General features: G+C 43.8%; 49 protein-coding genes (2 of these 49 cut by a window edge). 27 read left to right on the top strand and 22 right to left on the bottom strand.

Annotated features, from left to right (window positions below; all coding sequences use genetic code 11):
• Positions 1–921, bottom strand: the 5' portion of a protein-coding gene (locus MD535_RS10550) for an MATE family efflux transporter (RefSeq protein WP_265674993.1). 444 nt of this gene lie to the left of the window's left edge; the window shows 921 of its 1,365 coding nt (coding positions 1–921); its start codon is at positions 919–921; its stop codon lies off the left edge, out of view.
• 336 nt (positions 922–1,257) lie between these two features.
• Here MD535_RS10550 and MD535_RS10545 point away from each other — a divergent pair, with 336 nt between their 5' ends.
• Positions 1,258–1,659 (top strand): DUF4345 family protein, encoded by a 402-nt coding sequence (locus tag MD535_RS10545; protein WP_265674992.1) that lies wholly within the window; start codon positions 1,258–1,260, stop codon positions 1,657–1,659.
• A 130-nt stretch (positions 1,660–1,789) separates the two neighbouring features.
• Here the strand turns inward: MD535_RS10545 and MD535_RS10540 are convergent, their stop codons facing one another.
• Entirely contained in the window at positions 1,790–1,948 is a 159-nt protein-coding gene (locus tag MD535_RS10540) for a DUF3012 domain-containing protein (protein ID WP_265674991.1), read from the bottom strand.
• 382 nt (positions 1,949–2,330) lie between these two features.
• On the opposite strand from MD535_RS10540, the gene MD535_RS10535 reads away from it, so the two are divergent.
• Complete coding sequence (locus MD535_RS10535) at positions 2,331–2,852, top strand: hypothetical protein (RefSeq protein WP_265674990.1); 522 nt, start codon at positions 2,331–2,333, stop codon at positions 2,850–2,852.
• A 210-nt stretch (positions 2,853–3,062) separates the two neighbouring features.
• On the opposite strand, the gene artM is transcribed toward MD535_RS10535, so the two are convergent.
• The 4 genes from artM to artP all read right to left on the bottom strand — a co-directional run bounded on the left by artM (position 3,063) and on the right by artP (position 6,022).
• Positions 3,063–3,734: an arginine ABC transporter permease ArtM gene (gene artM, locus MD535_RS10530; RefSeq protein WP_265674989.1), complete on the bottom strand. Its 672-nt coding sequence runs from the start codon at positions 3,732–3,734 to the stop codon at positions 3,063–3,065.
• Positions 3,731–4,423 carry an arginine ABC transporter permease ArtQ gene (gene artQ / locus MD535_RS10525; protein ID WP_265674988.1) on the bottom strand — a complete coding sequence of 231 codons (693 nt, stop codon included), beginning with the start codon at positions 4,421–4,423 and terminating at the stop codon, positions 3,731–3,733. The genes artM and artQ overlap by 4 nt, the downstream gene beginning before the upstream one ends.
• Position 4,424: 1 nt before the next feature.
• Positions 4,425–5,156: an arginine ABC transporter substrate-binding protein gene (locus MD535_RS10520; RefSeq protein ID WP_265674987.1), complete on the bottom strand. Its 732-nt coding sequence runs from the start codon at positions 5,154–5,156 to the stop codon at positions 4,425–4,427.
• Positions 5,157–5,293: 137 nt separating this feature from the next.
• Positions 5,294–6,022: an arginine ABC transporter ATP-binding protein ArtP gene (gene artP / locus MD535_RS10515; protein WP_265674986.1), complete on the bottom strand. Its 729-nt coding sequence runs from the start codon at positions 6,020–6,022 to the stop codon at positions 5,294–5,296.
• Between the two features lie 313 nt (positions 6,023–6,335).
• On the opposite strand from artP, the gene MD535_RS10510 reads away from it, so the two are divergent.
• The gene (locus MD535_RS10510; protein WP_265674985.1) at positions 6,336–6,761 is read left to right on the top strand and encodes a septal ring lytic transglycosylase RlpA family protein; all 426 of its coding nucleotides are present in this window, start codon (positions 6,336–6,338) and stop codon (positions 6,759–6,761) included.
• A gap of 179 nt (positions 6,762–6,940) precedes the next feature.
• Here the strand turns inward: MD535_RS10510 and MD535_RS10505 are convergent, their stop codons facing one another.
• Both MD535_RS10505 and MD535_RS10500 read right to left on the bottom strand, forming a co-directional pair.
• The gene (locus MD535_RS10505; RefSeq protein ID WP_265674984.1) at positions 6,941–7,804 is read right to left on the bottom strand and encodes an arginase family protein; all 864 of its coding nucleotides are present in this window, start codon (positions 7,802–7,804) and stop codon (positions 6,941–6,943) included.
• A gap of 63 nt (positions 7,805–7,867) precedes the next feature.
• Positions 7,868–8,602: an IclR family transcriptional regulator gene (locus MD535_RS10500; protein ID WP_265674983.1), complete on the bottom strand. Its 735-nt coding sequence runs from the start codon at positions 8,600–8,602 to the stop codon at positions 7,868–7,870.
• A 223-nt stretch (positions 8,603–8,825) separates the two neighbouring features.
• On the opposite strand from MD535_RS10500, the gene MD535_RS10495 reads away from it, so the two are divergent.
• Positions 8,826–9,344 (top strand): hypothetical protein, encoded by a 519-nt coding sequence (locus MD535_RS10495; protein WP_265674982.1) that lies wholly within the window; start codon positions 8,826–8,828, stop codon positions 9,342–9,344.
• 104 nt (positions 9,345–9,448) lie between these two features.
• On the opposite strand, the gene nfsA is transcribed toward MD535_RS10495, so the two are convergent.
• The 3 genes from nfsA to MD535_RS10480 form a co-directional block, all read right to left on the bottom strand.
• Positions 9,449–10,171: an oxygen-insensitive NADPH nitroreductase gene (nfsA, locus tag MD535_RS10490; RefSeq protein WP_265674981.1), complete on the bottom strand. Its 723-nt coding sequence runs from the start codon at positions 10,169–10,171 to the stop codon at positions 9,449–9,451.
• A 257-nt stretch (positions 10,172–10,428) separates the two neighbouring features.
• Positions 10,429–10,800, bottom strand: coding sequence for a thiamine-phosphate diphosphorylase (locus MD535_RS10485; protein WP_390902920.1), 372 nt, complete (start codon positions 10,798–10,800; stop codon positions 10,429–10,431).
• 252 nt (positions 10,801–11,052) lie between these two features.
• Positions 11,053–11,442: a hypothetical protein gene (locus MD535_RS10480; protein WP_250616466.1), complete on the bottom strand. Its 390-nt coding sequence runs from the start codon at positions 11,440–11,442 to the stop codon at positions 11,053–11,055.
• A gap of 176 nt (positions 11,443–11,618) precedes the next feature.
• Here MD535_RS10480 and MD535_RS10475 point away from each other — a divergent pair, with 176 nt between their 5' ends.
• The 3 genes from MD535_RS10475 (at position 11,619) to secF (ending at position 15,024) form a co-directional block, all read left to right on the top strand.
• Positions 11,619–12,161 carry a hypothetical protein gene (locus MD535_RS10475; RefSeq protein ID WP_265674980.1) on the top strand — a complete coding sequence of 181 codons (543 nt, stop codon included), beginning with the start codon at positions 11,619–11,621 and terminating at the stop codon, positions 12,159–12,161.
• A 131-nt stretch (positions 12,162–12,292) separates the two neighbouring features.
• Positions 12,293–14,119, top strand: a complete 1,827-nt coding sequence (gene secD, locus MD535_RS10470) for a protein translocase subunit SecD (RefSeq protein ID WP_265674979.1) — start codon at positions 12,293–12,295, stop codon at positions 14,117–14,119.
• 2 nt (positions 14,120–14,121) lie between these two features.
• Positions 14,122–15,024, top strand: a complete 903-nt coding sequence (gene secF, locus MD535_RS10465) for a protein translocase subunit SecF (protein ID WP_265675014.1) — start codon at positions 14,122–14,124, stop codon at positions 15,022–15,024.
• Between the two features lie 103 nt (positions 15,025–15,127).
• Here secF and MD535_RS10460 read toward each other — a convergent pair whose 3' ends face one another.
• Positions 15,128–15,871 carry a type 2 periplasmic-binding domain-containing protein gene (locus MD535_RS10460; RefSeq protein WP_265674978.1) on the bottom strand — a complete coding sequence of 248 codons (744 nt, stop codon included), beginning with the start codon at positions 15,869–15,871 and terminating at the stop codon, positions 15,128–15,130.
• A 499-nt stretch (positions 15,872–16,370) separates the two neighbouring features.
• Between MD535_RS10460 and MD535_RS10455 the strand changes: the two genes are divergently transcribed.
• Genes MD535_RS10455 through MD535_RS10430 form a run of 6 tightly spaced genes read left to right on the top strand, consistent with a single transcriptional unit; the run spans position 16,371 to position 25,461 of the window.
• Positions 16,371–18,005 carry an ABC transporter substrate-binding protein gene (locus tag MD535_RS10455; RefSeq protein WP_265674977.1) on the top strand — a complete coding sequence of 545 codons (1,635 nt, stop codon included), beginning with the start codon at positions 16,371–16,373 and terminating at the stop codon, positions 18,003–18,005.
• Between the two features lie 52 nt (positions 18,006–18,057).
• A complete protein-coding gene (locus MD535_RS10450) occupies positions 18,058–19,032 on the top strand; it encodes an ABC transporter permease (protein ID WP_250616460.1) in 975 nt (324 codons plus the stop codon).
• Positions 19,033–19,040: 8 nt separating this feature from the next.
• Positions 19,041–20,030: an ABC transporter permease gene (locus MD535_RS10445; RefSeq protein ID WP_265674976.1), complete on the top strand. Its 990-nt coding sequence runs from the start codon at positions 19,041–19,043 to the stop codon at positions 20,028–20,030.
• Positions 20,030–20,983: an ABC transporter ATP-binding protein gene (locus tag MD535_RS10440; RefSeq protein ID WP_265674975.1), complete on the top strand. Its 954-nt coding sequence runs from the start codon at positions 20,030–20,032 to the stop codon at positions 20,981–20,983. The genes MD535_RS10445 and MD535_RS10440 overlap by 1 nt, the downstream gene beginning before the upstream one ends.
• A 10-nt stretch (positions 20,984–20,993) precedes the next feature.
• Complete coding sequence (locus tag MD535_RS10435; RefSeq protein WP_265674974.1) at positions 20,994–21,965, top strand: ABC transporter ATP-binding protein; 972 nt, start codon at positions 20,994–20,996, stop codon at positions 21,963–21,965.
• A gap of 49 nt (positions 21,966–22,014) precedes the next feature.
• The gene (locus tag MD535_RS10430) at positions 22,015–25,461 is read left to right on the top strand and encodes a hypothetical protein (RefSeq protein ID WP_265674973.1); all 3,447 of its coding nucleotides are present in this window, start codon (positions 22,015–22,017) and stop codon (positions 25,459–25,461) included.
• Between the two features lie 248 nt (positions 25,462–25,709).
• Here the strand turns inward: MD535_RS10430 and MD535_RS10425 are convergent, their stop codons facing one another.
• Positions 25,710–26,717, bottom strand: coding sequence for a LacI family DNA-binding transcriptional regulator (locus MD535_RS10425; protein ID WP_265674972.1), 1,008 nt, complete (start codon positions 26,715–26,717; stop codon positions 25,710–25,712).
• Between the two features lie 583 nt (positions 26,718–27,300).
• Between MD535_RS10425 and MD535_RS10420 the strand changes: the two genes are divergently transcribed.
• From MD535_RS10420 to MD535_RS10380, 8 genes are all read left to right on the top strand, one after another.
• A complete protein-coding gene (locus tag MD535_RS10420) occupies positions 27,301–28,179 on the top strand; it encodes a MalM family protein (protein ID WP_265674971.1) in 879 nt (292 codons plus the stop codon).
• A 90-nt stretch (positions 28,180–28,269) separates the two neighbouring features.
• Positions 28,270–29,835, top strand: coding sequence for a glycoside hydrolase family 16 protein (locus MD535_RS10415; RefSeq protein WP_265674970.1), 1,566 nt, complete (start codon positions 28,270–28,272; stop codon positions 29,833–29,835).
• Between the two features lie 147 nt (positions 29,836–29,982).
• Positions 29,983–31,335, top strand: coding sequence for a carbohydrate porin (locus tag MD535_RS10410; RefSeq protein WP_265674969.1), 1,353 nt, complete (start codon positions 29,983–29,985; stop codon positions 31,333–31,335).
• A 235-nt stretch (positions 31,336–31,570) separates the two neighbouring features.
• On the top strand, positions 31,571–32,512 hold the full coding sequence (locus tag MD535_RS26125; RefSeq protein ID WP_279348255.1) for a sensor domain-containing diguanylate cyclase: 942 nt from the start codon (positions 31,571–31,573) through the stop codon (positions 32,510–32,512).
• A 183-nt stretch (positions 32,513–32,695) separates the two neighbouring features.
• A complete protein-coding gene (locus tag MD535_RS10395; RefSeq protein WP_265674968.1) occupies positions 32,696–34,513 on the top strand; it encodes an extracellular solute-binding protein in 1,818 nt (605 codons plus the stop codon).
• 9 nt (positions 34,514–34,522) lie between these two features.
• Complete coding sequence (locus MD535_RS10390; RefSeq protein ID WP_265674967.1) at positions 34,523–35,611, top strand: microcin C ABC transporter permease YejB; 1,089 nt, start codon at positions 34,523–34,525, stop codon at positions 35,609–35,611.
• Positions 35,612–36,634 (top strand): ABC transporter permease, encoded by a 1,023-nt coding sequence (locus MD535_RS10385; RefSeq protein WP_265674966.1) that lies wholly within the window; start codon positions 35,612–35,614, stop codon positions 36,632–36,634. It abuts the gene before it with no gap.
• 15 nt (positions 36,635–36,649) lie between these two features.
• Positions 36,650–38,284: an ABC transporter ATP-binding protein gene (locus MD535_RS10380; RefSeq protein ID WP_265674965.1), complete on the top strand. Its 1,635-nt coding sequence runs from the start codon at positions 36,650–36,652 to the stop codon at positions 38,282–38,284.
• 202 nt (positions 38,285–38,486) lie between these two features.
• On the opposite strand, the gene MD535_RS10375 is transcribed toward MD535_RS10380, so the two are convergent.
• The 6 genes from MD535_RS10375 to MD535_RS10350 all read right to left on the bottom strand — a co-directional run bounded on the left by MD535_RS10375 (position 38,487) and on the right by MD535_RS10350 (position 46,464).
• Positions 38,487–39,155, bottom strand: coding sequence for a hypothetical protein (locus MD535_RS10375; RefSeq protein WP_265674964.1), 669 nt, complete (start codon positions 39,153–39,155; stop codon positions 38,487–38,489).
• Between the two features lie 70 nt (positions 39,156–39,225).
• Complete coding sequence (locus MD535_RS10370; RefSeq protein WP_265674963.1) at positions 39,226–40,458, bottom strand: hypothetical protein; 1,233 nt, start codon at positions 40,456–40,458, stop codon at positions 39,226–39,228.
• Positions 40,459–40,655: 197 nt separating this feature from the next.
• Positions 40,656–41,573, bottom strand: a complete 918-nt coding sequence (locus MD535_RS10365) for a LysR family transcriptional regulator (RefSeq protein ID WP_265674962.1) — start codon at positions 41,571–41,573, stop codon at positions 40,656–40,658.
• Positions 41,574–41,749: 176 nt separating this feature from the next.
• The gene (pdxR, locus tag MD535_RS10360; protein ID WP_265674961.1) at positions 41,750–43,531 is read right to left on the bottom strand and encodes a MocR-like pyridoxine biosynthesis transcription factor PdxR; all 1,782 of its coding nucleotides are present in this window, start codon (positions 43,529–43,531) and stop codon (positions 41,750–41,752) included.
• A gap of 173 nt (positions 43,532–43,704) precedes the next feature.
• Positions 43,705–45,033, bottom strand: a complete 1,329-nt coding sequence (gabT, locus tag MD535_RS10355) for a 4-aminobutyrate--2-oxoglutarate transaminase (protein WP_265674960.1) — start codon at positions 45,031–45,033, stop codon at positions 43,705–43,707.
• A gap of 3 nt (positions 45,034–45,036) precedes the next feature.
• Positions 45,037–46,464 carry an NAD-dependent succinate-semialdehyde dehydrogenase gene (locus MD535_RS10350; protein WP_265674959.1) on the bottom strand — a complete coding sequence of 476 codons (1,428 nt, stop codon included), beginning with the start codon at positions 46,462–46,464 and terminating at the stop codon, positions 45,037–45,039.
• 233 nt (positions 46,465–46,697) lie between these two features.
• On the opposite strand from MD535_RS10350, the gene MD535_RS10345 reads away from it, so the two are divergent.
• The 5 genes from MD535_RS10345 to MD535_RS10325 all read left to right on the top strand — a co-directional run bounded on the left by MD535_RS10345 (position 46,698) and on the right by MD535_RS10325 (position 54,763).
• A complete protein-coding gene (locus MD535_RS10345) occupies positions 46,698–47,714 on the top strand; it encodes a TRAP transporter substrate-binding protein (RefSeq protein WP_265674958.1) in 1,017 nt (338 codons plus the stop codon).
• A 61-nt stretch (positions 47,715–47,775) separates the two neighbouring features.
• A complete protein-coding gene (locus MD535_RS10340; protein ID WP_265674957.1) occupies positions 47,776–48,468 on the top strand; it encodes a TRAP transporter small permease subunit in 693 nt (230 codons plus the stop codon).
• Entirely contained in the window at positions 48,458–49,777 is a 1,320-nt protein-coding gene (locus MD535_RS10335; protein ID WP_265674956.1) for a TRAP transporter large permease, read from the top strand. The genes MD535_RS10340 and MD535_RS10335 overlap by 11 nt, the downstream gene beginning before the upstream one ends.
• A gap of 276 nt (positions 49,778–50,053) precedes the next feature.
• Positions 50,054–52,591 (top strand): choice-of-anchor D domain-containing protein, encoded by a 2,538-nt coding sequence (locus MD535_RS10330; protein WP_265674955.1) that lies wholly within the window; start codon positions 50,054–50,056, stop codon positions 52,589–52,591.
• A 171-nt stretch (positions 52,592–52,762) separates the two neighbouring features.
• A complete protein-coding gene (locus MD535_RS10325) occupies positions 52,763–54,763 on the top strand; it encodes a methyl-accepting chemotaxis protein (protein ID WP_265674954.1) in 2,001 nt (666 codons plus the stop codon).
• A 104-nt stretch (positions 54,764–54,867) separates the two neighbouring features.
• Here MD535_RS10325 and MD535_RS10320 read toward each other — a convergent pair whose 3' ends face one another.
• The 3 genes from MD535_RS10320 to MD535_RS10310 all read right to left on the bottom strand — a co-directional run bounded on the left by MD535_RS10320 (position 54,868) and on the right by MD535_RS10310 (position 56,703).
• Positions 54,868–55,362 carry an RNA methyltransferase gene (locus MD535_RS10320; protein ID WP_265675012.1) on the bottom strand — a complete coding sequence of 165 codons (495 nt, stop codon included), beginning with the start codon at positions 55,360–55,362 and terminating at the stop codon, positions 54,868–54,870.
• 133 nt (positions 55,363–55,495) lie between these two features.
• Positions 55,496–55,963, bottom strand: a complete 468-nt coding sequence (locus tag MD535_RS10315; protein ID WP_265674953.1) for a YjiG family protein — start codon at positions 55,961–55,963, stop codon at positions 55,496–55,498.
• Positions 55,963–56,703, bottom strand: a complete 741-nt coding sequence (locus MD535_RS10310) for a nucleoside recognition domain-containing protein (protein WP_265674952.1) — start codon at positions 56,701–56,703, stop codon at positions 55,963–55,965. Before MD535_RS10310 ends, MD535_RS10315 begins: the two co-directional genes overlap by 1 nt.
• Positions 56,704–57,027: 324 nt before the next feature.
• On the opposite strand from MD535_RS10310, the gene MD535_RS10305 reads away from it, so the two are divergent.
• On the top strand, positions 57,028–57,671 hold the 5' portion of the coding sequence (locus MD535_RS10305) for an MFS transporter (RefSeq protein ID WP_265674951.1). Its footprint extends 535 nt past the window's final position; only the first 644 of its 1,179 coding nucleotides appear in the window; its start codon is at positions 57,028–57,030; its stop codon lies beyond the right edge, outside the window.

The following is a 57,671-nucleotide window of genomic DNA, read 5'->3' as shown; positions in this document are numbered from 1 at the left end:
TGCACCCAAAGCGTTACCGATCATGATCGCGACTGCGCTAGCGAGACCATGAGCAGCCGATAATCCAAGAGATTCTAGTGGGGTGATGACCGCCATCGTCGCGAGCTCGGTTTCTCCCATCCGTCCCAAGATCAGGTGGAAAGTAAAGATACCTGCACACCAGATGAAGGTCCCGATGACGATGGGGTAGGTGATACGCGTAAAAGCAGCAACAAGTTCACGCTTTAGTGCCAATGTGAAATGGAGACGGTTCAAAATTAGTATTGGGTAGCGAACATAGATAGTGATCAATGCAATGGTCAAACGAATTCCTCTCGCCATCACAGTACCAATGCCTGCCCCTAGTAGTCCGAGCTGAGGAGCACCAAAGTGACCAAATATCAGCACATAGTTGAAAATGATATTTAGCCCAATCTCGACGATGGAAAAATACAGGTTAATTTTAGTCTGCCCGATGGAACGCAACGCGGTGTCAACCGATAGGGCGATACCGGAAAATAGCAATGTAATTCCAAGCAGTTGTACGTACTGTTGGGATAGTAATAGCGTCGCTTCAGAGGGATTAAAGAGGCTCGGCAACAAACTGGGAAAAAAGAAACAAACGACGAAGCAGCTAAAGGCGAAGAATTGCGCCACAATCGTACCGAGTGCAAAGTTGGTTTTAAATCCGTCGTTGTCTTCAGCGCCCCAATACTGCGCCAGTAAAATCCCCATCCCAGAGCTGAGCCCCCAGAGAAAAACAATAGAAACCCAAAATATTCGAGCACCGATCCCTGCAGCGGCCACTTCTTCTGTGCCAAGTTGGCTAATCATAAGGGTGTCAATGAACCCCAAACTACTAAAGAGTAAGCTTTGCAGCGCAATAGGAAGCCCAAGCACCGCTACTCTTTTGATAAAGGTCTGAAATGTAGGTGGTTTCATTGACTGTCCTTACCTGATAGCTGACTGTCCGTAAATAATACTAAGTGACTACGGTAACGGGTTTATCTAGTGAGCTCAATTTATTGCTGAGATAAGGTTTTGAACTGAATCGCATTTTATTATGTACTGATGACACCGAAATGATTTTGGCTACGTCTTAACATGACCGTGGGTAATGCACTGATCTTAGTCTGTGCAGGCGTAATGACTCTTTGATCCATCAATGAGTGTAGTGTGTTTTTGTTGGGAAAAGACAGCAGTCTCGCTATTTCGAGCTATCGGATTATAGGATCTGCATTACGCTTAGTGATGAGCATGTAACTAATGGGCGATGTTATGTTTCAAGCAAAACTAATGGTTTGGTTTACTATCATTGTATTTGTCATTTTTGGCGGACTATTTGTTGCTTCACCGAGCGTGATGTTTGAAAGGGTGACGGATGCAGAGATTACGTCGGCTTCCGGCAGGATTGACATCAGTGCAATGTATGGGGGCTTGTCGATTGCGATTGGGGTGATATTGGCAAAGCTGGTATTAAAGCATGATACGTTAAGAATGGCAGTGCTTGCTGCAACGTGGGTAGCTGGACTCATGGCGATCACACGAGGGCTGGCTATCGTAGTGGTGCAAAATCCTAATGAGACGATGTGGCTGTATTTTTCTACAGAGGTCGTTTTTACGATTTGGGGCATATTGATTTTGCGGAAGCTGCGCTCACGACGATTCTATTTTAAGTAATGTGTCTCTCGCAACAGAAAACAGTGATGAATACCGTATATGGCCTATGCGTGTGCTTTATATTCTTTAACAGAACTCAGACGATGTAGACTTTACGGAATGCCGCCTGAATTCTATGAGAGGGGAGGGATTATTTGAAAATGCAGTGCTTTGCGTAATCACTTGCTTCATTTGCAGTCCAGTCACCTTTTGGTTTTTCTTTCATGTCCTGACACCAAGCTTCACTTCCAACTTCCGTACAAGCCATCAGAGAGGAGGCAATGAATAATATAAGTGCGATTTTTTTCATGGTTACTTTCCTTGTGCGTAATCTAATGGCGCCATTTTATCGAAATAATCGCAATATTGTCACAGAAATTTGCGATTATCATTTACCCACAATACAGAATTAATGCTTATTTTTTACGTGGGATTGAGTCAACAATCACACGGCTCGCGTCACATTCTGCATGTCATCAGTCGTCTGGACACGAATGATTGATAGTATTTATGGAGTCTGGATTGTAATGAAGTATTTGAATTAATTGGTTTGGGGCATACAATATAGCGTGTTACAAATGGTAACGTCTTGTTTCGGCAGATAAAGACAATTGTCTACAAATTGAGACGAACTTAATGGCGCGTGTTCTATTAAAATAGCAGCTGAAACTAATTGAGATATGACGAAAACGATGAGTCAAACAATAAATAACATAATCAGTAAAATCACGAGGTGGGTCTTTGCCGCTGTGATGTGCGTGAGTACTGGCGCGTTCGCGGATGAGCTAACATCTGAAGCAGTACCGACAAAAACCGTTTCTTCAGAAAATGCTCAAGATAGTGACCCACTTAAAGGGAACTTTGATCTCACCTATGCTGGGTGGACAGAGCACCTGACATCGACAGGACGAAATCAAGACAACTATATTGTGGGTTTTAGATACAAACAATTTGAGGCGTTTACGCTGATTAATAGTTTTGATAATCGCTCATACATTGTTTCTTATCATCCTCAATATGATTGGAAATCTTGGGCTCGAGTTGGTTTGAGGCTTGGTGGGATTAGCGGCTATTCTAAAGAGGATAACAGCGTTCAGATTGGCGGAATAACACCCGTATTCGCCCCAACGATTACCCTTCACTATAGCCATTTTGGCTTTGAAACGGCGCTGTATACCGACGTATTGGTGTTTTCCCTTAAAGTAATGATTTAATGATTTTAGCGAATAAATAAACAAGCCGCCCCTTTGAGCAAATCAAATGGGGCGGCTTGTTTACATTATCGTTTGTTTATAATTACATTGTTGCTTGTTTATATTTAGATAGTAGCTTGTTTATATTTAGAGAGTAGCTTCTTTCATTTTTCACTGCGCTCCATTTCCCAACAGGGAAAGCTAGGCGACTTTTCGTTGATTCGATTACTGCTAACGACTGGATTCGAACGCCAGAGCTTGCCTTTCTACCTTTCTAAATAGCAGTGTGAGTAAGCCGTTGACGGCAAGATAGAATAATCCCGCGATACCAAATACCGTTAATGTGTCATAGGTTTGCGCATTAATACGCTGAGCGTAACCCATGATGTCCATAATGGTGATAGTGCTGGCAAGAGATGTGCCTTTAAAGACTAAGATTACTTCATTCGAATATGCAGGAACTGCACGACGAATAGCAAACGGCAGTAATACACCAAGCGTGGCCTTCATATCCATGCCTAATGCACGGCAAGCTTGCCATTGGCCATCAGGGATCGCACGAAAAGCGCCTTTGAACAACTGAGTGCTGTAAGCGGCAGTATTGAGCGCCAGTGCTAACATCGCACAGAACCATGGTTGGCTTAACCAGTGCCATGCCACGCTTTCTCTAATGACGTCAAACTGTCCAGGCCCGTAATAGACTAAGAAAATTTGAATAAGTAGCGGCGTGCCAGTGAAAACCGTAATGAGGCCTCGGCTCAACCAGTGTACTAATGGGGTACGTAAAATGAGGCTTAATGTCATCAGCAAGGCTAAAATGCAGCCAACCAATAATGAGGCAACGGTCAACTGTAAGCTGGTCACCAATCCTTCCAGCATTTGCCAAACGTGTTGTTGATTCATGCGGTGACTCCTTTCTTCGGTGCCGACATTTGTTGTACCGAAAACTTGCTGTCGATGCGTTTAACGGCTTGCTGAGTAAGCAGTGTAATTGCCAAGTATATTACAGCGGCAGTGGCGTACCAGGTAAAGGCTTCGTGCGTTGCAGCTGACGTCAGTTGCGCTTGTTTCATCAAATCAGTCACCCCAATTAATGACACCAGCGCCGTATCTTTTAATAACACCAGCCATTGGTTCGTAAGGCCGGGAAGCGCGTGTTTCACTGCTTGAGGTAAAACAATTTTGATAAATGTGCGCGAGCGACTCATACCGAGTGCTCGTGCTGCCTCGCGTTGTCCGCTAGGAACCGCTTTCAATGCGCCACGAATGGTTTGCGCTGCATAGGAGGCAAAGATCAACGACAGCGCAATCACACCAGAAAGAAACGGACTCACTTCAATAAAGTCGCCAGTAATAAGAAACAGGACTTGCGTCGAACCAAAGAAAATGAATAGCACCACCAATAACTCTGGCAGCCCACGAATGACCGTGACAATGGCGGTCGTAGGCCAAGATACTAGCTTCTTGCGTGACATCTCACCACCGGCGAAAACGATAGCAAGAACCAACCCAACCAACAGACTGACCAAGGCAAGTTGGATCGTAACCCAACTTGCTTGAAGGAGTGAAGAGGAGTAGCCCGTCAGTCCCATATTACTTACCAAAGTACTTGTCGAAGATAACTTGATATTCACCATTTTGTTTTACAGCGCTGAGCGCGGTATTCAATTGGTCAAGCAGCGCTTGGTTACCTTTGTTTACCGCAATACCAAAGCCATTACCAAAGTATTGTTGGTTAGTGATCTGTTCACCGACGTAAGTGAGCTTGTCGTTTTTATCGAACCATTCAGCAACCACGGCGGTATCGCCAAATACAGAATCGATACGACCGTTCTGCATATCGATAAAGGCATCTTGGTAACTCGCATAAGGTACGGCAGTCACACCGGTCATTTGTTCAAGTAGGTAGCTTTGATGCGTAGAGCCGTTTTGTACGCCGACACGTTTGCCTTCTAGTACCGCTTGGTTGGCGACTTTACCTTGTAGGGCTACAAATGCCGCTGAGTTATCGTAATAAGGCGTTGTGAAGCTAACTTGCTGTTGACGAGCTTCTGTAATATCGATACCAGAGATGGCGGCGTCGTAACGCTTAAATTTTAGAGCTGGAATTAGGCTATCAAAGGCTTGGTTGTGAAAACTGCATTTTGCGTCAATTTGCTTACAAAGCGCATTGGCTAAATCGACATCAAAGCCCTGAATTTGGTTGTTTTCATCGACGTACTCAAATGGTGCGTAAGTGGCTTCCATCGCGAATTTAATTTCTTGTTGAGCAACCGCGTTAGCAGATACAAGGCCGATGATTGATGCGAGTAGAATTTTCTTCATAATATTTCTCCAAGTGAGGTAAACCATGGTGGCATCCTCGTTGATATTTTTTCGCCATCCTAAGGACTACGCCGATCTCATCTCAATAGCGGTGGCGCTAATGAGTGGAGTGGTTACGTGATAGGTTGGCGAGTGAATTAGTGTGTTAAATACTCGGCAAAAGCTTGAGTTTTAGGCTGAGTGAAGGAAGCGTTAGTCCCGTGTTCAACAATTCTACCTTGCTCTAAATAAAGGACATGGCTGGCAATTTTTTTAGCAAAATCCACTTCATGAGTTACCACAACTTGGGTGATGCCAGTGCTGCTTAACTCTTTGATGATATTTACTATTTGCGTTGTGATTTCTGGGTCTAGTGCCGCAGTCGGTTCATCAAATAAAAGGACGTCAGGTTTCATCATTAGCGCTCTGGCAATCGCGACCCGTTGCTGTTGACCTCCAGAAAGTTGCAATGGCCAAGCATCGGCCTTATCTGCCAATTGCAATGTTGCTAATATTTTTAAAGCTTCACTCTTCGCTTCTTCTTTATTCATACCTGCGACTTTGACCGGCGCTTCAATCAAATTGTCTATGACTGACATGTGTGGCCACAAATTGTATTGCTGAAAGACCATGCCCACTTTTTTGCGCAGTGCTAAGCCCTGCTTTTCGGTAATGGTTGCAGCAAAGTCAAAGGTTTGCTCCGCGATGTCGAGGGTGCCGTTATTCGCGGTTTCCAACAAATTTAACACTCGGAGTAAAGAGCTTTTACCCGCACCGCTAGGGCCAAGCAATACCAGAGTTTCACCTTGTTCACAGGTAAAGCTGACATCATGGAGAACTTGTGTTTCACCATAGGATTTATTTACTTGCTTAACTTGAATTCTCATGCTGATTTACTGCATTAATAGTCACTAGGTATGTATACTACTCAAAATGATGTTTTATGCAATAAAAATGTATAAAAATTTCATTTGTTACTATTATGTTTCGATTTGTGATGATTTATTAGGCATGTCAACTGTGTTGTTGCGTATTATTTGAGCGCCTACGATAGGAGGTTGAAGGGGGCGCGTAGAAACGAGTCGAGTATCCAAATGGACAGAAGCAAAATCACGGACTACTGACACAGTATTGATGAACGTTGCAATATAACCATGAATACTTAAAGGACACATTTAAGGAAAGTGACATTGTAGGCACATGAAATCAATATCCCTGATATACACTCTATTAGCATTCACCGTACTCGCGGGCTGTTCATCCATTTCGACTAATGCGTCACCTAAAACACAAGAGTATGCACGGAAACATCAACTTACCGGGCTTGCCTCATGGTATGGCAGTCAGTTTCATGGCCGACTCACTGCCAGTGGAGAAAAGTACAATATGAGGGCACTGACTGCGGCTCATAAAACGCTCCCGTTTGGTACGGTTGTTAGAGTCATTAACACCAACAACAATAAGAGCGTTGATGTAAAAATCAACGACCGAGGACCGTATGTAAAAGGAAGAACTATCGATCTTTCTCAAAAAGCATTTGAGAAAGTAGGCAGTACAAAGCAAGGAGTGGTGCCCATCAGAATTGAGATTTTGGATGACAGTCGAACATTTAGATATAAGCACTAATAACTAATAACTAATAACTAATAACTAATAACTAATAATAATTAATGAGGCGTCGACAAAAAGTGGATGACGCTTAGCCATTAACGTCGCACGGCACAATATTTTTCCGTGTGGATCTTTTACTTTGCTAAAGGGGATAGAGCGCAAAGCTACTCCCCTTAAAGCAAGGCAGTAAATGGTTAGCGAGAAAAATAATAAAAGTGGCTCGCTTGCTCAACAATTAGCTGTGTTGACGCGGAGTATATGTGTTCTTCTTTGTTGCCAACGAGTTGGATCAAGGTGGTTTTGTTAGCGCTCATACATTGACGTAGGATTCTAAGAACCATAGATAGTTCGAGTTTTTGATTTTCTAACTTAGACATAGTCTTTGAGATAGAAGCTAGGTCGATGGTGATGACAACTTTATCGCAGTGGTGCAGAAAACGAGCGACTTGAGATTTAACCATGCCTTTATTTCGATAGTTGACTTCATTCAAGAGTGCCCAATCACACCCCATATCTTCGGCGTAATCCAACTGACTTTTGCTCGCAGAATTTGGATCAATCCCAATGTGGAACGCGCGGCATTCGTTGTGTCGATTTAGGGCAAAGTGGAGCATTGAGCCAGTTTTTACTTCTAATGTTTGATCCATTAAAAAATCAGCATTGATGTTGATGATGCCAAGTTGTTCCGAGTCAATAATTAGACTCGGTAGAAGGTTGAGAAGTGTTTCATGGCAGTTGGTAATCACCATCGGCGTAGCACCGTGTGAAAGGTGCTCAACGAGTTGAGAATTTAGTGCACAATTCGCATATGGACTTTCGAAGTAAGGTCGTTCAGCAGAGTAAACAGAAAGTAGCGGGAAGTGACCTACATTTCTCATAGAGTGAGAATGACTTTGATCGCTTAGCCAGTCATAGGCCGTTTCTAACAGCGATTCAGCGTCTTCAAATTCTACGTTACTTATCGGTTTGATTGATTCACAAACGGTAAAAATAGGCAGTTTGTGTTCAATGGTTGGATGATAACGGTTTTTCCATAATTGCTTGAAGACGCTTAACATAGTCAATACCTGCGAGAGAGTAAATAACCTTACGAGAGATTAAATCACCCAAAATGTAGTGGTTTACCTTTCTGGTGGTAGTGCTCGGGCCGCTTGTAATACGTGTAATATGAATCGATCCTTATTGGCCTCGACTCGATACGCAGGAGCCATGATAGAGACTGCTCCTAGTAACTTGCTTCCTTTCATAACAGGGGCACTAATACCAGTTACGCCAGGGTCAAACTCTGATGTGCTGACAGCAAACCCTTGATGTCGAATAAGTGTTAATTCCGCCATCCATCGGTCGATATTGTCTTCTTCACCGAAATAACGAAGAATCTTTTCACAACGCATTTCTGGTAAAAATGCGAGCATAACCTTAGATGAAGCACCACGTAACAAAGGTTGACTTTGGCCACGAACATAACTGCAGCGAATGGCCTGTGCACTTTCTTGTAGGCTAACGCACAATGCACGATAGCCGACGGGCACCATGTATGCTGCCATTTCTCCGGTCTGTTTTTGCAAGCGACTCAGAATGCTCTCAATCGCCTCAGAATTATGAGGGTTGGATTGATAGCTGTGCATGAGCATCAATGCCGCAGGGCCAACAATCAGGGTTTTGTCTTGTGTGCTTTCTTCTATTAAATTCCACTCCTTTAGCAATTTAATGTGGCGATACAAACTGCTTAGCGGCACACCCATTTGCATACTGAGTGTCTTAGCTGACACAGGTATTTCTGAAAGCGCAACTTGCATCAGAAGCTGAAGAGGCTTCTCATTAACTTGATTGGTGGATCGCTGCGTGTTGTCCATATTGGTTATCTACTTTTCAGGTCGTATGCGCAATTTATATTCCTATACAGTAAGAAAGGGAATATAAATTCGCGGGTAGTTTCTTATTGAGTGAAAAAAATGACCAAATCCTTTGAAACTTTGTGGTTTCGTCAGGCTTTTGTTAAAGGTGGTCGATTACTTTGACCCCGAGGCATGGGTTGCCTACAGTGCGGTCCACTTTCCGATAAACGTAATAAAATGAATGAACAGAGCACGTAGTAATATGATTTTCGGTGTTGCACTTATTGCAGCCGTGACCTTTTCTGCCTTTGCAAAAGACACGGAAGGGAAGCTTTCAGTGTTAGGGGGCGTGTCTTTTCTCAATTCAACAAAGGCTTACTCTTTGGGTGTATATCAACTAAATGGACAAGGGAAATGGGGTCTTGGTGGCGGCATTGAAGCGGGTCGAATCGAGGAAAATCCGGATGGTGGGTACTATACGCAATCTGATTTTTATGCGGCTAGGGTTGTGCTCACTTACGGTGTGACCGATCAGATATATATTGCGCCGAATTTGGGTGTGATTCATTCAACATTAGACAGAAGTTACTTTTATGCCGGACGTGACCATGTTGATCACCATACTTACACAGGTGTCACGCCAGGGGTTGATTTCATCGTTGAAAATGAAGGGTGGACAGGCAGTGTCGGCGTCAGCCAATTGCCACTTGTTGATCGTTCTGAAACGGCGTTTAATTTTAAAGTGGGTTGGTCGTTTTAACGGTATTGTGTGATTCAAGCTCGAACGTAAAGTAGACACTATAACGAAACGCGGCGTGGTTCGTTATAGGTGAATACTTTACGTGCTTTGAACAAGCGGTGTGATTACCGTTTAGTCAGTCCTTTGCTGTTTAAGTAAGGGAGCATATGTGGTCGAGATTCTCCAGAGAGTTTGCTGGTTGTCTGTTGGGACCACGTTGCTTGTTTTTGATTACTGGAGCGATGAGCGTAGTAATGCTGCATCGATTCATCGTAGACGTCGATGTCGGCCATGTTTAAAGCTTGGTATTGGTTTTCATGCACAATGACATGAGGTGGTAAACGTGGCTTTACGTCTGGATCTTGATCTGGATATCCTAGACACATACCAAATAATACCGCAGTTCCTTGAGGGAGATTGAGTAGCTCGTCTACCTGTTGTGCGTTATTGCGTAGACCACCGATATATACGCCGCCTAATCCTAGAGACTCAGCGGCCAGTAAACAGTTTTGTGCCATAATTCCCGCATCTACCGCACCGATTAATGTTAATTCAGTGAAATCAGCCTGTACGTTGGAGTTGATAGCCATATGGCGTTGGTAATCAACACAGAACACTAAAAACTCAGCAGCAGAGGCTACGTAAGCTTGCCCTCCGGCGTATTCAGCTAAAAGACTTCGCTTCTTATTATCCGTCACTCGTATGACGGAAACGACTTGCAGTAAGCTTGAAGACGATGCCGCTAGACCTGCTTGTACAATCATGTCTCGTTGTTCGGCACTTATTGGCTGTGGCGTGAATTGACGAATGGAGCGGTGGCCTAACATGGTGGCGATAGTTTGGTTCATGATGCACATCATCCTTGTGAGTGGGAGTTATACAACAAACTAGCTTATCGCTCTTTTCTTGTAGGGTAAATGATGGACATCGCAGATGGTGAAGACGGAGTGGTTATCAAGAATTGGGTGATCGCAAGCTATCAGGCAAGGGTTACTCGTAGATTCTGAATAATGGCGGTCTTTGCTAAATGAAGAATTTACAATGAGACAGGGGTAAGAGCGTTAGCTTGTGTAACGCTCTTAATTAATTTGGGGCGCTTATTCCATTATAGGCAGATTGCGATAATACAGGCAGTAGTAAGTGCAATCACTGCATACCAAATATATTGCGTAGTTTGGTTAGCGACGTTGTTTCTAATGTAGGTGATCTCTTCTGTAGCAAACGTAACGAACTCACTATGGCTAAGTGATAGTTCATGATGCGCTTCTTTAACATCTTGCTGTAATTTGCCAAAGACGGTGTTAATGAAGGTTTTTGCTTCTTCTAGTGGCGCAGGTGCAAACGCTAAACTATCCCAAATGGCCATTCGAGATTTGAACTCGTTGTCACTTACACAGTTTAACTTAAGCAAATCATGCTCACGTTTAATGCGTTCTTTATTCATTTTATCGGAACATAAATTTTTAAATGCATTCACGACAATTACTCCAAACGATGCATATCAGTTTAAAAGAAAGGACGCTTTTCGCCCGCTCTTAACTTGCAGCGCATACTAGTTGATGTTTCCAAGAGACATCAACTAGCGAATTTTGTCACCACGATAGATATTCATTGTGTTGGTTTGCATGTTTGATAATTAGGGTGTTTTATGTGTGGCTGGTGGTATCTGATGCAATATTAATTCGTAGCTTCAGGGTTAATGATGCGCCCCCTTTGAGTGTTTAACATATTAAGATGTTGGGTTTTGTACATCACTGGCTAAATCTTGAACGCATTGTTTAAGTCGCTGTAATCCGCTAATTTCACCACATTCAATATGCTCAATGGGTGCATAACCGTTGAAACGGTTGGTATTACTGCGAACATTAATAAAGTTATTGATGAAGTGCGAGTTGTCAAACGCGGTACGTAAATAGCCATCTATTTCAACAATTATGTGGATTCTCTCCATCGTTGAGGGGGTAACTGCAACCGTAGCTGGCGTAATTTTCAGGCGGGCATGTTGGGCGGGAGAAAGCTCTAATATTGCTTCTGTTTGGATATTTGAGGCACCCCAGCCATCAAGAATGGTGAGGGCGTATTTCACTAATGTAAGTCGTTCATTTTGCGACAGTTCCATTATTCACCTGCAATTAAGAGCCTGAATTATTCAGCGCCTCTGTATTTACTATAGTGGTCAGTTTTTGTTCCCTCAAGATGACAGGGGCTAATTGCAGTGATGAATTTAGTATTTTTTATTTGTGTTTGTACTCAGATGGGCGAATAATGGCGGCGTAAATTCATTGAGGTTAAGCTGTGTCGAAGTCCTTGTTGTCGTTTGTGCTTTCATTTTGTGTCGTAGTTCTTACGTCCTTTGGAGTCACTGCGTCTGAAAAATTAACAGAGGCTCCGAATACGGACTATGCTGCCACTTCCTTTGAATTTAACAGTCGCTCTGTAGCAACAGAGCCTAGCATATCTTCTGACATGGGTTCAGATGTTGTCTCAGGGCAGGGTACATCGTCATTTACGCCGGATGTTATTCCGATCCCTCACCGTAATCAGACGTCGTCTCAACCTGCTCACCCGATGTCCACGCATTCTGATGATAATCGAATTAAAGCGATTTTATCGAACCTTCGTTGGATCAGTAACGGCAACGAACCCCATGAGTTTGAATCGGCAAATTTTGGCGTCGTCACAGAAGTTGGCGATGCTTATTGCTGCTTCAAGGTCGGCTTAATTACAGATATTCCCCTCTCATTTGCTCATTATTACTTCCATATCAGTGATCACCGTGTCAGTGGTTGGAAAGACAGTAATACCTTCTATGTTGCCCTGAATGGGCAGTACGCATAACGCTTCTAAATTAACTAATAACAATGTGCGGATAACAAAATAATAGAGGGTTCACGATGCGTGAATGGTCTGATTTTTTCTCCGCTCCAAAGGTCAATTTTTAATTATCAGCTCAGTGCTGAGGAAGAATTATGCGTGTAAAAAATAAACCACTAAAGCGCTTGAACCACTATTCCAAATGGAAATATTTGGTCCTTATTACCACGTGTTTGCTGTTAGCGTTAAGTGCCTTGCCATCTTGGTATGGTGAGAAGCCCGCCATTGAGCTGAAGTTTACGGATAGCAGCAGCCAGTTCGACACTCCATTCAAAATTAGCAGTTTACTGGATGCTCAAGGTGTTAAAGCCGAATCGATAGCGCTGACAGGCAACAAAGCGACGCTAGTTTTTAATGATGAAGCGGATCAAACTAAAGCCAGGAATACCCTCAATGACGTAATCGGCAAAGGTGATAGCCTTTCTTATTCCTACACGTCGATTGCGCCAGCATGGCTAAAAGAGATGGGTTTTGCTCCAATAAAGCTAGGTCTTGACTTGCGTGGTGGTGTTCAATTTTTGCTGAATGTGGATGTTGACCAAGCGATTTCTGAGCAGCGCGATGCCGTTATCGATGAAGTCAAGCAAGCACTGCGCGAGCAACGAATATTTGGTGTCACGGTTAGCCCTAAAAATAGTAATGGCATGTTAGTGCGCACCAAAGATAAAGCTGACGAAGTCTCCGTACGTCAGTTCATCAATAGCCAATACCCTGAGTGGCTAGCTAAAGGCGACAGTGAAGGACTCTCTATTACTCTGCGTGAGCAAAATAGTAGTGAGTTTCTTAACCTCACAATGCAGCAGAACCTAAAAATTATGCGTCAACGTATTGAGGAATTAGGGATTACTGAAGCATTAGTGCAGCGCCAAGGTGAATCGGGTATTCGCATTGAATTGCCGGGTGTGCAAGATCCTTCCATGGCCAAGCGGGTTATCGGCGCGACGGCGAGCTTAGCATTTTATGAAGTCAAAACGCCGGGTGGTGAAGCGGTTTCCACACTGAGAGTAAAAGACGAGCAAGGCAGCATGGTTGTTCTTGTGAAAAAGCCAGTCCTCACTGGTGAGCATATCGTCAACGCCAGAGTTGGCTTTGACCAAATGCATCGTCCGGAAGTAGATATTTCCCTCGATCACATGGGTGGAAAAATGATGAGTGATTTTTCTGCCACTCACATTGGTAAACCTATGGCAACGGTGTATCGCGAATATGGTGTGAATGCTCGTGGAGAAACCCAAAGAAGCGAGAAAGTTATCAGTGTGGCGACCATTCAGTCTCAGCTTGGTAGCCAGTTTAGAATTACCGGATCTGGTGATTTAGAAGAAGCACAGCAGCTTGCACTATTGCTACGTGCAGGCTCATTGACAGCACCAGTCACAATAGTTGAAGAGCGTACCATCGGTGCGTCTCTCGGTGCTGAAAACATTCAAAATGGCTTTGCTGCGCTGGCGCTAGGTCTTGGGCTAACGCTAACATTCATGGCGCTGTGGTACCGACGTTTAGGTTGGGTTGCAAATGTGGCATTAATGCTCAACATGAGCTGTTTGTTAGGGCTAATTGCATTGGTTCCTGGTGCGGTATTAACCTTGCCGGGTATTGCTGGTTTAGTACTTACTGTGGGTATGGCAGTGGATACCAACGTGCTCATTTTTGAAAGAATACGTGACAAACTCGCCGAGGGGAGAAGCTTTGCTCAGGCTATTGACCAAGGTTTTAATTCAGCCGTTGCCACTATCCTAGATGCCAACATCACCACGATGATTACTGCGGTTATCTTGTACTCAATGGGTAATGGTCCAATTCAGGGCTTTGCTTTGACGCTAGGTCTAGGTCTATTGACCAGTATGTTTACCGGTATTTTTGTTTCTCGCGCCATCATCAATCTTGTGTGGGGCAAAGATGCTCGCAGAGAAGTAAGGGTATAATGATGAAAAATTATCTAACCACTCATATTCGTTCAATTCGTTATTTCACTAACCTACTGTCAATTGCTCTAGTGGTGTTATCCATCATTGTGGTTGGTGTCAAAGGCCTGAATTTGGGCTTAGATTTTACTGGTGGCGTTGTTTCGGAAGTCCAGCTAGCGCAATCAACGACTCAAACTGAGTTACGCGAGACATTAAGCCCGGTACTCGGTGAGGGTATTTCTGTCACTAAGTCCGGTGATGAAGGTCGCTGGACCATTCGTTACTCGGCTGACCGTGGTGATGCGGTGCACCAAGAGTTTAAACAAGTACTCGCGAAGGCATATCCTGATTCAAGTATTGTGAGCGATAGCATCGTTGGCGCGCAAGTTGGTCAAGATCTCTACGATCAAGGGGGATTGGCGCTGTTGGTATCATTGCTGAGTATTCTAGGGTACCTGAGCTTCCGCTTTGAATGGCGCCTAGCGAGTGGTGCACTGGCGGCGTTATTGCATGATGTGGTGTTAGTCTTAGGCTTCTTTGCCCTGACTCAAATGGAGTTTAATCTTACGGTCTTCGCTGCCATTTTAGCGATATTAGGCTATTCACTGAATGACTCGATCATCATTGCCGATAGAATTCGTGAAATTCTGAAGTTCAAACCTCACGAAGAGACCGCGTTAGTCAGTGATCAAGCGGTATTAGGGACGTTTGCCCGCACGATGGTGACATCGGGTACCACGCTAATGACGGTAGGAGCACTTTGGTTCTTAGGCGGTGACGCACTACAAGGGTTTGCCACCGCCATGTTCATCGGCATCTTCTCAGGTACATGGTCCTCCATTTCAATGGGAACGGTGTTACCAGAATGGCTCAAGCTGGAAGGGAAACATTACCAACCTGTTGAGATTGATTCTGCGCCGTAAGCATTCTTATTGGGAGAAACCGGCAGTGTATATGGAGGCGACGTAGTGTCGCCTCTTTTTGTTGTTTTCTGGTATTACAATGTTAACTAATTTTTTGTTCGCACTAGATAAATGGGTTGTGTAGCGGTAGTGCCTCGCGCTTATCTAACGCCAACTCGTTCTCAATATCACCAAAGTATTCTTGATATAATGCTTCAAATTCCCCCGTTCTTTCCAATACTTGAAGACCGTGTTCGACTCGCTTAGCAAGGTCAGGACGATTGGCGTTGACGTAGAAAACGAGTGGGAAGGGGTAGAGGATCATTTTGTCTTTTAGGAGGATGATGCTCTTTTTGTCATCGACACGTTGCTGATAAATATCTAGCGCCTCATTGGCACCAAAGCAGACGAAATCACAACTCTTATCGGATAACAGGGTAAAGAGGCCATCAAAGTTGCCTTTTTCGACAACATTGAAACCGTTGTGCCGAAATAACTCTGCGTCTACCCAGGTCTCAGGTATACCAACTTTTAACTGTTTAATGGATTGGATGGAGCGAAAACGAGCTTGGTCATCAGCTCGAATGAATAGGATTCGCTGGCCGAGCAACGCTTTCGTTAACGATCGATTGATCTCTATAAATGGCTTCCCAGAAAATTTCTGATTCCCCTTAACCGTGACTAAAATATCAACCCCTGTCTGGAATATATTACCTTCATCATCCGCGTTGGGATAATCACTACAGTCATCAAAGAGTAAAGTGTCATCTACTGATCGCGAAGTAGTCAGGAGTATTTTTTGAAGTAGGCTACGCTCAAAATCCTGACGCGGCTTAGATTTATTTCCGTTCCAAAAGTGAATCGTCATAGTGCCTCCTGATGTAAGCGTTTTCAAAATTATGCCACAAACTCCACACTCAAACAGTAGTGTCACTATGAATAATGAGAAATTAAGGAATGATTTATACCATAACCTTATGTTTTTAAAGTTTATATTAGGCGGCGTTACCATATTGAAAGAAGGCGTTAGTAATATTGAACAATAAAAGCGCTTTCATAAAGTTAGAGCGGTCACACTTCTGTATATTAGTGATTAACTGAGTTAATGTGGTTCAACCTATTGATATTTAAGCTTTTATTTTTTAAATTCTATATGTTTAACTCATGTATTTATAGTTAAGGTGTTGATTCTACTAGTTTTACCTTTGTGTGATCTGTTCGAGGTTTATTGTTTAACCCTTTGTTATCCGAGGCGGCATTGAATAGTATCTCTAAAAGAAAGCGCTTTCTTTTTATGTGTTAACCCCCCTATATGACGAGAAATTTGAAGACCGCGCTTATTCACTCTAAAAGAAAAGGATTCAGAGATGCAAAAAACAACTCTCATCGCCTCAGTATTATGTGGAGCTTTAATGGCTGCTGGCGCGCAAGCGGAAGAGATTAAACAGGGCGGGACGTTGACCGTTCCAATCATCAATACGGGGTTTGTTGACAATTTCAATCCATATACAACAAAAGATCTCTATCACGGTGTGATGTTTGAACCTTTAATGGTTTTTAATAATATGACGGGTGAAACGAACTGGCGATTGGCAGAGTCTGCAGATTATTCTAATGATCTTAAAACCATCACCGTCAAACTGCGTGATGGCTTAAAATGGTCAGATGGTAGCCCACTGACTGCGGAAGATGTGGCGTTTAGTTTCACGATGACTAAAACAGCGCCAGCTTTTGACCAAAAGGGTATTTGGTCAGGTGGAAACCTTGCTTCGGTGAATGTAATTGATGACCGTACCGTGACATTCGAACTTAATGAAGCCGACTCAACATTTTTGTGGAACTTCCCTTCATACCATATTGTTCCAAAAGCAGTATGGAGTCAGGCAAAAGACTTAACGACATTTACTAACCCGAATCCAATTGGTAGCGGTCCAATGACAACGGTGAAGTATGTTAAGCCTCAACAAGTTGAGCTATGCCGAAACCCTAATTATTACCTCGCAAATTTACCTCATCTAGATTGCATTACGTACCGTTCATACAACGACAACTCTCAAATTCAACCAGCATTGATCAAAGGTGAGATTGATTGGGGTTCAAACTTTATTGCTGATATTGAAACGACCTTTGTCGCTCAAAACCCAAGCGAGCATCACTTTTGGTATCCGGCGAATGACGCTATCCATTTGTATGTGAATACCAAAGAAGAACCGTTTAACGACATACGTGTACGCCAAGCGTTATCCATGGCATTGGATCGTGAAGCGATTGTAGACATTGCCGCTTACGGCTACCCAACTGCCAACTTTAACGTCGGTGGTATTGGGGAGCTCTATATGAGCAGCATCGATAAGCGCGTAAATGATAAATTCTCTGAACTTACTCGATATGACGTTGATAAAGCGAAGGCTTTACTCGACGAAGCGGGGATTAAAGACCGCAACGGTGATGGCTTTAGAGACGATAAATCTGGTAACACGGTTGAGTTTGATATTGAAGTGGTCAACGGTTGGACGGACTGGATTCAAGTGGTTCAGATGGTGTCTGAGTATTATGAAGAAGTTGGTATTAAAGCCAAGGTTAAAACCGTCGATTGGGCCGTTTATGACAGCAACCTAAAAGACAGTAATTACAAAATGTCTATTAACTGGTCGATGGTCGCAACCAATCCAATCTTAGCTTATCAAGAGTATTTTTCGACCTCTCGCATCGGTAAAACTTGGCATGCTGGACACGGTGTAAACAGTGCTGAAATCGATCAGTTAATTGAAAGTTTCGGCAAAACTGGCGATAAAGCGAAGCAACAAGCCATCCTTTCGGAGCTGCAAGCATTTACAGCAGAGAATTTGCCATTTATTCCGCTATTTTCAAACCCTACTTGGTTCCAATACAACTCAACAAAAATTGTTGGCTGGCCAAGCGAGAAAAATCCGTATATCCAGCCAGTCTGGTACGACGGTGGCAAGCGCGTAATTATTCTTAATAATTTACATCTTAAGTAACTGACATCATTGGGGCTATCACTTTGCTAGCCCCTTTTATAAAGGTATTGCTATGTCGTTTTTAGCTCGCCGTTTTGGCTTTTATTTTACCGCATTTATTATCGCTATATCGTTCAACTTTATGTTGCCAAGGCTGATGCCTGGCGACCCTGTAGATGCGTTGTTTGCTGCCGCTCAGGGACGTATGGATCCATCTCAAATGGATGCAGTGCGTGAAATGTATGGTTTTGTAGATGGTAATATTTTCGTTCAATATTTCTCTTATATTAAAAGTGTGTTCACGCTGGACTTAGGTCCTTCGGTTCTCATGTTTCCAGTGAGTGTCTCGGACGTGTTGGCGATGGCGTTGCCATGGACTATGTTTCTTGCGCTGGGGTCATTAATTGTTGCGCTTATCATCGGCGTCAGTATTGGTACTTATGCCTCTTATCGTCGTGAAGGTTTCTTTGGTCAGGTGGTTCCGCCAGTCTTAGCATTTATCAGTAACTTTCCTTATATCGTCACCGCTTTATTACTGTTTTACTTTTTCGGTTTAAAAATGGAGCTGCTTCCGCTTGCGTACACGTACGACCCATCTTTGGAGCCTGCATGGACATGGGAATTTATTTCTAGTGTGGCTAAGCATGCGATCTTACCTGTTGGTTCGATGGTCATTGTTGGTATCTCAACCTGGGTCTTTAATATGCGAAATGCCATGATCAATGTCCTAGGGGAAGATTACGTCACCATGGCGGAGGCAAAAGGGCTGAGTAGTTTTCGAGTGATGTATCGCTATGCAGGGCGTAATGCCATTTTACCTGTCGCGACGGCGATTGCGATGGCCATTGGCTTTTCGTTTGCCGGTTCCATCATGACCGAGGTGGTTTTTAACTATCAGGGCCTAGGTAATATCCTGCTAAAAGGCATCATTGCGCGTGATTACCCACTTATCCAAGCTATTTTGCTTATTCTCGTTACCGCTGTATTAACAGCGAACTTTATTGCCGATCTTCTATATGTTTGGCTCGACCCACGTATTTCAAATTAGGGTGCATTATGGACAAGTTAATTGATGCTCATAAGTACACAAATCAGCCAAACTTAGCGGCTCGTGAACCACGTTTTTCATGGAAAAATATCAAAAGTAAGTTAAGTACGGTTTACGCATTTTTTTACGGAAACCCTCCCGCTATTATTGGTGGAACATTAATGAGCTTGGTGTTGATGGGAGCAATATTCGCATCTTCACTAGCGACCCATGATCCTCAAAAGCGTGTAGCAAGACCCCATATGGCTCCGAGTGCGGACCATATTTTGGGGTCAACTCGAAGTGGGCGAGATGTTTACAGCCAAGTATTACATGGTGCGAGAAAGTCGCTCACCGTGGCATTGAGTGCTGGTGTAATCGCGATGACTATCGCGGTGCTGGTTGGAGTATCGTCTGGGTATTTTGGTGGGAAAATTGATGATCGTTTGAACTTTCTGACCAACGTTTTTCTCGTTTTTCCTCAATTGCCGTTATTAATAGTGTTAGCCGCGTTCTTAGGGCAGGTCGGTTCCTTGGTGATAACGGTCTTGCTGGGGATTACCTCCTGGCCATGGGGGGCGAGGGTGATACGTTCACAAACCATGGCGATTAGAAACAAAGAGTTCATTATTTCTGCTGAGGTAATGGGCGAATCAAAAGCACGAATTATTTTAGTAGAAATACTGCCTAATTTGGTCTCGATTGTGTTTGGAGGCTTCCTTGGAACGGTTATCTACGCCATGGGCGCGGAGGCTGGTCTTGGTATTCTTGGATTGGGAGATGCGACGGAAGTGAGCTGGGGTTCTATGTTGTATTGGGCACAAACGTCATCGTCGCTCTATACCGGTGCATGGTGGGAAATGCTTGTCCCTGCAATGGCTCTTGCTATTACAGGCGGTGCACTTGCTTTGATCAATATGTCTATCGACCAAGTAAGTAATCCGAAACTACGGACGGGTCCACACATGAAGCTGTGGCACAAACTTAAGAAAGAAGCAGATAAGCGTCGAGGCCTATAATGAGTGCATTACTTGAAATTAACAATTTATGTGTTGATTACGTTTCACCAAACGGTATCGCACGTGCAGTAAATAATGTCAGCTTAACCATTCAACCTGGCGAAACCTTAGGTATCGCCGGTGAATCAGGTTGCGGCAAAAGTACCTTAGCGTTTGCCATTTCACGGTTACACAAAGCACCGGCATTAATCTCGGAAGGAGAGGTCCTCTACAAGGGAGAGGATGTGCTGAAAATGAATGCTCGTCAGCTACGTAAGTTTCGTTGGAATGACGTGTCTGTTGTGTTTCAAAGTGCGATGAACTCCTTAAACCCAGTTATCACAATAGGTGAGCAGCTGGTGGATGTGATCCTCGCGCATAAAAAGGTCAGCTACAAGCAAGCGCATGAACGTGGTGCCGAATTACTTGAAGTAGTAGGAATTCATGCTGACCGAATGGGAAGTTTTCCCCATCAACTCAGCGGCGGTATGCGTCAACGTGTCGTCATTGCGATTGCTTTAGCGCTAGAGCCTAAGTTGATTATTATGGACGAACCGACCACGGCGTTAGATGTGGTCGTAGAACGTGAGATCTTGAACGAGCTTTATGATCTTAAAACGAAATTTGGCTTCTCCATTTTGTTTATTAGTCACGACTTGAGTTTGATGGGTGAAATTGCCGACCGAATTGGCGTGATGTACGCAGGAAATTTGATTGAACTGGGCAGCGCAAGCGAAGTCTTTGGCTCGCCTAAGCATCCTTATACAAAAGGGTTGATTGCTTCTTTCCCGACAATTCATGGACCCAAAGAGCGCCTTTATGGCATTCCGGGCAACCCTGTGAATTTGTTAAATATCCCGACTGGCTGTAATTTTCAAGAGCGCTGCGGCGAGTGCACGAAAGTATGTACTCGTGAAGAGCCAAGGTTAATTCAAACTGATGCTGACCGCTTGGTCGCTTGTCATCTGATGTGAGGTAAGAAAGATGCAAAGTAATGAAGTGATTCTTTCCGTCAATAATTTAGTTAAAGATTTTCCTCTTGGTCAATCGGCAAAAAGTAATGTAATGCGAGCCGTGAATGATGTCTCTTTTGAACTTAAAAAAGGTGAGGCGTTAGCGATTGTTGGAGAATCCGGATCAGGTAAGAGCACGGGTGCTCGAATCCTAACTCGTATTTACGATGAGACGTCCGGCAACATTAGCTTTAAGGGTGTGCCGCTTAACACTTACATTGAACAAAATGGGGCTCTTGAGTACGCACGCCAAGTGCAGATGATCTTCCAAGACCCGTTTGGCAGCCTAAATCCCGTGCATACGATCTATCATCATATCGCACGTCCGCTACTGATTCATAAACGTGCAGCAAAAGAAGCCGTGCCCCAGCTGGTATACGACTTACTTGAATTGGTAGGCTTATCACCGGTAAAAGAAACGGCGGAAAAATTCCCTCATGAATTGAGTGGTGGGCAACGCCAACGGGTTGCTATTGCTCGTGCGCTTGCGGTTGATCCCGAAGTCATTTTGGCTGACGAACCTATTTCCATGCTCGATGTCTCCGTTCGACTGGGGATTTTGAATTTAATGGCGGACCTTAAGGACAAGCACGGTATCTCATTCATGTACATTACTCATGATATTGCTACGGCTCGTTATTTTGCCGAGAAAACTGCAGTCATGTACGTCGGTCACATGGTGGAGTGGGGGGCAAGTGATAACGTGACGCAAAACCCGCAGCATCCTTACTCGAAATTGTTGCTTTCAGCTGTGCCGGAAGCTGGCAAAGCCGGTCGTCGTGAACTCATGGTGAAGAAAGGGGATATACCGTTGTGGAAGCCTGATAGTGTCGGTTGCCCGTTTTATATGCGCTGTCCGAATGCATCAGAGCAGTGCCAGACCCAGATGCCTGAGCCTGTACAAATTGCACCTGAGCACTTCGCTCGTTGCCACAACCTTTAATTCCCATTTTAGCGCATAAGAAAGCGCTTTCAAATAAGTGATATACATTATGGAAAATAGAACAAAAGAGAGTGATTCAGCCGTATCAGGCCAGTTTGTTGATCGAGACGGAGAGCGATTTTACAAAATTAGTGATGTGGACCAAATGTCCCCGTTTTTTATCAGTGTGGTATCAGCGAGCAATCATTGGTTTTTTATTTCGTCTACAGGTGCATTGTCTGCCGGACGTGTTCGCCCAGAAAACGCCCTTTTCCCGTATCGTTCAGTGGACCATATTCATGAGAGCGCCCACAACACGGGTGCGAAAACCATCATCAAGGTTGTGCAAGAGGGTGGGGCGTCATTGTTATGGGAACCCTATAATGAGCACCATGATGGGCGATACGAGGTTCAAAGGAACTTATATAAGAACTCTGTGGGTGACAAAATTATTTTTGAGGAAGTGAACCACTCTTTAGCACTGCGCTATCAGTACAGTTGGAGTTGTGGTGAGACATTTGGTTTCGTAAGAGAAACGGAAATCACAAACTTATCGCAAACGAATATTCAAATGGAAGTGATCGATGGTATCCAGAACTTGCTTCCATCGGGGGCGCCATTACAGGCGCTGCAGACCCGCAGTGCACTTGTTGATGCTTACAAATGGAACGAGCGCGTTGATGACCTGCCTATGGCAACGTATAGCATGTACGCAAAGCTTAGTGACCGAGCAGAGCCTGCAGAGTCACTAAGGACCACGACCGCTTTTTCTATCACCGATAATGACGCCGATATTTTACTGAGTGCAAAAGCATTGGGTCAATTTAGGAAAGGATTGCCGATACAGCGTGAACAGCTCACCCGTGGTGAACGTGGCGCTTATTTTGTTCATCAAGCTATTGCACTAAAGCCAGCAGAGAAAAAGGCTTGGCTGATGGTTGCTGATATCGACAAAACCCACGTAGAAGTCGATGAGCTAAGGCAGTCGATACATCGTGGTGACGACCTCCTAAAATTGGTACATGAGGATGTCGCGCGTAATCAGTTGGATCTCGTCACGTTAATGTCAGGTGCTGACGCTTGGCAGTTGACATCAAATGAAGAAACGAGTGTGCACCATTACGCCAATGTATTGTTTAACAATATGCGTGGCGGTGTGTTTGTGTCGGGGTACCACCTTGATGCTGCAGATGTCATGAGCTCATTAAAGGCGATGAACAGTCGCGTGTTCGAACGACACACTGACTTCATTGCCTCCTTAAATGCAAACTTTACGCACCCGGAGTTAATGGCAGCCGCTAAAGCGACAGGTGATGACCAACTTGTGCGCTTATGTTACGAATATTTACCGCTGACGTTCGGTCGCAGGCACGGTGACCCTAGCCGACCATGGAACCACTTTGAAATTAAAGTGCGTGATGATGAGGGCAATCGACTCCTTGCCTATCAAGGGAACTGGCGCGATATTTTCCAAAACTGGGAAGCCATGGCGCTGAGTTATCCGCATTTTATCGGTTCGTTTATTGCTAAGTTTGTCAACGCATCGACGGTCGATGGTTATAACCCTTATCGAATTACAAAAGAAGGGGTGGACTGGGAATTATTGGAACTGGACGACCCTTGGAGCAATATTGGTTATTGGGGTGATCACCAGATCATTTACTTACTTAAGTTTTTAGAGCTGGCTGACAAATATCACCATAATGACCTGACATCATGGCTCTCTGACGCGAACTATAGTTACGCCAATGTGCCTTATGAGCTATGTAATGTAGAAGGGTTACTTGCAAACCCGAAAGACACAGTTTCTTTTAATACTCAGAAGCAACAATTAACGGAAGAATTAAGTGCGACGCTAGGCAGTGACGGACGCTTACTACTTGATAGTAATGGTGAAGTCTACCAAGTCAACTTGCTTGAAAAATTGTTAGTCCCTCTATTGTCAAAGCTGAGTAACTTTGTGCTTGATGGTGGTATTTGGCTTAATACCCAGCGCCCAGAATGGAATGATGCGAATAACGCGATTGTCGGTAATGGCTTGTCGATGGTGACGTTGTATTACATTCGTCGCTATGTCACTTTCTTGCGAAAGCTTGTCTGTAAAGCGTCAATGAGTGTTGAGTTATCTAACGAAGTGTCAACATGGTTATTGAACACCAATACTCGCCTGAAAGAAATGTTAACGATTGTACGAAGTAATGATATTACACCAGAGCTTCGCAAGCAGATGTTAGTCAATCTTGAAGAGAGTGCAGATGCGTATCGCCAACGGGTATACGCGGATGGATTTAGCGGTAAATCTAATGTTGATATGAGCAAAATCAATGAGCTGCTGGATGTAAGTGTGTCATTACTTGATCAAAGTATTATGAACAACAAACGCAGCGATGGTTTGTACAATGCTTACAATATTCTGGACTTGTCTCATGGCACGGCTGAAGTTGCGGAGTTATATCCAATGCTAGAAGGTCAGGTTGCTATATTGAGCTCTGGTATTCTGGATTCTAAGCAAGCTATTACGTTATTAGATAAGCTATTTGCCAGTGATATGTATCGGGAAGATCAACAGAGTTTAATGCTCTATCCAGATCGAGCGTTACCGAGTTATTTAGAGAAAAACCAAGTCTCAAGTGCGATGCTAGAACACTGTGAGTTGCTCCAAGTCATGTTAGCGGCCAATGACAAGCGATTGGTCGTGGCGGGTGGCAACCAACAGGTACACTTTAATGCTGATTTTGAAAACGTGGGTAAGTTAATCGAAAAAATCGCAGAAGTGAAGCATGATTACCCTGCCCATACAGAACAGGACTGGGAACAAATAAAAGACATCTACGAGCTGACGTTTAACCATAAAGCATTTACGGGTCGTTCAGGCACGATGTTTGGTTATGAAGGCTTGGGCTGTATCTATTGGCACATGGTTTCTAAGCTGCTACTCGCAGTGCAAGAGAATTATCAACGTGCATACTTGGAATCTCCGGAAAGCGAAGAAACGGCCAAGTTAGCAGGTTATTACTATCGCGTCCGAGAGGGGATAGGGTTTAACAAAACGCCAGACGTGTATGGCGCATTCCCGACAGACCCTTATTCTCATACTCCTAAACAAGCTGGTGCACAGCAACCTGGAATGACAGGGCAAGTGAAAGAAGAGATTCTAACTCGCTTTGGTGAACTGGGCATTGAGATTACGGATGGTGAAATCCATATCTCGCCGACGTTGTTACAAAAACAGGAGTTTATTACTCAAGCGAACACGTTCTGTTACTTTGATGTAGAAGGGAAGCGACAAGGCATAGCAATGCCAGTCAATAGCCTTGCATTTACGTATTGTCAGGTGCCATTCATGTATGTCATTAACCATTCGAAAGAGATGAGTATTGACGTTGAAATGGTTTCGGGTGAGGTGACAAGACTAAAATCAGCGACGATACCAACGCTGCTCAGCAACGCTATCTTTTCTCGTGGTCACCACGTAAAAGCAGTAACGGTTAATTTGCCAATGAGTATGATGCAATAGGGGCTATTCACTAGTCGTTATGCGACGTTGGGGGTGGTAAGCAAAGAAAATACTTTGCGTTCTGCCTAGGCTAGAAGATTAGGCTTAATTATAAAAAGGGGAGTCACCATTTGGTGCTCCCCTTTGTGGTTTGTGACAAAACAAGCTCGTGACGAAAATAAGCTCGTGATAAAACAAGTTCGCGACAAAAATTGATTGGCAATGAAAACTGAACAACAATAAAAACGTTTTTCCGACTTCGGAAGCAATCACTCCGTTAAATCTTTCACGGAGCCTCGAACAATAACATCTGGAACAATAGGGGCACTTGGTTGTTTCGCGTTGCTCTTGCCTTGTACGATTCCCATGACTTTCTTGGCGGCTTCGGTTGCCATAGTTTGAATAGGAAAGTCAATGGTGGTCAATCCCGGTGTCATATATTGACCGAATGACACGTTATCAAAACCGATAATTGAAATGTCTTCGCCAACCGTGAGGCCTCGTTCAATACACAAGCTATACGCCGTCATCGCTATATTATCGTTCATACAGAAAATTGCGGTGAGAGGAATATCTCGGTCGAGCAAGCGACGAATAGCTTCATGGTTACATTTGTGATCAAAGCGTCCTTCCACAACCGCGTGTGGATTGTAGTCGATACCATATTGGCTCAGCGCGTTTCTAAAACCTTGTAGACGATCTCGACTGTCGACTTTACTTAGCTGACCCGTCACACAGCCAATATGCTGGTGGCCTTTTTGGATAAGGTGTTCGGTTGCAAGAAAGCCGCCGCGTTCGTTATCTATCCAAATACAACGATTAGCGATCTCTGGAATATAGCGGTTAATGAGCACCGTCGCTTCGACTTCGTTAGCAATTTCTAGTAATTCACTATCGGGTAAGGTATCGACGGTCAGTACTAATCCGTCTACTTTTTTGGAACGCAGAAAGCGGATCGATTCATGCTCTTCGTCATACTTTTCATGTCCACTGGTAATGATGAGGTGATAGTTTTCTTTACGTACGACCTTTTCCACTTCGTGCATCATCGGCCCATAGAAGGGGCCATCTAGGGTCCCAACCAACATACCAATACTGCATGAGCGGTTTGAAGCGAGCGCCTGGGCAAACGCATTTGGCTTATAGCCCAACTGCTCGATCGCTGCATATACTCGAGTTTTATTCGCTTCTTTTACAGAAGCGTGCCCATTAAGCGTTCTTGAGACTGTTGCTTGAGAAACTTGAGCGAGTTCAGCGACTTCTTTTATCGTAATCAATCTAATATTCCTAATCATTTAACGATGAAATTATACAACAGAATCATAGTAATACCGTGATGTGTTAACGTAAGTTCGATGTTTCAAAAAGAAAAACGTGATCAAAGTGGCGAATTTCATTTCTTGGCGGCCAGTATTGGGAAAAATTGATGATTTAGTGACCAAACACACACTACTAATTGTAAGCGCTTTCTTTATGGTGACGTTGTTCAAGGTTTAAGATAGGCAATCCGTTCATCCGTGTACAGAAAGGTTATTTTCAATTACTCTACTATTATCAAGAGTAAAAGGGGTTAGTTGCTTAACTTCTTGTATTTTTAACTGAATAGTTAATCAAGAAGTAGTTTTGTTTTTTCAGCAACTAAAGAAAGCGCTTTCTTTTTGTGTGCAGTACGATAGCGCAACTATCAAACCAAAGAATACGTTAATAGCGATTAACGTATTAAGCGTCTAGGCTGACCAGTTTTTGTCGGGATAGTGTTATTTGGGGGAGGAAGCATATGGGGATATGTGTACTCAGTTATCCCGACGTTTTTATTTTGAGTGTTGCGTGTTGCAGTTTGTAAAAGGCAAAGGAATGTATATGAAGTTACCATTACTAGCATCGATATTGCTTTCAACCGTCGTAGGGTGCAGTCAAACGCCTCATCATTCAGATGTTTCTGGCACGAGCGCATTAGCGGCAGCTCCCTTGTGTTGTCAAGGCTATTCAGAGTTGCATTATCAAAAGTTGAGCCATACAAATGAGTTAACCATCGAACTGAGTCGTCGATCTCAAGCCTTCGAGCTTCCGACTGGGAAGTCGTTTGTTCAGGCTTATGACCTTTCAGACATTGGTAAAATTACTCGATTCGATGTTTATGCCAATATAGAAAACCACGTATTTGTACCTCAGGTTCAGCTACTTAATAGCAATTTTTCTGTTATTTACACAAGTACAAGTGATGATTTAGCTTTGGAAAAACAGACGATTTTGCATCCAGAGCGCTATCACTTATCGGTGTTGATGAATATGAACGAACACGCCAAGTATATCGTGATATACACCACACGAGCGTTACTCGGTGAAGAGACGTTGCGGCAGCTGCCAGAATCGTTTGCAGCGCAACGCAGTCAAAGTATTGAAATGCAAAAACGTGTACTTCAGCCGTTTTCGATTCATAGCGCCATTGGAAAGTTAACGCTGTCCATCGATCACATAGAAAAAAGGCTACCGCTTACATCCAAATCGGGACAAGTGGAGCACGTTGCACAAAAGGCTGCGCTACCTGCTATCACCGTCAGTTTATTTGAACAATATAAAGCCAGTTTAACTCAGCGAGACCTGAATAATTACGGCTTAGAAATTGTCGATTTGGTACAGGAAAATAAATTTGAAGAAGCCTTGTCGCTTGTTAATAGGGCAACGAATCCGGCGGTAGCCAAAAACATATTCATGCAATCTGTGAAATTGCACCCCTAATTTTAAATCGTAAACATAATAATATAATCAATCGTAAAGGCGGGTTCTTTCCATTGTAAAAAGGAAGGTGTCGTCGTACAGGGAATTAATATGATCAAGAATGTAACTACACGTTCCGCTTTATCTTCTGCGCTGCTCATTGCCTTATTTGGCTGTAGTTCTACCAGCGAACCACTGACATTTTCTAAAGAAGAATTGAATGATCCTACCGGCAGTCCTGATGCTGTTTGGAATATGGTTTGGAACGATGAATTCCAAGGGGATGAAATTGATAAGTCGAAGTGGAGTCATGAAGAGAATTGTTGGGGGGGAGGGAATAATGAGCAGCAATGTTATACCAAGCGAAAAGTAAATTCATTTGTGGATAACGGAGTTCTGCATATTGTCGCCAAAGAAGGCAGCTTCACCGGACCCAATAATAATAAAGGTGATATGCGCTCAAAAGCGACATTGCCTTTCACCTCTGCAAGGTTACGTACGTTAAATAAAGGCGATTGGAAATACGGTCGTTTTGAAATAAGAGCAAGGTTGCCTCACGGTCAAGGCACTTGGCCTGCGATATGGATGTTACCGACGGACCAAAAATATGGAACGTGGGCGGCCTCAGGTGAAATAGACATCATGGAAGCGGTTAACCTAAAGGTACAAACTGACATAGAAGATGCCCCAGTAGGTGAATTAGAAAGTCGTGTATATGGCACGCTACATTATGGACGTCAATGGCCTGAAAATGTGAGCTCTGGTACCGATTATCACTTGCCAAATCAAATCAACCCTGCCGATGGCTTCCATACATACGCGGTTGAATGGGAAGAAGGTGAAGTCCGTTGGTATGTTGATAACATTCATTTTGCGACGCAGCGGCAAGATGGTTGGTACAGCCAGTACAAAGAAAATGGCTCTTTGACCACCGCAAAGGAAAGTGCACCATTTAACGAACGTTTTCATATGTTGATAAACCTCGCGGTTGGAGGTTCTTGGTCAGCCAATCGCAATGAGGGCGGGATTGATAATGACATCTTCCCACAAACATTGGCGGTTGATTACGTTCGCGTATTTGAATGTAGTGTAGACCCAGATACTGGCAAAGGGTGCGCTACCGTTTCAGATGACGCCAAGTTCGTAAAAGGAAATGCTGCGCCGCCTATTATTATTGCTGACAAGGATTACGGCAAAGGTACCGAACTGTCCATTTTTGGTGATGAACTAAATAAGCATCTTGTCGTGAGTGGTTACGATCCGGATGGTCAAGTTAGCGTGTCATTCATTGACGAGCCTAAACGCGGAAAAGTGATTGAATTAATTAAAAAAGGCAAAGTCGGTAATGCGTATTTCATCACTCCTGAACTCGATTTAAGTGATTGGGCGGAGAACGGTGAGTTGGTATTTGATATTAAAGTTCCGACGGTAAATAGTGAGTCTCAGTTATTAGTCAAAATGGACAGCGGTTGGCCACTTGCTGGTGATTATGAAGTGCCTTTGAAAGCGGGAGCGCAGTGGCAGGAAGTTCGAATTCCACTTTCGCAACTTGTGAGTAACGGTAACCGATTCGCGAAAGGAAGCACGGTGGATTTGTCTAAGGTCAAAAACTTACTCGTTTTAGAGCCCAACGCATCCCTGACCGTATTCTTAGATAACATCCGCCTTGTTCGTTAATTTTTAATCTAAATATCGCTAATACATCACGTTATTAGCGATATCAAATAAATACTAGCAGTTATATATCGCAGTGGTTAAGCGTCTTTATCAGAATCATTAACGATCACAAAGAAAGCGCTTACAATAAAATGGAGTGACATTTACATGAAAGTATCACGATTAGCGTTAGGCGTTGTTGCCGCTTTGAGCATCAATACCGGGGTTTTTGCACAAGAAACAGAAGGGTTTGAGTTTCATGGATACTTTAGGACTGGTGTCATTACCAGTGCAGAGAATGATTTCAAACGTGCAAACTACGCTGGGCAAAAAGAGACATTAGGTCGACTTGGTATTGAAGCCGACAATGACTACAAGGCAAACTTTGCCAGTACGTGGGTATTTGAAGATGAACGCAGCTTCAAAATTCATATTGGTATTAGCAAAATTGGTAAAGAATCGGCGTTAACGTCTAGTGCGGATGCCTTTGATGCAGGTATTAGTAACGCATTTATCGAACTTAATGGGATCACCCCATCGGGTACGTTTTGGGCAGGACGAAGAGAATATGGCAAAGCCGATAACTACATATTCATGACCGATTTCTTTTACACTGACATGTCAGGAACGGGTATTGGTATTCAAGGTTATGAGCTCGGTGATTCTATTGTTGATTTAGCGTATATCGGTAGTGATCGAGTGAATGAGGATGTCGATCGTTGGGCGACTTCACCGGCAGCCGTTGGTAACAATGCTACGAATCTAAACAACTTAATGCATGCCCTTAATATTTCATCAACGTTTGGTAACTTAAAGTTATCAGCGTTGCTAAAAGCGATGCCAGACAACTGGGATACAACGGGTAAAGAGTGGGCGGAAACGGGTTACGACTTGACGGCTACTTACAATCTAAGCAGTTTCTTTGCTATCCCTGGGAATGGGTTTTCTAAGATAATAGTACAAGGTGGTAAGGGTCTAGGAGCGGGTAATCTATTAGGAGGAACAATCACAGATTATAATGCGTACCACCCGGGTTCTCTGGCACAAGGGCAGCATAATGACTGGGGAAAGGCAGGTGAAGCCTCGTATCTTCTTACCCAATTAGAAGAAGATGATACCTCTGCACGTGTATTATTGTGGGGTGGATATACATTTGACAATGGTGTGAGTTTGTTCCCTTCCATTCAAGCGCAATACAACGATATGGCAACGGGTGATGCCCGTACCGACGGTGGTTATAACTACTGGGCATCAGCAATGGTGAGACCCACGATACCAGTAAGTCAGCACTTTTATCTTCAAGGAGAAGCTGGCTACGTTTACAATAATTGGAATGGTAATTCATGGAAGCAAACAAAATACACTGTCGCGCCAACGTTTATACTTCCCACCTCACTTGGAGTGGCGCCAGAAATTAGACTACTTGCCACCTACCTTCCTGAGTCTTGGACGAGTAAAGATAGTAAAGGTGATGCGGCAAGCGACTTTATTGTCGGCTTTCAAGCCGATGTATGGTGGTAGAAACAACATCAATAATGTTATTAATGTTGTGAGCTTGTAGTGTTTAAGTGAGGCAAGAAATAGAAAGGCTGATTGATTCAGCCTTTTTTTGTGACATTAATTCAAAAAATGTGCAGTGCGTAACGAAATTAAACTTTTGACTTAGAAAAGTAGTTAAGACGCAGGAATAATCGGCAACTAGGGTTTAAACTCTAGCATTCGATATTCAATCCAATGCATTTTATAAAGCGAAATTATGCTCGATCTTATACTATCAGCACATCAAGGATCTCAAGAAGAGTTACTAGGCTTGTCAGAAGTCTTTGACGCTGTTGATGCGTATATTTTTATAAAAGATAGCCAAGGCAATTACCAATACGTTAATAAAAAAGCGATCGATACGTTTGGTGTGGGTCTGGATGGGATTCGAGGCAAAACAGATTGGCATCTATTTAGTTATGGTACCGCAAAGTTGATGCGTGCCAGTGATAAGCGAGTGATTGCCACCACTAAACCTACCCAACAAAAGATCCCATTTTTTATTGGTGATGAAGAGCTGTACCATTTAACGGTCTCTTCACCCATTGTAAAAAATGGCAAGGTCTTGGGGGTTATCGGTTTTGCTGTCGATATATCGAAAGACATGGAAGAGCGCCAAACACTACTAGAAGAGGCCAATACGGACGGATTGACAGGCTGTTATAATCGTCGCTATTTGCATCTAGCGTTGGAAGAACAGCATCAAAAATATCACGATGACGGTACGCAATGTTCTGTTCTGATTATTGATGTCGACCGTTTTAAACCCATTAATGACAAATACGGCCACTCCGTCGGGGATAGGGTACTTGTAGCGGTGGTTAACGCCATCAATAAAGGTACCAGAGAAGAAGATTTATTGTGTCGCTATGGTGGTGATGAATTTGTACTTATTCTCCCAGATAGTAATCTCGAGCAAGCCTATTTATTGGCTAGCCGCCTTTCAAAAAAAATAGACGCATTAAGTTTCGTTAGTAGCAGTGGTAAAGCATTCGGCGTGTCATGTTCTATTGGTGTAGCGACGCATTCAGCGCTGGAAGGTAACATTATCGAGCGTGCTGATAAGGCGCTTTATGTCTCGAAGAAAGGCTGTAGTGGGCGTGTCCACATGTATTGTCCTGAGACGCAAGATATCCTAGCTTGCGACTTATGTGGCTAAGAATTCAGCACCTTTGCGAAGGTACTGCAAACTTTAATGTTAAATCATTTCTTAATCGACCCTGCCCCTTGAAAACCCCGTGAAATACAGCTATTTATAACAGTATAATCAAATTTACTTGTTGTTAGCTTGTGAGGGAAAGGACGCCTTAAGACGCCCTTTTTCTATTTTAGGGAGAAAGGGATGGCAGTATTGAGAAACGTTGCATTGGTTACGCTAGGGTTGTTCGCTACCAGTGCAATCGCCGCAAATACAATAGAAAGTACCACGTTGGTTGGTTTTGGTACCGCCAAGTATCCTGAAAACTTCACTCATTTTGATTACGTCAATCCAGACGCGCCCAAGTTTGGTAAAGTCACATATGGCCAAATTGGCACTTACGATAATTTTAATCGTTTTGCTTCACGCGGTGTTGCGGCGGCAGCATCTGGCAACCTCTATGACACCCTAATGTTTTCACCAAGCGATGAAATTAACGCTTACTACCCACTGATCGCTGAGCGAGTTCGTTACTCTGATGACTTTTCATGGATGGAAATCGATATCAATCCGAAGGCCCGTTTTAATGACGGTCATCCCATTACGGCGAAAGATGTGGAGTTCACCTTTAACAAATTTATGAAAGAGGGGGTGCCACAGTATCGTGCTTACTATAAAGATGTCGAGTCGGTCAAAGCGATATCTGAACTGACAGTGCGAATCGATATGTCGAGACCAAATAAAGAAAAGTTATTTGGTCTCGCCCAGAGTACGCGCGTACTGCCTGAGCATTTTTGGAAAGATAAGAACTTTGCAGAGCCTCTGACGGAACCTCCGGTAGGCAGTGGTGCGTACAAGATTACAGATTATAAACCGGGTCAAAGCGTGACTTATGAACTGGATGAAAGCTATTGGGCTAAAGATTTACCCGTGAACGTTGGTCGTAACAACTTTGCGACAGTCCAATATGATTACTATCGAGATGACACCGTGATGCTAGAAGCATTTAAAGCGGGTGAATTTGACTTTAGACAGGAATCCAGCGCTAAATTTTGGGCCAGTTCTTATACTGGAGCGAACTTCGATAAAGGTTATATTAAAAAGGAAGAGATAGAACATCACAAACCAATGGCCACTCAAGCCTTTGTGTTCAATATTCAGCGTCCCGTATTTAACGATCCGCAGGTCCGTGAAGCATTAAACTATGCGATGGATTTTGAATGGATGAACAAGAACATGTTCTATAACCAGTATACTCGAACACGCAGCTACTTCCAAAATACTGACTATGAAGCGAAAGGGCTACCAAGCGAGGCTGAACTGACTATTCTTAATGAGTACAAGGGTAAGATCCCTGAGCGAGTATTTAGTGAAGAGTATAATCCTCCGGTGACTGATAGTTCTGGTCGAATTCGTCCTCAAATGCGTAAAGCATTCGCACTGCTAAAAGAAGCAGGGTGGGAGCTAAAAAATAAAGTGATGACGAATGTCAAAACCGGCGAGAAAATGAGTTTTGAATTGCTTATCTATAGCCCAACGACAGAGCGCTATGCGATTCCTATTCAGAAAAATATGCGCGCGATGGGTATAGATATGAGAATTCGTACCATCGACACGACGCAATACACTAAGCGGCTGAGAGATCGTGACTTTGACATGGTTTCTTCTTCTTATTTTGCTAACCCTTACCCCAACTCTGACCTTAAAATAGTGTGGAATTCGAACTTCATTGATTCGACTTACAATACTGCTGGCGTCATGGACCCTGTTGTTGATGCGCTAACGGATGAAATTGCCGATCATCAAGACAACCCAAAACAGCTTCTCGCATTAGGTCGTGCACTCGATCGAGTATTGCAATGGAATTACTACATCATTCCTCAGTGGTACATCAAAAAATATCGTGTGGCGACATGGGATAAATTTGAACGCCCTGATGTCCTACCTACTTATGACCTAGGTATTGATACCTGGTGGGTATCTAAAGAGAAAGCTGACAAGCTTCCTGAAAAGCGTCGATAAGAGGACATTATGGCGGCCTATATTTTCCGGCGACTATTGCTGGTTATCCCAACGCTTTGGGCAATCATCACCATTAATTTCTTCATTATTCAGGTCGCGCCTGGTGGACCGGTAGAGCAAGCTATCGCTCAAATGCAGGGATTAAATTCAGGTGTAATGGAGCGTTTTAGTGGTGGCGGTAAGGAAGTAGAACTGGATACTAGTTCTGATGATGTATCGACTGGGTATAAAGGGTCGCGTGGCTTAGACCCAGAAGTCGTGGAAGCGATCCGTAAGCAATTTGGTTTTGATAAGCCTATCCACGAGCGATATTTCGATATGCTGAAAAATTACGCCATGTTTAATTTTGGTGAAAGCCTGTTTCGTGGTGGCAATGTTATTGATTTAATTAAAGACCGCCTTCCTGTCTCCATTTCATTGGGATTGTGGAGTACGTTGATTATTTACTTAATCTCGATACCGTTAGGCATCTTTAAAGCCATTCATCATGGTTCTCGGTTTGATATTTGGTCCAGTGCCATGATCATTATCGGTTACGCGATTCCCGGTTTCTTGTTCGCTATCATCTTAATCATCCTATTCGCCAGCGGGAATTATTTCAGTTGGTTCCCATTGAGGGGGCTGGTGTCGAGCAATTTTGATCAGTTGACGTGGTACCAACAGATTATTGATTACTTTTGGCACTTAACTTTGCCGATTCTTGCCATGGTAATTGGTGGATTTGCCACACTCAGTATGCTGACTAAGAATTCATTTTTAGATGAAATTAACAAGCAATATGTCGTGACTGCTCGAGCCAAAGGGTTAGATGAAAACAGCATTCTTTATAAGCATGTTTTTCGTAACGCCATGCTGATTATCATTGCTGGCTTCCCAAGTGCGTTCATCAGTATTTTCTTTACGGGCTCAATGCTTATTGAGGTTATGTTCTCGTTAGAAGGAATAGGATTGCTAGGTTTTGAATCAACCATTCAGCGAGACTACCCGGTGGTATTTAGCTCTTTATATATCATGACGCTCTTAGGTTTGATTTTGAGTATTATTTCTGACTTAACCTATATGTGGGTCGATCCACGTATTGATTTTGAGGCGCGATAGATGGCAGCGAATCCGCTCACTCACGCAAGATGGCAGCGTTTCAAAGCCAACAAACGAGGTTTCTGGTCAACATGGATCTTTTGTCTACTGTTCTTTTTAAGTCTATTTGCGGAGTTTATTGCTAACGATAAACCGCTATTGGTTGAGTATGATAATCAATGGTACTACCCAATATTTAGCCAATACGCAGAAACGGAGTTTGGTGGTGAGTTTGAAACAGAAGCCGACTATACCGACCCTTATGTCAGCGATCTTATTGAAGAAAATGGCTACATAATTTGGCCACTCATTCGTTTTAGCTACGATACGATCAATTACAACATTGTCGCATCGGTTCCGTCGGCACCCGATTCTGCCAACTGGTTGGGAACCGATGATAAAGGTCGGGATGTCTTAGCGAGGATAATTTATGGTTTTCGTATCTCAGTATTGTTTGGTGTTATTTTAACCATAGTGTCGAGCGTTATTGGTGTGGCAGTAGGTGCTACGCAAGGCTATTACGGCGGTTGGATTGATTTAATCGGCCAGCGCTTTATTGAAGTTTGGTCGGGCATGCCAACATTGTTCTTATTGATTATCTTGTCGAGCTTTGTTGAGCCTAATTTTTGGTGGTTACTGGGAATTATGGTGCTGTTTAGCTGGATGAGTTTAGTGGGGGTCGTGCGGGCTGAGTTTTTGCGATGCCGCAATTTTGACTATGTAAAAGCAGCGCATGCCATGGGAGTCAGTGATAAGCGCATTATGTTGCGGCACATGCTACCCAATGCAATGGTCGCTTCGTTAACTATGATGCCATTTATCTTATCTGGATCGGTGACGACTTTAACGTCGTTGGACTTTCTTGGCTTTGGTCTACCTGCGGGTTCCCCGTCATTAGGTGAACTGTTGGCGCAAGGAAAAGCGAACCTTCAAGCGCCTTGGCTTGGGCTGTCAGCGTTTGCCGTTCTTTCTATCATGCTGACGCTATTGGTGTTTGCTGGCGAAGCCGTTCGCGATGCCTTTGACCCACATCGACAGGGCTAATACTGAGATTTCATTATGAACCAAGACAATACAGCCCCAACAGAAGTTAGACAAGAGAAGCCAAGCCACGTACTGGTTATAGACAATCTTTCCGTTGGCTTTGGGCGTGGTAAAAGTGTTGAGCAGGTGACGAATAAGGTTTCCTTAAGCATTCAAAAAGGGGAAACCTTAGCTCTCGTAGGAGAAAGCGGTTCCGGCAAGTCCGTCACGGCCAATTCAGTCCTCAAGTTGCTGCCGAAAGGTTCAAGCCATTACCTAAACGGTACGATTACATTTGATGGTATCGATATATTGTCGTGCAGTGCTCGTCAACTTCGCGGCATTCGTGGTGGTCGAATTGGCATGATTTTTCAAGAACCAATGGTGTCCTTGAACCCTTTGCACAAAATAGGTAAACAGCTGGTGGAGACATTGGCTATTCATCGCGGCATGAGAGCAACCAAAGCGGAAGCTTTGGCCGTGTCGTGGTTAAAAAAGGTGGGAATACGGTCTCCTGAGCGTAAGATTTCGGCCTATCCTCATGAGTTGTCAGGTGGGGAACGTCAACGCGTTATGATCGCGATGGCGTTAATTAATGAACCTGAATTACTTATCGCCGATGAACCGACGACGGCTTTGGATGTATCAGTACAAGCCCAGATATTAGATTTACTAAAGGAGCTGCAACAAGAGCTTGGTATGGCGATGTTATTCATCACTCATGACCTGAGTATTGTACGACGTATAGCGGACCGAGTCGCCGTAATGAAAGACGGTGAACTGGTAGAAGTTGGGCCTTGTCGGCAAGTCTTTACTACGCCGTCACATCCCTATACCCAAAAACTGATTGATTCAGATCCAAGAGGCCTGCCAGTTGAAATTGAACCTGACGCGAAAACACTCCTGTCGGTCAATGATTTGAAAGTGTGGTTCCCGATAAAAGGGGGGCTATTCAAAAAAGTCGTGGACCATGTCAAGGCGGTGACGCAAATGCAATTTCAACTCAAGAGAGGGCATTCCATTGGCTTGGTCGGCGAAAGTGGTTCTGGTAAATCGACAACAGGTATGGCGATACTTAAACTCGTGCAAAGTGAAGGGATAATTGAATTCGATGGGCAGGACATTCAACGCTTAGATAGAAAAGGAATGTTACCTTATCGAAGCCGTATGCAGGTGGTCTTTCAAGACCCGTTCTCAGCGCTTAATCCTAGAATGTCCGTTGCTCAGGTGATAGGAGAAGGGTTGCGTGTTCATTTTGAACATGACGAAGCGCAGTTAGACCGCCTGATTTGTGATGTGATGAAGGAGGTCGATCTAGACCCAGACACACGCCACCGTTACCCCAACGAGTTTTCGGGGGGGCAGCGACAGCGTATTGCTATCGCAAGGGCTCTCATTCTAAAACCAGAGTTTATTCTTCTGGACGAGCCAACCTCTTCATTAGACCGCACAGTGCAAGCTCAAGTGCTCGACTTATTGAAGTCATTGCAGACTAAGCATGGCTTGACGTATTTGTTTATTAGCCATGATTTAAATGTAGTGAAATCGCTGTGTCACTACACAATTGTGATGAGAAATGGTGAGATTGTGGAACAAGGTGACACACAAATGATGTTTTCCGCGCCTCAGCATGACTATACCAAAACCTTGGTTTCGTTGTCGTCGTTTTGAAAAATCCCCTTAACAAATAGTGCGTTAAGGGGAGAGAGTCACCGATGAAACGTGTGAAACTAAACAACTAAACAACTAAACAACTAAACAACTAAGTAATTAGGTAACTAAGCAGCTAAGTAACTAAGTAAGATAACCAGCTCAGAAAGAATGATGACTAAAATGGTTAACATCGCTAGGTTGATAATCAAGTGCATCGGAGTTATTTAAAGTTGAAGTTAAAACCAAATTCATAGCTGCCTTCTGTCGTTCTTGGTTCGCCAGGGCGAACACGGTGCTGACCATATCGATATTTGACGTATGGTTCGATGTATTTCGGCTTAAAGGTTAACGTGAAGTCAGCATGCAAGATATTAGGTTCTAAGTCTGTGTATGACATAATTCTTTCATGATTAAGTGAATAGCTAAAGTTCAGCCAGTCTATCGGGGTATAGCTGGTCCCTAGGCTGGTTTTCCACTCTTGATGAGGGGATGCGCCTGTGTCTAGGATTTTCCCAATCACATTTCTTCGCCATTCATAGGATGTAGAACCAAAAATCAACACATCATCGGTCAACATTCTTCCAGCAAATACGCCAACGTTGTAGATATCGACAATATCGGCGCGACCATAGCTAACGAAAGCCTCGGTATAGGTTTCACCAAGCAGCATGCCATAACCTGCGCCAAGCTCAAGATAGCCTGTAGAGTCCAGTTCAAAGCCTAAATTGATCTCTTCTGTCGCTTGTACGGTTCCGGAAACCGTACCCACCCATGAGTTGCCAACTTTTGATGTTTGTAGGCTCATAGAAGGTTCGTAATAAGCTAGTTCATGATGGTTCGCATGAACAAAGAAAGGGAAAAATAACAGGGTAATTAGTTTTTTCATCATCGTTACTCAAACAAAAAGGAGCCGATGAAATCGGCTCCTTTGATTTTTACAGTCATTATTCTATTTGTATTTACGAGCGGTTTACTCGGTCTTTTACCGCCTGTTTGATTTGTTGGCGTTGCTCTTGAGATAGATTGCGTAGCTTATTTTTCACGTCATCAATAGTTTCTTGAGATACTGAATTAATGCGTTCCCCTTTGAAGTCAAAGCTTTCCGGGGTTGGCTGATTGATTACAGCTGCGAACAGTCGACCATTTTCGTTTCTAAATACAACCTCTGTACCGTTATCAAGGCGAACAGTATATTGACCGTTGTCGCTCTGTATGTGCCCAATAGTATTACCTTGTTCATCAATGAGTGCGCCATCTTTTACGATATACATATTGTCGTAATCGTTGACTGCGATGATAGCGTTGCCTTCACCATCGGTACGAATAATGGCATTATTGTCTCCGTCACCTTGAATGATAACCGCTCCACCAATTTCTAAAATATCACCGTATGTCGGGAGTGTTCCGCCATCAAAGTCAGGGTCTACGTTAGGCAGGTCGTTGTCTGGGCTTGGTCGAGCGATGACTGCTGCAAATAAACGACCATTCTCATTTCTAAATACCACCTCAGTGCCATCGTCGAGACGGACTGTATATTGGCCATTGTCTTGTTGGATATGTCCAACAGTCTCACCTTTATCGTTAATCAGTTCACCATCCTTCACAACGTACATATTGTCGTAGTCGTTGATTGCGATGATAGCGTTACCTTCACCATCTGCACGAATAATCGCGCTGTTGTCGCCATCTCCTTGGATGATGATAGCACCACCAACTTCTAAGATATCACCGTATGTTGGAAGGACTCCACCATCAAATTCAGGGTCGGTAATTGGCAGTTCATTATCAGGGCGAGGCGGTTGGTAGCCAGAAACCACTAGTCGGCCGTCAACATTCGTCAGGGTAATCTCACCACCGTTGTTACCATGGAAGATGTAGTTGCCATCTTGGCCTTGAACACTGCCCACCGCATCGCCATTCTTGTCGGTGACATCACCGTTATCAACGAAGTAGGTCTCACCATTTAAGTGGATGTAACCACTTCCTTCGTTATCAACGGCGACAAATGCATTATGCTCACCTTCATCACCTTGAATAAGTGCTGCGTTAAAAATGTCACCTTCATAGGTTGTGACTTCAGCAATACCATCTTGTGGAGCTGGTCCAGTGTCACCATCGTTGCTAGAACCATTCGATGAACAACCCGCTAAAAAAGAGGCGGCGATAAGTGTGCTGATAAGTTTAAGTTTCATTGGTTTCTCTCAAAATGTGTTGGAACTAAAAGTGCGCTTCATGCTTGTGAAGTGGCGTTCCTAGCCGATGGAGAGAAGTATATGGATGAGGTTAATTGAAGACTAATGAAAGGGTTTCATTAGGGAAATAACATTAAGTTATTAATAAATAAACATTATCTCATTAATAACCGAGGGTTATTAATGAGATTGTGGGGTTAAGCAGTCAGTGTTAGATGTAATTTCTTACGTAACCACTGCGTGGTTGCATTATTTCTATTCTTATAGTGGAAGAAGGTATTGATGTCGGTATTCACCCCTGCGTTTCCAAACAAGATTGGCAGTGAGCGTAAGCCGGAATTTTCTTCAAGGTTAAGGAACATCGAGGCAGGGAAGAGAATGTCGGAGTTTTTTACCACATCAATAACAGCGGAAGGCAGTTCAGACCGAAACACGACATTAGGCTCTATACCTCTCATGAGGAGCATTTTCTCGGTATTGGATAAATTGGAGTTCCAATCCGCGGCAATCAGGGTGGCGATTTCAAATTTTCCGCCATCTTGCATTTCAATCTCATCTTTATCAAAAGGGTGATCTTTACGTATATAGGCGCGAAAAGTATCGGTGGTTAGCTGAGTTTGTACCAGCTCTTTTGGCGCATGAGCAATAGAGTAATTGAGACCAAGCTGTACGTCATCATTCACGATATCTTGTAGCGTGGTTTTGTTCCAATTGAGTAATTGGATCTGAACGTTTGGCGCTTCTTTTCTTATTGATTGAAATAACTTACTGGCAATCCCTGATAAAAAAAAGGGAGATATGGCGATTTTAAGCGAACCATCTAGTTCACTCGGATCAAACTCTGAGGAGTGATTTACTGCGTGAGAGAGTTCATCCAATATTGGACTGACAGACTCGGCAAGGATATTGGCTTTTTCTGTTGCTCGTAAACCATGATGGGTTTTGACAAACAGCTCATCGCCAAAATGATCTCTGAGCCGCTGTAGTGCTTTACTCACCGCTGGCTGGGAGACAAATAGTCGTTCAGCGGCTTTTCTCATATTGCGCTCTTGATTCAAAATGATGAAGGTACGCAATAAATTGAGGTCGAGATTAGAAAATAGGTCTTTGGCCATGGGATATCCTTATACAGCGTACAACATCTTCATAGTAAGAATAAATGTTCATTGGTGCAAAGAGTTATTAATGTGCGTTACAAAAAATATGTTTTCTTTTTGTAACCGCAGTGTTTATTAGACAGTGCGGGGAAGCTCTGATTAGGTCGAGTTGGGTCCGAGTTTGCTCGTTGATATTACCAAGCCTCAGAGGGCGATATTTTGCCAGTATTGACACAAAATCCATTGCGATCGAACCGTTTTAGTTGATGTCCATCTAGGACGAGTCTGACTTCACGGATGTCGGCAAACTGCCATGTTTTCCATTGATAAAACATAGTATTACCTTCTACCCACCAGTAACCTTCATCTTCATCGTTAGGCCTATCCGATACGCCATGCATTCGTCCATCCGGTTGAAATTCAATGCGGTATGGAATATTAAAGCAGTCACTAGTCAGCACCGTGTGATGGTCGAATAGTTTCCTTATTTCAGAGCCAGAGAGCGGCTGACCTTGAGTATCAGCGATGTGTTCTAACGGTAGTATTTTCCTCGCCACTTCCGATAAACGCCTAATGCCTTCTCTTATGTCACTTTCTTCAATAGAACTGAAACTCAACCGAAAGCTGCTTTTTTTGTCATCTTCAATGTAGTACTGGTCACCAGGATTGATAAGAATCCCTATTTGTTCAGCCTTTTCATAAAGTGTATTGGCATCGAATCTCGCATCATAGTTTAGCCAAAAAGAGGTGCCAGCTAAGGATGGGACGACGCCGGATTGGGGGAAATAGTAGTTTAATGCTTTTTCCATGGTTAACCATTTACTGCGAAGTTTTTTTAACCGTCTTTGCATTAAGGCATCATAATATCCGAGGCTGATGAACAGCGCCAACGTGTGGCAGTTGTTTTTCGGAGGGTAGGTATGACTTAAGCGTTGCAGATGTTTTGCTCTTTTAATAAATTCTGGTGCAGCGACAATGAACCCAATGCGAAGTCCTGGAGCAATGGTTGATGAAAAGCTAGACAAATAGATAATTCTTTCGCTTGAATACTCGCCTTTTAATGCAAAGGTATTTTCTTCAATAAAGCAAACCTCGTGTTCGAAGTCATCTTCTACAATTAGGAAATTGTGCTGCTCAGACGCCTCAACAAGCTTTTTACGTCGTTCCGAAGATAACCGTACGGTGGTAGGGAATTGATTGCTAGGCGTTGTGTATACAATATCGCACTGGTTCAATGGCTCGCCGATAACTAAGCCTTGACCATCCACATCGAGCGGCTGTAGTCGCGCTTTCCTTGATTCAAATTGTGCCCATGCTTCAGGGTACCCCGGATTTTCAATGCCGATAGTTGAAGTGTCACTCGTCAGGAGCTTGGCAATAAGGTTTAAGCTTTGTTGGCTGCCGATAGTGACCATAATTTCGTCAGATTGCACATAAATGCCCCGGCGAGGTAACACACGAGTTCGAATTTGCTCTACCAGATCGTCGTAATCGTTGTCGCTGGATGTCCATTGTCTACTGTTGGTTTTGTTGAGCGATTGAATACTGCATTTTCGCCATTCGTTCACAGGAAATAATGAGTGGTCCATCATTCCGTGAACAAAGAGGTAGGGGTAATTTTTCAGGTCTCTAGGGGCTTCTTGATGCCATGATGGTTTAACTTGTATGTAGTGGTTCCAATCGATGGTTTGCTTGACTGGCTGTGTTCTAGGAATCGTCGATACACTGATATCTGGATTAACAAAATAGCCTTTTCGTTCTTTGGATATAAGAAAACCATCTTCGCTGAGTTGGTCATAAACACGCAGAACGGTATTACGGGAGACTTTAAGATCTTGAGCCAGTTTACGAGATGAGGTTAGGGGTACAGACGCGTTGATGAAACCATTAGCAATCGCTTGAGTGATCCCTGATTTAATTTGGTCTTGTAGCGTCAGGTGATGGTTAGCATCTAGCTGAATGTATTGCTCTAACATGCACGCTCAGTATTGATTTATCAGTTAATATAGTTAATTAGTATTGATGATATATTTCTTTATAGATGAGACTTGGATCTCAATGGTTATAAAAAACATAGACATACGACTAAGGTCTAGTGGTTACACACCAAACGCCGTACTGTTTGATGTGTAACGAATGATAGCCTGATTTAGGGTTGACCGTTGGTAAGTAAACAGGCTTTTACCTGCCTTAGGCCCTTCTCAATGAGTGAGAACTCAATAGTAAGTGGTGGTAAGAATCGAATAACATTCCCCTTTACGCCACAGGACAGAACGATAACTCCATTTTCAGCACATGTTTGGACGATTGATTTAGTGAGCTCGGTGAGAGGGGAGCCATCGCCTGGATCGTTCAGTTCAATGGCGATCATAGCGCCTAACTGGCGTATGTCCCCTATTTGCGGGCATTGATTTTGAATCTCAATGAGTTGTTGTTTAAAAAGAGTTCCGACTTCTTCAGCTCTGGCACATAAGTGCTCTTGGTCGATGATGTCTAATACGGCGAGTCCAGCAGCACAAGCAAGTGGTGAGCCAGCGTAAGTACCACCTAAACCTCCCGGTGGTGCAGCGTCCATGATGTGTGCTTTACCTACCACAGCAGAAATTGGGAACCCACCTGCAATACCTTTTGCCATAGTAATGAGGTCCGGTTCGATCGCTAGGTGCTCTGTGGCAAACAGTTTGCCAGTTCGAGCAAAACCAGTTTGAATTTCATCACAAATCAACATGATGCCATGTTCATCACAGAGACGTCGAAGCGATTTGGCCCAAGTCACTGGAGCCTGATAGAAACCACCTTCACCCTGAACAGGTTCCAAAATAATAGCGGCGACGCGTTCAGGTTCAATGTCACAAGCAAACAGATCATCTAGAGCTTGGAGGCTTTGTTCTTCACTGACACCGTGATATTGGTTAGGAAATGGCGCGTGATAGATGTCACCAGGAAACGGCCCAAAGTGACGCTTGTATGGAGTGACCTTTCCGGTGAGCCCCATGCATAAATTGGTTCTTCCGTGAAAGCCACCACGAAAGGCGATGACGCCGGAACGCTTCGTATAGGCTCTTGCGACCTTAACCGCATTCTCAACCGCTTCAGCTCCTGTTGTGAGAAAAACAGCTTTTTTATCGTTTGAAATGGGGGTTCTATCGATGATTTTTTCGGCTAACTCGACAAAGCTTGTATAGGGCGTCACCATGGCGCAAGTGTGGCTAAACCGCTCAAGTTGTTGCGCTACGGCTTGTTGAATTTTTGGATGGCTGTGCCCAGTGTTTGTGACGGCAATTCCGGATGCAAAATCAATATAATTTTTCCCTTCTATATCCGTAATGGTGGCATTGGATGCCGACTGGACGAAAATCGAGGTCAAATTCCCCATGCCTTTTGCGATCACGGCTTCTTTTCGTTGCTGCCACTGTTCATTGGTCGAAGATTGCGACCGAGTGGCGCCTTGCTGGGCGGTCATGTTCGATTCTTGCATGTGCTATAGCCCTCCAAGGCAAATATATTTAACACTCATGTACTCATCAATACCTTGCTTGGCACCTTCTCGACCAAAGCCAGATTGCTTGACGCCACCAAATGGGGCTACTTCGGTTGAAATGATGCCTTCATTAATCCCAACCATGCCATATTCAAGTGCTTCTGCGACACGAAAAGCTCGGTTGAGGTTACTGGTGTAGAAATAACTTGCTAAACCGTAGATGGTGTCATTGGCTTGGATAATAAGGTCGTCTTCATCTTCGAATGCAATAACGGGTGCCACAGGACCAAATATTTCTTCTTGAACGATATCCATCTGCGAAGTGACGCCAGTTAGAATGGCTGGATCCATAAATTGTCCCTGCAACGACGTACCACCTTGGCTCAAATGTGCACCTTGCTCTATGGCCCTTTGAATGATTTTGAGTACATTATTTTTGGCGTTTTGGTCGATGAGGGGACCTATGGACACGCCGTCATCGAGCCCATTCCCCACTTTCAAATGGCTTACAGCGTCGGTTAACTTAGTTACAAACTCATCATGTATCTTGCTGTGAACATATAGCCGGTTGGCGCAGACGCAGGTTTGGCCGGCATTGCGAAATTTAGATGCCAGTGCACCTTGGACAGCTGCATCAATATCCGCATCTTCAAAAACAATAAAGGGGGCGTTACCTCCAAGCTCCATGGATGTTCTTTTTACCGTTTGTGAGGTTTGCTTAATGAGGTGTCTTCCAACTTCTGTTGACCCGGTAAATGACAGTTTTTTGATGTCGGCATGACTGCACAAAATGTCGCCAATCATTACCGAAGAATGATTGTTGACCACGATCAGCAGTTCTCGGGGGAGTCCCGCTTGATAGGCTAGTTCGGCAATAGCGTATGCGGACAGTGGCGTTTGGTTTGCTGGTTTTACGATAAAGCTGCAACCTGCGGCGAGTGCGGGTGCGGCTTTACGTGTAATCATCGCAATAGGGAAATTCCATGGCGTGATTGCTGCCGCGACACCGACGGGTTGCTTGATAGTCATGGTACGTTTGTTGCCCGCTGGGCTTGGGATTGTTTCTCCGTACGTGCGTTTTGCTTCTTCGGCAAACCATTGGACAAATGAAGCGCCATACATGACTTCTCCTTTCGCTTCCGTTAACGGTTTACCTTGTTCCAATGTCATTATTCTGGCGAGGTCGTCACTGTTTTCAATAATTAGGTCATACCAGCGTTTGAGCACCCTTGCGCGTTCGGATGCCGTCGTCGCTGCCCATTGCTTCTGAGCAATCTTTGAGCGCTCTATGTCATCAAGTAGCATTTCGGCGGAGATTGACGGGATATGTGTCAGGCGCTCTTGAGTGGCGGGGTTGTAAACCGATATAGCGTGGTCGCTGGGTTCACAGCATGCTGCAAGTAATGATTTGTTAATTATATGTTCCATTCACTGATTCCATGTATTGACCCGAATGCAATAAGAGTAGGAATAGTTGGCGGGGATTTTTAGTGCCAGATGCGCGTTTCTTATGGTACCAACGGTTTGTAGCTGGTACCACATGAAGTCGGCAACTGGTTCTAACACCAATTATTTCAGACTTCTATATTGATTATTGAAACATTTACGCAACATATCGGATGAATGTTAATTGCAATCAGCACATGGAACGGGGAAGAAAAATGTCGAACAGTAATGGAAAAAAACTACTGAGTAGCCTACTTGCAACTGCGATCGGTGTTACGTCACTAGCCGCCTCAGCCGCCAGTTATGCCGCTGAACATAACTGGCGATTTGCTAACCTTTACGGACGCGGCACGGCGTATGGAGAGGTATATGAAAATCTAGCAAAGAATATTGAAACGATGTCGAACGGGCGAATTGAAGTTCAAGTTTTGTATTCAGGCGAAGGTGTGGGAACAAGTGGTATTTTGTCTTCCGTTAAGTCTGGTTTAGTAACGATGGGGGCGCCATTCCAGTCAATGCATGCGGGTGAACTCCCCGCTGGTGTGGTTGAAATTGGTTTGCCTGGTGGCACTGCAGATGTTGGTAAATTAAGTACATTGTTCCATGAAAAAGGCTGGTCAGACACGTTAAAGGCGGCTTATGGTTCGCAAGGAATGACATGGCTTGACCCGTATATTCAACCGGCGGTTTATATTATTTCAAAAACAGAGATTAAGTCGATTGAAGACTTTAAAGGCATGAAAATTCGTGCGCCCGGTGCTTATGGCAAATTCTTACGTAATTTAGGTGCTTCACCTGTCACCTTGTCATGGAGTGAGATATACACCTCATTAGCGACAGGCGTTATTGATGCCTCTATTGGGTCGAATATGATTGATCACCGTGATGGTAATCATGTAGAAGTGGCTAAATTCATGTATCCATTGCCATTGGCTGGCGCGCAGGTACTTCCTATTGTCGTCAATACAAAGGAATACAATAAATTGCCTGAAGATCTTCAAGCAATCGTAAAAGCGGCAACAACGATTCACGCACAAGAACAAATGACTAAGTCAATTTTGTGGGAATCTCAAGCCGTAACAGAAATGGAAGGCAAGGGACTGAAATGGAGCCCGCAACCTTCAGAAGCGGATACGGCGGCGTGGAAAAATGCGGGTCAATCACTAGCAAAAGAGTATGCCAACCAAGATAAATACTCGAAACAGTTAGTCGAACAGTTAGAAAGTCTGTAGAAGCGTGACTGAAAAAGGTGGTGCACAATGCTCCGCCTTTTTTCTTTTCTAGGAGGTTGAGATGTTAGAAAAGTTATTGGTGGTTTATTGCCGAAGTGTGCGTTACATCGTGTGGGCCATTGGCCGTACGGTGTCTTTCTTTATGCCTGTTTTGGCGGGCGTTGTGGCATTTGAAGTGTTTGCCCGATATGTATTAAATTCGCCAACAATATGGGCTTATGATACTTCTCTGTTCTTGTTTGGCTATATCTCTGCATTGGGAGGGGCTTATGCACAACAAAAGCAGTCACATATTAATGTTGATATTCTTTATTTAAAAGTGCCTGTATTTGTTCGACATTGTTTTAGCCTCATTACCATCATTCTTGCGGTCGGTTTTCTCATCGTAATGGCAAAACTATGTTTTGAAAAATTCCTCGAGACGTATCAATACGGTTTCAAACGTCAAACTGAATGGGCGCCGCGGGTGGACCATTTTTGGCTCATGATGGCAGTGGCTGCAGTGATTTTTATTGCTGAATATTCCGTACAGTTTATTTGTCATCTTTTTGCATTGATAACAAAACGTGAACTTATTCCTAGTGCCTATGTGGATCATTTGCATGCGGCTCAGCATCAGCCCGACAACGCTGATACAAAGAAAGCTAATATTACTGAACCCGACGTGACGGGGGATGCTGAATATGCTGACTCACAAAGCAAAACTCACCCAATATCAGACAGTATTATCGTAGGGGAATCTCGTGGGAATTGAAGTATTAACACTGGTGTTGCTTAGTTGCATTCTAGTCATGTTTGCGTTGGGAGCACAGGTAGGACTAGCGCTTGCTGGTATTGCGATGGGTATAGGGTATATGACGTGGGGAGATGCGTTGTTCAATATTATTCCTACCACGGTTGAGTCGACATTTTTTAGTTTTATTTTGCTTGCGATCCCTTTGTATATTTACATGGGGCAATTATTGACTCGCTCAGGTATTGGTGATGCCATGTTTAATGCTAGCCAACTTCTCATCGGGAGAGTCAGAGGGTCGCTTGCAATCAGTGTTATTGGTGTATGTTCGATGATTGGTGCCATGGTGGGAATTATCGGTGCAGGAATTATGACGTCAAGCAGTATCGCGTTAAAGCCGATGCTTGATAGGGGATACGATAAAAAACTGGCGCTAGGGGTTATCATGGCTGGTGGTTCGCTGGGTATTCTGATCCCGCCGAGTATTCCAATGATCATGTTTGCTGCCGCTACGCAAAATTCAGTGGGTAGGATGTTTTTAGCCGCAATGGTGCCCGCACTTATCACGATCACATTACTGATCGCTTACGTAGTGATTAGTTGTAAATTAAACCCGAGCCGAGCGCCACTCGATACTGAAAATGATATTGAAGTGCCAAAAGGGTTTGAGTTGTTTAGAACCATACGAGACGGGTTGTCTTCATTAGTTCTCATTGTTGCTGTGTTGGGTAGTATCATTATGGGAATTGCTACCCCAACCGAATCGGGGGCAATTGGTGTCGTTGGGGCGATCATTCTAGCGATACTGTTTAAACGTTTTAAACCACAAATGATGCATAAAGCAGGTGTGCAAACCGCGCTGTTAGTGAGTGTCGCGATGTGGATAATTTTAGGTGCGTCGATATTTAGTAACTTCCATCTACTGATGGGAGTACAAAATATGGTGTCTAACTTTGCAACTAGCATTGATTTACCGCCAATTATGATCATTATTATGTTTCAGCTGATAATGCTATTTCTTGGGTTTATTATCGATGAGTTCATTATTGTATTAATGTGCGCGCCAATATTCACTCCTGTCGCAGTAACACTTGGCTATGACCCTATTTGGTTCGGTGTTCTCATGATTTTAAATATTGTAGTGGCTGTACAAACACCACCTTATGGCTTTGCGCTTTTTTATCTTAAAGGGATTGCGCCGAATGGGGTAACCATGATGGATATTTATCGTTCTGTCACGCCGTTTATTTTAGTGCAATTAGTTGTACTGATAATATGTATGATGTTTCCCGAGTTAGTACTATGGTTGCCAAATAAGGTAATGAATTAGTGTTTGATAGTTAACTTGAGGGTTCGCCATTATGGGTACGGGCGATGCAGTACTTCTTCTGATGTCGTGTCCCTCAGGATTGGAAGACAGGAAACTCATCGCTCGTAATTTAACTGCTTTAATTAAAGTAATGCCTTTATTCCTTAGTGTCTAAGGGGAGCAGTGTGGCTGCTAAGTGGTGCCACAACTTCTAAATCACCTGAAGTGTTAGCCTTAAATGTTGTCGGTTGTCTGAGTTCTCAGGATATCAAAATTAATTTGTATATGGAGAATATAATGAAACTTTCGTCACTTATCCCTCTAATTATTGGAGGGGTATTATCTCAACCCGTTTATTCAGAGATTATTTTCTCAGATGACTTTGATTCGGGATTAGCGCAATGGGATATTTCGGGGAATGTTACAACCGACTCAAATTACAGTTTGTCTGGGTCATCAGCGTATTTTAAAGAAACCGGTCAGCTATCAAAGACTATTGATTTATCTGGGTCGTTGGGGGTGACTGTCGAGTATTCGTTGGCATCAAGGTTATTGGAAAATAGTGATTACTGTTACGCAGAATACTCTATTAACGGAGGCGTAAACTTTGTCACCATGTCTGTTCTTGGAAATGGTCAAGATAATGGTAACTTTTACGCTCATAATCAGTCTATTGATGACGGTAATGACCACGTAATTGTACGCTTTCGAGCGCAAACTGGCGGTGCTGACCACTGTTATGTTGAAAATGTACTGATTCAAGGTGACAGTGTTCCCGTGATACTAGAACCCAATATTGTTGTGCCAGATTCTGTGTCATTTGGTTCGGTAATTATGGGTAACGGCGCGGAGCGCGTATTGTCGGTTGAGAATACGGGTCAGCAACCTCTCTCGATAACAACAATGTCAACGTTGACTGGTGACTTTGCTATTGTGACTGACACTTGCAGCAATAGTGAACTTCCACAAAGTGGTTCGTGCGACATCACGGTTTCCTATAGCCCTCAGTCAATAGGGGGACACAATGCCACGTTGTCCATTCAATCTAATGACCCAGATACCCCTCAAGCAACGATTGCGCTGTTGGGCAATGGGATAGAGGAGCATGGACAAGGTTACATCGAAAATTACGATCCATTGAATGGCAGCGGTCAGTATTCTAGAACCGAATTAACGTATGAAGACCTTAACGCGGGAACAATCACACAGCGAGTGTCCACAGAAGCATTTGCGATTCCGGCACAGGCTGCGCAGCCTGCACATCATTTTGAGGGACGAATTACGTTGAATAACCCAGGTAGTGCGGGCGTAGGGCAATTTAGCGAACACAAAGACACTTATCGCTATACGTCTAATGCTGATGATCCAAGAAAGCACATCCCAGATTTTGATTATGAATTTGTTCAAACCGGTACACACCTTGTACCCGTGCAGCGTGGTATTTTGCTTAACTCACACGCGTATTGGGAATATATTCTTGAACCTGGTCGAGTGTGGAAAGAAGAGGGGGACAATGGTAAGTCTCGCGCCTCAATTCCTTTTGCTTTGATGCAGAAAAACTCGAACTGTGTGCATAACGGTCTTATGACATTCACGTATGATGATAATACCATGAGTGATGTGGCCTATCAGATCGCTTCGGAAACGTGTCTGTACTATCAGTTCGACATGTGGGGAAGTGTCGATGCCACGTATATACCAAGTGTCATCTCAAATAGCTTGGAAATTAAGCAAGCGCATCAATCTTATGAATCAAGCAAAATTCCAAGTAAGCCCATACAAGAGTTGGCCGTTGATTTCCCATCGGCCAATATTGAGGTTGCGAATTTTGGTCATGCTTCAGAAGTGACACCTGAACATATGACATTCTTTGGTGTTTTTGCCGAAGGGGTTCACTACACCAGTGGCTGTGATACAAGGCAAGGAAGTCATCCTTATTGCGAGCGTTTAAGAGTGCCTTCGTATTCGACAGCGAAGACGACCCTTGCTGGAACGGCATCAATGCGTCTTGAATTACTTTATCCGGGCTATATGGACAGCCAGCTCACGGAGTTAATCCCACAAGCAGCTTCAGACCCAGAAGGCGATTGGAATGATGTGACGCCCAATAATGCGATCGATATGGCAACAGGAAACTACCGTCTGTCATCAGGGTATTTAAGTGACGAATATTCAACAGCGAATGATACGGGCTTTTTCTTAGTATTAGATCATGCAGGAAAACTGGATTATTCCCTAAGTCGTTATCCACGAAAAGCGCAACCGGGTACCTTTTTTAACTACCATACGACAGATACCTATATCGCTACGGTCGCCGCACAAAACTTCGTAAGAAACGAGCGTGGTGCAACCGCTGATGTTTTTGCTGACATTATCGTTACCGATATTTGGAAACCACTTAATGTCGATCTTGGCACTCAGGATACCGGTAGAACCTACGATTCTGAATCGATGCCTTTCGGCGGCTATGGTTTAACTTACTTGCGTGATGATATCGTTAAGATTACAAAATTTACCAGTATCGATAGGGGATATATTAATGGTCAGCCAATGTTGGATCCTGCGGAACTAGAGATAGCAATGTTTGCTGATCCAACCTCGCCACCACTCGACGTTAGAGCGGATAGTAAATATTACAGTAATAGTATGTGGTCCAAACGAAAAGTGCTATCGGGTGGCTGTGAAGACTACGTTCCCTACATGTCTGGGTATGGAGGCATTCAGTTTGTGATGCTACCCAACGATGTTATTTATTACTATGTGAGTGATAACAATGAGTTCGTGTGGGACAAAGCGTTAGTTGAAGCGGGTAAGCTTGCTGCGTATTGTCAGTAAAGCGTAACGTTACCTGATAACAATGAGAACGGCAGCGTTCTCATTGTTTATTCTGAACACAATGAGAACGGTTAAATAACACGATTCAAGAATCATAATGAAAATGTATAGATTTTGTTATATTTGTCGATATAGTACCGAGATAATAAGGAATTTATAAAAGGATTAAGGATGAAGTTCTCGATATCGGGTAAGCTTAGAATGGGTTTTCTAGCGCTTGGTGTACTGTTTATCGTCTCTTCGCTATTGGTTTATCGAAGTGTTATTCAAGTGCAAGACCACACGCAATCTTTGCTGCAATATGATTTGCCAACGGTTGATGCAAGTCGTCAGGTGGGGCAATCCCTTCAATCGACGGTCTCTGTGCTTCGCGGGTACATGCTATTAAACGACTCAGATAATGGTAAAGAACTCGGTCAGGAAAAGGTGTTTGAGGCGTTTGACACCACCGACATTCAACTGATTAGTCTGGAGTCACTGATTTCATCGAGTCAGTATCATGACTTAGATACTGCTTGGTCGAACATTAAACTGACTGCTCAAGAAATTGTAACCCTCAGCCATACAGATGACAATCTTCCCGCTCACTCTATGTTTATCAATGAAGCCGCCCCTATTGCTGAAGTTGCATTAGATCAGCTACAAGGTCTGATTAACGATGAAGCCGGTAGAACCGAGGGAGGAGAGCGTAAACGCTTGTTTAAGCTTTATGCCGATGGCTATACGTCGTTAGCGAACGCACTTGCGGCTCTGCGAGACTACTTGCAATATGGTCAACAAGATTATTTAGATAAATACCATGACTTAATGAAATATCATCGACAAGTTGTCGACGAAATTGCCAGTAAAACGTCATTATTAAGCTCAAGCGATCAAAGTTTGTGGTCACTGTTCAACGAAATGAAGCAGCTTTACTTTCCGCTGGCAGAGCAAGTTATTCAAATTCGCCAATCGGCAGATTGGAACCGTGCAAGTTACCTGATGTCTTCTTCGCTTGTGCCTGCTGTCGACGCAATGCAAATCTCCCTTAATACCATTGTTTCTCAGCAGCAAGCCAATGCCGCGAAAACCGAAGAGAGCATAGCAACAAGTATCGCTATGGTTGTTGTCATTCTTCTGAGTAGTTGTGGGGCTGCATTGTTGAGTGCTTTCGTGGTGTCGAGTGTGATGGGGCATCATATCGGCGCGCGTATCAAAACGCTAGCGAACAGAGCACAGCAAATCGCCTCAGGTGATGTATCCAATCCTGCGTTGGTGATTACAGGAAGCGATGAACTTGCAGACCTCACACGTTCAGTGAATTCGATGAACCAATCATTGGCAGATTTAGTGGGTGGCGTCACGGAGAACGCCGTGTCGGTTCAAGGCGGCATGGCGCAACTAATGCAATCAAGCCGAGATGGACTGCAGAGAATGGAGCGCCAATCTCAACATGTTGATGAAATTGGTCATTCGTTATCAGAAGTGGCTGTAGGTGCAGAGCAAACCGCACATCAGGTGCAAGCGTCGTCGTCGACGTTATTTGATTCTAAAGCGGAACTGCAAAGTGGAGAGGTGGCATTAAAGGCCAACCAAGAAAGCATGACATTGTTAGCAGAAGCGATTGAAACCACGGCAGCACTTGTTGAGACACTTCGCCAAGAGAGCCAAGCAATCAGTAAAGTGACGGATGTTATAGAAGGGCTGGCTGAGCAGACTAATTTACTGGCACTCAATGCGGCAATTGAAGCCGCGAGAGCGGGAGAGCAAGGACGAGGCTTTGCGGTGGTTGCTGATGAAGTACGCATGCTGGCAAGCCGTACGACTGAGTCAACCAGTGAAATTAACGGAATAATTCAGGCGATTCAATCATCAACCGAGAAAGTTGTTGAGCAAATAGGCATTGGCAATACGATTGCGGGTGAAGCCGTCTCCCATACGAATATGGCGGCTTCGCGAATTAAATCGACGGCGGAACAAGTGGAAAACGTCAACGATCAAATGAGTACGTTGGCGGCAACGGCTGAGCAACAAGCTTCTGCAACACAGTCTATTTCAACATTGGTTAATGAAATCAACGAAGCACTAAAAATGGTCGCGCAACAATCCCGTGATGCAAATGGCGTTACGGATGAAGTGACTGCTCGTGTGGAGGAGCTTAGTGGGCAAGTTGCACAGTTTAAGTGTCGTTAGCCTTTGCCGTTCATTGAGTGATGAAACAAACTAGCCGCTTTGATCGGCGGTTAGTTTGTTTCATGCCAGGTAAGGCCGCTATAAATTTAAAGCCAGTTGAGCAGTTAGACTTTGAGGTGATTATTTTTGTCTCGGCTGCTTTTGATGAGTTCATCGTGATTAATCTCTTGCGCTGATTTCGCCAATCGGTCGTAGAGTAGAACATTGGTTGTTGCCGCAAGGTTCATGCAGCCAATCGTTGGTACATAAACGACTTCATCAGCTTGCTTCACGATTTTCTTTGGAATGGAGTTGTCTTCCGGACCAAAGATATAGATCGCTTTTTCAGGGTGGACGAAATCTGGCAATGGCGTTGCCCCTACCACGAGCTCGACACAAACAATTTTCATGTCTTCAGTCAAGGAGCCGAGTAGATCTTCGGTTCCGACAAGAGGAATCGTTTTGTTTATGTTTTGAGTATCAGTTTGAAACTTTGCGGCTTTATCGAAGCGCTCGCCACTATAACGAACCTCCGACGCTTGATAGCAACCCGCAGCGCGCATTACCGCACCGACGTTGGTTGGACTTTTTGGGTTAACGAGACCAATAATCACAGACATATCATTTGCCACAACAGAATTCCTCTATTTAATTAGGTAGGGGAGTATACCTACAAATTGAGTCTTGATAAGTCTTACTCAAAAAAAACGGCCTCGAAAGGCCGTTCTATACGAAGTTTATGCCTACTAAGGGCTAAACTAGGATGTTCATTAGGAACATGGCGCCAAAAGCATTCAGTACAGAGATGGCAATCATCACTGGAATATAGCGGCCTTCAGTGCCTATAGGGCCCATGATACGACCCATATATTGAATCTGTGAGCCCATTAGATAGATAGCGGGCGCGAGAATAGCAATGTGCGTACCATTAAGAATACCTTGGTCAAATAAAGTGATGACTACGCCAACTGCGCCACCCATCGACATCCATGCGCCAATGAGTACCGCTGCCGATTCACCAGGTAAACCAAAGACCGCCATGATTGGCGAAAATAGCACGCCCATAGCGCCAAGGGCACCAGTGATTTGCAGTGCTTTGATGATAACAAACGCCATCAACACATTAGGAACCGTTGAAGTTGTTGCGATGACCCAGCCCTTCTTTGCGCCTTCAACAAAAATGTCCGTTACCATTGGCTTTTTAGCTTTCACTTCACTCATTATGGCATCTCCTGCTTCGTTGCTGTGTCGTTGTCATTTTGGTTTTTGTCTTCCTTGCCTTCTGTAATGTTGAGGTAAAGACGGAATAGGTTGGCACCAACAAACTTAAATAGGAACATTACGGCGACCGCGAGTCCTATCGATGATGTTACGGCTAGAGAGCCATCCATCATAGTCAGGGTAAACAATACAGCGCCAGAAGAGAAAAAGTTAACAATGGCGGCGCCTGCTGTGAATTGGAACATGGTAAACACGTCGGTTTCACGTTTGGTCAGGTGGCCTTCATCTTTAAGTTGACGAGTCATCGCCGCACCAGCATCCGTACTTTGTAACGACGCAATGAGCGCTAGCCCTGAGTTACCAGGAATACCCATTAAAGGGCGAAGAAGCGGAGAAAGTAGCTTACGAGCAGCGTCTAATGCACCGTAATGCTCTAACACGTTGATCATTCCTAAGGCAAACATCACCGTTGGAATAAGCGTTAATGCGAAAATAAAGCCATCGCGGGCGCCGCTTCCGCCAACACCACGGAAGGTGGTTTTAGCCGCTTCAACGACACCATCGGAGGTTTCGCTAACAGAATGGGCCACTTGACCAAACGAGCCATTAAGCGTCGTAAAGTCGAAAACACCATACCATTCGTTGGATTGTAATAAACCAGAAAAGAAAACGATGGCAAACGCAAGAGCCAAGTAACTTCCTATGGTGACTTTACGTTCTGGAGCAGTTGGATCAGACATGATAAATCCTTGTAATTAGAACAGGATGCATATTGTGGCGTGACATTGATTGGTGAAGAATGATCGCCGTCAATGTATTGATTAATTTTGTATGTGTAAAAAATAGTTGTTGTTTGTTTGTAATTTATTGGATGTTTTAGTGTTTTATTCTGGTATTAGATTAGGGGGCGAAATGAGAAAATTAAGTGAAATGTGATGAAAAGAGACGAAGTTTTATCATAGGTAACAGGAAGGGCTGGTAGGTGTCATACTGCGGTGTAACTTCTGCAAAGAGCGAACTTTCCGTATCATTTTTCTATTTGGTTTACGATTGAAGAGGTAATAATGAAGCAAGGTCTTTCGTTTTGGTATGCCGCCGCATTTATGTTTGGCGCGATTCAGTTAGTGGCGCTCCCTATTTTAGTTCCAAGTCATATCTATCAGGTCTCTGGCTCGATGTTTCATAGTGGCAGCGCCTTAGCGTTTGTTGGACTAAGTGGTTTTATTGCCCCGCTAATTGGAGGGGTAATTGATCGATATAAACTTCATGCCGCTGCCCAAAGCAGTGCTCTAGTGTTACATGCGACAGCGATGGTGATATTCGCCTTTGTCAATCAAACATGGGCAATGTATGTTGCGACATTTTTGATTGGCTTAGGGTCAATTACACTAATGGTAGTCAATCCGTCGTTCATTGTTGCAGCAGGATTGGATAAAGACCATGAAGCGCTTTGTTTAACTCGAATGAACCAGAGTATCTTTGTTGGGGCGATAGTGATGGGGGCGTTACTGGCCTTAGTGAGCGAACAAGCCGTGAAGTTTAGTTTCTTACTGATTGCAGTGATGTCTGTTATCGCGTTATTGATTGTAAGAATTGACAATGTCAAAGCGGCAGCAAAGCTAGTCATTGCTCACGCGGAAGGTAATGGCGATGCAGATAAGGGGCATTGGAACTTAACATTCATTACTTTCTTACTTGCCGTATTTAT

This window comes from Vibrio qingdaonensis (genome assembly GCF_026191675.1).
GTDB classification, from domain to species: domain Bacteria; phylum Pseudomonadota; class Gammaproteobacteria; order Enterobacterales; family Vibrionaceae; genus Vibrio; species Vibrio qingdaonensis.
This window is presented reverse-complemented; position numbering and strand designations above follow the sequence as displayed.

Coding starts and splice junctions, on each gene's coding strand:
- gabT (WP_265674960.1), bottom strand. CDS start 45,033: ATGCAAGAATCGAACATGACCGCCCAGCAAGGCGCCACTCGGTCGCAA.
- secF (WP_265675014.1), top strand. CDS start 14,122: ATGAAAAATTATCTAACCACTCATATTCGTTCAATTCGTTATTTCACT.
- MD535_RS10435 (WP_265674974.1), top strand. CDS start 20,994: ATGCAAAGTAATGAAGTGATTCTTTCCGTCAATAATTTAGTTAAAGAT.
- MD535_RS10340 (WP_265674957.1), top strand. CDS start 47,776: ATGTTAGAAAAGTTATTGGTGGTTTATTGCCGAAGTGTGCGTTACATC.
- MD535_RS10510 (WP_265674985.1), top strand. CDS start 6,336: ATGAAATCAATATCCCTGATATACACTCTATTAGCATTCACCGTACTC.
- artM (WP_265674989.1), bottom strand. CDS start 3,734: ATGAATCAACAACACGTTTGGCAAATGCTGGAAGGATTGGTGACCAGC.
- MD535_RS10540 (WP_265674991.1), bottom strand. CDS start 1,948: ATGAAAAAAATCGCACTTATATTATTCATTGCCTCCTCTCTGATGGCT.
- MD535_RS10345 (WP_265674958.1), top strand. CDS start 46,698: ATGTCGAACAGTAATGGAAAAAAACTACTGAGTAGCCTACTTGCAACT.
- MD535_RS10460 (WP_265674978.1), bottom strand. CDS start 15,871: ATGACGATTCACTTTTGGAACGGAAATAAATCTAAGCCGCGTCAGGAT.
- artP (WP_265674986.1), bottom strand. CDS start 6,022: ATGAGAATTCAAGTTAAGCAAGTAAATAAATCCTATGGTGAAACACAA.
- MD535_RS10450 (WP_250616460.1), top strand. CDS start 18,058: ATGTCGTTTTTAGCTCGCCGTTTTGGCTTTTATTTTACCGCATTTATT.
- MD535_RS10420 (WP_265674971.1), top strand. CDS start 27,301: ATGAAGTTACCATTACTAGCATCGATATTGCTTTCAACCGTCGTAGGG.
- secD (WP_265674979.1), top strand. CDS start 12,293: ATGCGTGTAAAAAATAAACCACTAAAGCGCTTGAACCACTATTCCAAA.
- MD535_RS10375 (WP_265674964.1), bottom strand. CDS start 39,155: ATGATGAAAAAACTAATTACCCTGTTATTTTTCCCTTTCTTTGTTCAT.
- MD535_RS10370 (WP_265674963.1), bottom strand. CDS start 40,458: ATGAAACTTAAACTTATCAGCACACTTATCGCCGCCTCTTTTTTAGCG.
- MD535_RS10385 (WP_265674966.1), top strand. CDS start 35,612: ATGGCAGCGAATCCGCTCACTCACGCAAGATGGCAGCGTTTCAAAGCC.
- MD535_RS10325 (WP_265674954.1), top strand. CDS start 52,763: ATGAAGTTCTCGATATCGGGTAAGCTTAGAATGGGTTTTCTAGCGCTT.
- MD535_RS10390 (WP_265674967.1), top strand. CDS start 34,523: ATGGCGGCCTATATTTTCCGGCGACTATTGCTGGTTATCCCAACGCTT.
- MD535_RS10545 (WP_265674992.1), top strand. CDS start 1,258: ATGTTTCAAGCAAAACTAATGGTTTGGTTTACTATCATTGTATTTGTC.
- MD535_RS26125 (WP_279348255.1), top strand. CDS start 31,571: ATGCTCGATCTTATACTATCAGCACATCAAGGATCTCAAGAAGAGTTA.
- artQ (WP_265674988.1), bottom strand. CDS start 4,423: ATGGGACTGACGGGCTACTCCTCTTCACTCCTTCAAGCAAGTTGGGTT.
- MD535_RS10395 (WP_265674968.1), top strand. CDS start 32,696: ATGGCAGTATTGAGAAACGTTGCATTGGTTACGCTAGGGTTGTTCGCT.
- MD535_RS10330 (WP_265674955.1), top strand. CDS start 50,054: ATGAAACTTTCGTCACTTATCCCTCTAATTATTGGAGGGGTATTATCT.
- MD535_RS10495 (WP_265674982.1), top strand. CDS start 8,826: ATGAACAGAGCACGTAGTAATATGATTTTCGGTGTTGCACTTATTGCA.
- MD535_RS10365 (WP_265674962.1), bottom strand. CDS start 41,573: ATGGCCAAAGACCTATTTTCTAATCTCGACCTCAATTTATTGCGTACC.
- MD535_RS10455 (WP_265674977.1), top strand. CDS start 16,371: ATGCAAAAAACAACTCTCATCGCCTCAGTATTATGTGGAGCTTTAATG.
- MD535_RS10430 (WP_265674973.1), top strand. CDS start 22,015: ATGGAAAATAGAACAAAAGAGAGTGATTCAGCCGTATCAGGCCAGTTT.
- MD535_RS10315 (WP_265674953.1), bottom strand. CDS start 55,963: ATGAGTGAAGTGAAAGCTAAAAAGCCAATGGTAACGGACATTTTTGTT.
- MD535_RS10440 (WP_265674975.1), top strand. CDS start 20,030: ATGAGTGCATTACTTGAAATTAACAATTTATGTGTTGATTACGTTTCA.
- nfsA (WP_265674981.1), bottom strand. CDS start 10,171: ATGAACCAAACTATCGCCACCATGTTAGGCCACCGCTCCATTCGTCAA.
- pdxR (WP_265674961.1), bottom strand. CDS start 43,531: ATGTTAGAGCAATACATTCAGCTAGATGCTAACCATCACCTGACGCTA.
- MD535_RS10410 (WP_265674969.1), top strand. CDS start 29,983: ATGAAAGTATCACGATTAGCGTTAGGCGTTGTTGCCGCTTTGAGCATC.
- MD535_RS10535 (WP_265674990.1), top strand. CDS start 2,331: ATGAGTCAAACAATAAATAACATAATCAGTAAAATCACGAGGTGGGTC.
- MD535_RS10505 (WP_265674984.1), bottom strand. CDS start 7,804: ATGTTAAGCGTCTTCAAGCAATTATGGAAAAACCGTTATCATCCAACC.
- MD535_RS10415 (WP_265674970.1), top strand. CDS start 28,270: ATGATCAAGAATGTAACTACACGTTCCGCTTTATCTTCTGCGCTGCTC.
- MD535_RS10445 (WP_265674976.1), top strand. CDS start 19,041: ATGGACAAGTTAATTGATGCTCATAAGTACACAAATCAGCCAAACTTA.
- MD535_RS10480 (WP_250616466.1), bottom strand. CDS start 11,442: ATGGAACTGTCGCAAAATGAACGACTTACATTAGTGAAATACGCCCTC.
- MD535_RS10350 (WP_265674959.1), bottom strand. CDS start 46,464: ATGGAACATATAATTAACAAATCATTACTTGCAGCATGCTGTGAACCC.
- MD535_RS10380 (WP_265674965.1), top strand. CDS start 36,650: ATGAACCAAGACAATACAGCCCCAACAGAAGTTAGACAAGAGAAGCCA.
- MD535_RS10320 (WP_265675012.1), bottom strand. CDS start 55,362: ATGTCTGTGATTATTGGTCTCGTTAACCCAAAAAGTCCAACCAACGTC.
- MD535_RS10310 (WP_265674952.1), bottom strand. CDS start 56,703: ATGTCTGATCCAACTGCTCCAGAACGTAAAGTCACCATAGGAAGTTAC.
- MD535_RS10520 (WP_265674987.1), bottom strand. CDS start 5,156: ATGAAGAAAATTCTACTCGCATCAATCATCGGCCTTGTATCTGCTAAC.
- MD535_RS10500 (WP_265674983.1), bottom strand. CDS start 8,602: ATGGACAACACGCAGCGATCCACCAATCAAGTTAATGAGAAGCCTCTT.